The 55827-nt window shown below is 70.3% G+C and carries 52 protein-coding genes and 1 riboswitch (2 of these 53 only partly in view); of the genes, 26 read left to right on the forward strand and 26 right to left on the reverse strand.

Going from position 1 to position 55827, the window contains the following annotated elements:
* On the reverse strand, positions 1 to 1147 hold the 5' portion of the coding sequence (locus STARVERO_RS02110; protein ID WP_144343977.1) for an acyl-CoA carboxylase subunit beta. It extends 389 nt beyond the left edge of the window; only the first 1147 of its 1536 coding nucleotides appear in the window; it begins with the start codon at positions 1145 to 1147; its stop codon lies beyond the left edge, outside the window.
* 144 nt (positions 1148 to 1291) lie between these two features.
* On the opposite strand from STARVERO_RS02110, the gene STARVERO_RS02115 reads away from it, so the two are divergent.
* Complete coding sequence (locus STARVERO_RS02115; protein WP_144343978.1) at positions 1292 to 2749, forward strand: helix-turn-helix domain-containing protein; 1458 nt, start codon at positions 1292 to 1294, stop codon at positions 2747 to 2749.
* Positions 2750 to 2758: 9 nt separating this feature from the next.
* Here STARVERO_RS02115 and STARVERO_RS02120 read toward each other — a convergent pair whose 3' ends face one another.
* Positions 2759 to 3154 (reverse strand): winged helix-turn-helix domain-containing protein, encoded by a 396-nt coding sequence (locus tag STARVERO_RS02120; RefSeq protein ID WP_159597747.1) that lies wholly within the window; start codon positions 3152 to 3154, stop codon positions 2759 to 2761.
* A 189-nt stretch (positions 3155 to 3343) separates the two neighbouring features.
* Here STARVERO_RS02120 and STARVERO_RS02125 point away from each other — a divergent pair, with 189 nt between their 5' ends.
* The gene (locus STARVERO_RS02125) at positions 3344 to 4243 is read left to right on the forward strand and encodes a DUF1194 domain-containing protein (RefSeq protein ID WP_159597748.1); all 900 of its coding nucleotides are present in this window, start codon (positions 3344 to 3346) and stop codon (positions 4241 to 4243) included.
* Here STARVERO_RS02125 and glnT read toward each other — a convergent pair.
* The 5 genes from glnT to STARVERO_RS02150 form a co-directional block, all read right to left on the reverse strand.
* Positions 4192 to 5508, reverse strand: a complete 1317-nt coding sequence (gene glnT, locus STARVERO_RS02130) for a type III glutamate--ammonia ligase (protein WP_144343981.1) — start codon at positions 5506 to 5508, stop codon at positions 4192 to 4194. The genes STARVERO_RS02125 and glnT overlap by 52 nt on opposite strands.
* Before the next feature lie 141 nt (positions 5509 to 5649).
* A complete protein-coding gene (locus tag STARVERO_RS02135) occupies positions 5650 to 6987 on the reverse strand; it encodes an FMN-binding glutamate synthase family protein (protein ID WP_144343982.1) in 1338 nt (445 codons plus the stop codon).
* A gap of 11 nt (positions 6988 to 6998) precedes the next feature.
* Entirely contained in the window at positions 6999 to 7724 is a 726-nt protein-coding gene (locus STARVERO_RS02140; protein WP_159597749.1) for a GltB/FmdC/FwdC-like GXGXG domain-containing protein, read from the reverse strand.
* Positions 7721 to 8602 (reverse strand): class II glutamine amidotransferase, encoded by an 882-nt coding sequence (locus STARVERO_RS02145; protein ID WP_144343984.1) that lies wholly within the window; start codon positions 8600 to 8602, stop codon positions 7721 to 7723. The genes STARVERO_RS02140 and STARVERO_RS02145 overlap by 4 nt, the downstream gene beginning before the upstream one ends.
* Positions 8603 to 8732: 130 nt before the next feature.
* Positions 8733 to 9395, reverse strand: a complete 663-nt coding sequence (locus STARVERO_RS02150) for a helix-turn-helix domain-containing protein (protein ID WP_244616501.1) — start codon at positions 9393 to 9395, stop codon at positions 8733 to 8735.
* Between the two features lie 170 nt (positions 9396 to 9565).
* On the opposite strand from STARVERO_RS02150, the gene sthA reads away from it, so the two are divergent.
* Positions 9566 to 10960, forward strand: a complete 1395-nt coding sequence (sthA, locus tag STARVERO_RS02155) for a Si-specific NAD(P)(+) transhydrogenase (protein WP_159597750.1) — start codon at positions 9566 to 9568, stop codon at positions 10958 to 10960.
* Here the strand turns inward: sthA and STARVERO_RS02160 are convergent.
* From STARVERO_RS02160 to STARVERO_RS02190, 7 genes are all read right to left on the reverse strand, one after another.
* Positions 10957 to 11349, reverse strand: a complete 393-nt coding sequence (locus tag STARVERO_RS02160) for a GFA family protein (protein WP_159597751.1) — start codon at positions 11347 to 11349, stop codon at positions 10957 to 10959. The genes sthA and STARVERO_RS02160 overlap by 4 nt on opposite strands.
* 125 nt (positions 11350 to 11474) lie before the next feature.
* Positions 11475 to 12347 carry a bifunctional methylenetetrahydrofolate dehydrogenase/methenyltetrahydrofolate cyclohydrolase FolD gene (gene folD / locus STARVERO_RS02165; RefSeq protein ID WP_144343988.1) on the reverse strand — a complete coding sequence of 291 codons (873 nt, stop codon included), beginning with the start codon at positions 12345 to 12347 and terminating at the stop codon, positions 11475 to 11477.
* A gap of 10 nt (positions 12348 to 12357) precedes the next feature.
* Positions 12358 to 13227, reverse strand: a complete 870-nt coding sequence (gene purU / locus STARVERO_RS02170; RefSeq protein ID WP_144343989.1) for a formyltetrahydrofolate deformylase — start codon at positions 13225 to 13227, stop codon at positions 12358 to 12360.
* Between the two features lie 108 nt (positions 13228 to 13335).
* Positions 13336 to 13974, reverse strand: a complete 639-nt coding sequence (locus tag STARVERO_RS02175; RefSeq protein ID WP_144343990.1) for a sarcosine oxidase subunit gamma — start codon at positions 13972 to 13974, stop codon at positions 13336 to 13338.
* A complete protein-coding gene (locus STARVERO_RS02180) occupies positions 13967 to 16945 on the reverse strand; it encodes a sarcosine oxidase subunit alpha family protein (RefSeq protein ID WP_159597752.1) in 2979 nt (992 codons plus the stop codon). Before STARVERO_RS02180 ends, STARVERO_RS02175 begins: the two co-directional genes overlap by 8 nt.
* Positions 16942 to 17229: a sarcosine oxidase subunit delta gene (locus tag STARVERO_RS02185; RefSeq protein WP_144343992.1), complete on the reverse strand. Its 288-nt coding sequence runs from the start codon at positions 17227 to 17229 to the stop codon at positions 16942 to 16944. Before STARVERO_RS02185 ends, STARVERO_RS02180 begins: the two co-directional genes overlap by 4 nt.
* Positions 17230 to 17404: 175 nt before the next feature.
* Positions 17405 to 18655 carry a sarcosine oxidase subunit beta family protein gene (locus STARVERO_RS02190; RefSeq protein ID WP_159597753.1) on the reverse strand — a complete coding sequence of 417 codons (1251 nt, stop codon included), beginning with the start codon at positions 18653 to 18655 and terminating at the stop codon, positions 17405 to 17407.
* Between the two features lie 187 nt (positions 18656 to 18842).
* On the opposite strand from STARVERO_RS02190, the gene STARVERO_RS02195 reads away from it, so the two are divergent.
* A complete protein-coding gene (locus tag STARVERO_RS02195; protein ID WP_159597754.1) occupies positions 18843 to 19808 on the forward strand; it encodes a LysR family transcriptional regulator in 966 nt (321 codons plus the stop codon).
* A gap of 105 nt (positions 19809 to 19913) precedes the next feature.
* On the opposite strand, the gene STARVERO_RS02200 is transcribed toward STARVERO_RS02195, so the two are convergent.
* The 4 genes from STARVERO_RS02200 to STARVERO_RS02215 form a co-directional block, all read right to left on the reverse strand.
* A complete protein-coding gene (locus STARVERO_RS02200) occupies positions 19914 to 21128 on the reverse strand; it encodes a beta-ketoacyl-[acyl-carrier-protein] synthase family protein (protein ID WP_159597755.1) in 1215 nt (404 codons plus the stop codon).
* Positions 21128 to 21397, reverse strand: a complete 270-nt coding sequence (locus tag STARVERO_RS02205) for an acyl carrier protein (RefSeq protein WP_159597756.1) — start codon at positions 21395 to 21397, stop codon at positions 21128 to 21130. The genes STARVERO_RS02200 and STARVERO_RS02205 overlap by 1 nt, the downstream gene beginning before the upstream one ends.
* A 141-nt stretch (positions 21398 to 21538) precedes the next feature.
* A complete protein-coding gene (locus tag STARVERO_RS02210; protein WP_159597757.1) occupies positions 21539 to 22996 on the reverse strand; it encodes a GH1 family beta-glucosidase in 1458 nt (485 codons plus the stop codon).
* Positions 22997 to 23032: 36 nt separating this feature from the next.
* Complete coding sequence (locus STARVERO_RS02215; protein ID WP_159597758.1) at positions 23033 to 24364, reverse strand: GntT/GntP/DsdX family permease; 1332 nt, start codon at positions 24362 to 24364, stop codon at positions 23033 to 23035.
* Between the two features lie 209 nt (positions 24365 to 24573).
* On the opposite strand from STARVERO_RS02215, the gene STARVERO_RS02220 reads away from it, so the two are divergent.
* The 3 genes from STARVERO_RS02220 (at position 24574) to STARVERO_RS02230 (ending at position 28081) form a co-directional block, all read left to right on the forward strand.
* Positions 24574 to 25893, forward strand: a complete 1320-nt coding sequence (locus tag STARVERO_RS02220) for a glycoside hydrolase family 5 protein (RefSeq protein ID WP_159597759.1) — start codon at positions 24574 to 24576, stop codon at positions 25891 to 25893.
* Positions 25890 to 27404 (forward strand): malonate--CoA ligase, encoded by a 1515-nt coding sequence (locus STARVERO_RS02225; protein WP_159597760.1) that lies wholly within the window; start codon positions 25890 to 25892, stop codon positions 27402 to 27404. The genes STARVERO_RS02220 and STARVERO_RS02225 overlap by 4 nt, the downstream gene beginning before the upstream one ends.
* 113 nt (positions 27405 to 27517) lie before the next feature.
* Positions 27518 to 28081 carry a methylated-DNA--[protein]-cysteine S-methyltransferase gene (locus tag STARVERO_RS02230; protein WP_159597761.1) on the forward strand — a complete coding sequence of 188 codons (564 nt, stop codon included), beginning with the start codon at positions 27518 to 27520 and terminating at the stop codon, positions 28079 to 28081.
* Between the two features lie 34 nt (positions 28082 to 28115).
* On the opposite strand, the gene STARVERO_RS02235 is transcribed toward STARVERO_RS02230, so the two are convergent.
* Positions 28116 to 28391 carry a metal-sensitive transcriptional regulator gene (locus STARVERO_RS02235; RefSeq protein ID WP_144344002.1) on the reverse strand — a complete coding sequence of 92 codons (276 nt, stop codon included), beginning with the start codon at positions 28389 to 28391 and terminating at the stop codon, positions 28116 to 28118.
* A gap of 71 nt (positions 28392 to 28462) precedes the next feature.
* Between STARVERO_RS02235 and STARVERO_RS02240 the strand changes: the two genes are divergently transcribed.
* Positions 28463 to 31072, forward strand: coding sequence for a heavy metal translocating P-type ATPase (locus STARVERO_RS02240; RefSeq protein ID WP_422802116.1), 2610 nt, complete (start codon positions 28463 to 28465; stop codon positions 31070 to 31072).
* 121 nt (positions 31073 to 31193) lie between these two features.
* On the opposite strand, the gene STARVERO_RS02245 is transcribed toward STARVERO_RS02240, so the two are convergent.
* The 4 genes from STARVERO_RS02245 to nadA form a co-directional block, all read right to left on the reverse strand.
* Positions 31194 to 32489, reverse strand: a complete 1296-nt coding sequence (locus STARVERO_RS02245) for a D-amino acid dehydrogenase (RefSeq protein WP_159597762.1) — start codon at positions 32487 to 32489, stop codon at positions 31194 to 31196.
* Positions 32490 to 32689: 200 nt separating this feature from the next.
* Positions 32690 to 32791: riboswitch (glycine riboswitch) on the reverse strand.
* A gap of 162 nt (positions 32792 to 32953) precedes the next feature.
* Entirely contained in the window at positions 32954 to 33817 is an 864-nt protein-coding gene (nadC, locus tag STARVERO_RS02250; protein WP_159597763.1) for a carboxylating nicotinate-nucleotide diphosphorylase, read from the reverse strand.
* A 209-nt stretch (positions 33818 to 34026) separates the two neighbouring features.
* On the reverse strand, positions 34027 to 35559 hold the full coding sequence (locus STARVERO_RS02255; protein WP_159597764.1) for an L-aspartate oxidase: 1533 nt from the start codon (positions 35557 to 35559) through the stop codon (positions 34027 to 34029).
* A 24-nt stretch (positions 35560 to 35583) separates the two neighbouring features.
* Positions 35584 to 36654: a quinolinate synthase NadA gene (nadA, locus tag STARVERO_RS02260; RefSeq protein WP_159597765.1), complete on the reverse strand. Its 1071-nt coding sequence runs from the start codon at positions 36652 to 36654 to the stop codon at positions 35584 to 35586.
* Positions 36655 to 36838: 184 nt separating this feature from the next.
* Here nadA and STARVERO_RS02265 point away from each other — a divergent pair, with 184 nt between their 5' ends.
* From STARVERO_RS02265 to STARVERO_RS02275, 3 genes are all read left to right on the forward strand, one after another.
* Positions 36839 to 37267, forward strand: coding sequence for a GNAT family acetyltransferase (locus tag STARVERO_RS02265; protein ID WP_144344008.1), 429 nt, complete (start codon positions 36839 to 36841; stop codon positions 37265 to 37267).
* An 87-nt stretch (positions 37268 to 37354) separates the two neighbouring features.
* Positions 37355 to 37618, forward strand: a complete 264-nt coding sequence (locus STARVERO_RS02270; protein WP_244616502.1) for a type II toxin-antitoxin system RelB/DinJ family antitoxin — start codon at positions 37355 to 37357, stop codon at positions 37616 to 37618.
* A complete protein-coding gene (locus tag STARVERO_RS02275; RefSeq protein ID WP_159597767.1) occupies positions 37596 to 37922 on the forward strand; it encodes a type II toxin-antitoxin system YafQ family toxin in 327 nt (108 codons plus the stop codon). Before STARVERO_RS02270 ends, STARVERO_RS02275 begins: the two co-directional genes overlap by 23 nt.
* Here STARVERO_RS02275 and STARVERO_RS02280 read toward each other — a convergent pair whose 3' ends face one another.
* Positions 37923 to 38921 carry an NUDIX hydrolase gene (locus STARVERO_RS02280; protein ID WP_144344009.1) on the reverse strand — a complete coding sequence of 333 codons (999 nt, stop codon included), beginning with the start codon at positions 38919 to 38921 and terminating at the stop codon, positions 37923 to 37925. It lies immediately after the preceding gene.
* Positions 38922 to 39068: 147 nt separating this feature from the next.
* Between STARVERO_RS02280 and STARVERO_RS02285 the strand changes: the two genes are divergently transcribed.
* From STARVERO_RS02285 to ade, 9 genes are all read left to right on the forward strand, one after another.
* Positions 39069 to 39905 carry an aldo/keto reductase gene (locus tag STARVERO_RS02285; RefSeq protein WP_159597768.1) on the forward strand — a complete coding sequence of 279 codons (837 nt, stop codon included), beginning with the start codon at positions 39069 to 39071 and terminating at the stop codon, positions 39903 to 39905.
* Between the two features lie 138 nt (positions 39906 to 40043).
* Entirely contained in the window at positions 40044 to 40739 is a 696-nt protein-coding gene (locus tag STARVERO_RS02290) for an energy-coupling factor ABC transporter ATP-binding protein (RefSeq protein WP_159597769.1), read from the forward strand.
* A complete protein-coding gene (locus STARVERO_RS02295) occupies positions 40736 to 41347 on the forward strand; it encodes an energy-coupling factor transporter transmembrane component T family protein (RefSeq protein WP_144344012.1) in 612 nt (203 codons plus the stop codon). The genes STARVERO_RS02290 and STARVERO_RS02295 overlap by 4 nt, the downstream gene beginning before the upstream one ends.
* A gap of 10 nt (positions 41348 to 41357) precedes the next feature.
* Positions 41358 to 41915 (forward strand): biotin transporter BioY, encoded by a 558-nt coding sequence (locus STARVERO_RS02300; RefSeq protein WP_144344013.1) that lies wholly within the window; start codon positions 41358 to 41360, stop codon positions 41913 to 41915.
* A 4-nt stretch (positions 41916 to 41919) separates the two neighbouring features.
* Positions 41920 to 43341 carry an AMP-binding protein gene (locus STARVERO_RS02305; RefSeq protein WP_159597770.1) on the forward strand — a complete coding sequence of 474 codons (1422 nt, stop codon included), beginning with the start codon at positions 41920 to 41922 and terminating at the stop codon, positions 43339 to 43341.
* Entirely contained in the window at positions 43338 to 44459 is a 1122-nt protein-coding gene (locus STARVERO_RS02310) for a thiolase family protein (RefSeq protein ID WP_159597771.1), read from the forward strand. The genes STARVERO_RS02305 and STARVERO_RS02310 overlap by 4 nt, the downstream gene beginning before the upstream one ends.
* Positions 44460 to 44561: 102 nt before the next feature.
* Entirely contained in the window at positions 44562 to 45347 is a 786-nt protein-coding gene (locus tag STARVERO_RS02315; RefSeq protein ID WP_144344016.1) for a DeoR/GlpR family DNA-binding transcription regulator, read from the forward strand.
* An 89-nt stretch (positions 45348 to 45436) separates the two neighbouring features.
* Positions 45437 to 46396 (forward strand): aldo/keto reductase, encoded by a 960-nt coding sequence (locus STARVERO_RS02320; RefSeq protein ID WP_159597772.1) that lies wholly within the window; start codon positions 45437 to 45439, stop codon positions 46394 to 46396.
* A gap of 38 nt (positions 46397 to 46434) precedes the next feature.
* Entirely contained in the window at positions 46435 to 48147 is a 1713-nt protein-coding gene (ade, locus tag STARVERO_RS02325; RefSeq protein WP_159597773.1) for an adenine deaminase, read from the forward strand.
* Positions 48148 to 48179: 32 nt separating this feature from the next.
* On the opposite strand, the gene STARVERO_RS02330 is transcribed toward ade, so the two are convergent.
* Both STARVERO_RS02330 and STARVERO_RS02335 read right to left on the reverse strand, forming a co-directional pair.
* Positions 48180 to 48851, reverse strand: a complete 672-nt coding sequence (locus tag STARVERO_RS02330) for a pyridoxamine 5'-phosphate oxidase family protein (protein ID WP_159597774.1) — start codon at positions 48849 to 48851, stop codon at positions 48180 to 48182.
* Between the two features lie 44 nt (positions 48852 to 48895).
* Entirely contained in the window at positions 48896 to 49900 is a 1005-nt protein-coding gene (locus STARVERO_RS02335; protein WP_159597775.1) for an MBL fold metallo-hydrolase, read from the reverse strand.
* A gap of 129 nt (positions 49901 to 50029) precedes the next feature.
* On the opposite strand from STARVERO_RS02335, the gene STARVERO_RS02340 reads away from it, so the two are divergent.
* The 6 genes from STARVERO_RS02340 to STARVERO_RS02365 all read left to right on the forward strand — a co-directional run.
* Positions 50030 to 50926, forward strand: a complete 897-nt coding sequence (locus STARVERO_RS02340; protein ID WP_159597776.1) for a LysR family transcriptional regulator — start codon at positions 50030 to 50032, stop codon at positions 50924 to 50926.
* 111 nt (positions 50927 to 51037) lie between these two features.
* Positions 51038 to 51760: a lysophospholipid acyltransferase family protein gene (locus tag STARVERO_RS02345; protein ID WP_159597777.1), complete on the forward strand. Its 723-nt coding sequence runs from the start codon at positions 51038 to 51040 to the stop codon at positions 51758 to 51760.
* Positions 51757 to 53028, forward strand: a complete 1272-nt coding sequence (locus STARVERO_RS02350) for an NAD(P)/FAD-dependent oxidoreductase (protein WP_159597778.1) — start codon at positions 51757 to 51759, stop codon at positions 53026 to 53028. The genes STARVERO_RS02345 and STARVERO_RS02350 overlap by 4 nt, the downstream gene beginning before the upstream one ends.
* A gap of 220 nt (positions 53029 to 53248) precedes the next feature.
* Positions 53249 to 54160: a LysR family transcriptional regulator gene (locus tag STARVERO_RS02355; protein WP_159597779.1), complete on the forward strand. Its 912-nt coding sequence runs from the start codon at positions 53249 to 53251 to the stop codon at positions 54158 to 54160.
* Positions 54161 to 54289: 129 nt separating this feature from the next.
* A complete protein-coding gene (locus STARVERO_RS02360; RefSeq protein WP_159597780.1) occupies positions 54290 to 55459 on the forward strand; it encodes an ABC transporter substrate-binding protein in 1170 nt (389 codons plus the stop codon).
* A 228-nt stretch (positions 55460 to 55687) separates the two neighbouring features.
* Positions 55688 to 55827: the 5' portion of an ABC transporter ATP-binding protein gene (locus tag STARVERO_RS02365; RefSeq protein WP_159597781.1), read on the forward strand. The gene runs 901 nt beyond the window's last position; the window shows 140 of its 1041 coding nt (coding positions 1-140); it begins with the start codon at positions 55688 to 55690; the stop codon falls past the right edge of the window.

The raw sequence follows: 55827 nt of genomic DNA on the forward strand, positions 1-55827 counted from the left end.
GCTTGGCGCCGTGCTTGATCAGGCCGCCATATTCCTGCGCCGTGCCGGGCAGGAAGCCGGGCACGTCGACGAAGGTGACGATCGGGATCTCGAAGGCGTCGCAGAAGCGCACGAAGCGGGCGGCCTTGCGCGAGGCGTCGGCGTCGAGCACGCCGGCCAGCACCATCGGCTGGTTGGCGACGATGCCGACCGTCCTGCCCTCCACGCGGCCGAAGCCGGTGACGATGTTGCCGGCGAAGGCGCCCTGGATCTCGAAGAAGTCGCCCTCGTCGACCACCTTCGCGATCAGCTCCTTCATGTCGTAGGGCTTGTTCGGGTTGTCCGGCACCAGCGTGTCGAGCGAGGCGTCGATGCGCTCGCCGTCGTCGAAGCTCGGCCAGGCTGGCACGCCGGACTGGTTGCTGGCGGGCAGGAAATCGATCAGCCGGCGCATCTGCAGCAGGCATTCGACGTCGTTCTCATAGGCGCCGTCGGCCACCGAGGACTTGGTGGTGTGCACCCGCGCCCCGCCCAGCTCCTCGGAGGTGACGGTCTCGTTGGTGACGGTCTTCACCACGTCCGGCCCGGTCACGAACATGTAGCTCGTGTCGCGCACCATGAAGATGAAGTCGGTCATCGCCGGCGAGTAGACGTCGCCGCCCGCGCAGGGGCCCATGATCACAGAGATCTGCGGGATGACGCCGGAGGCGGCGACGTTGCGGCGGAACACCTCGCCATAGCCGCCGAGCGCGGCGACGCCTTCCTGGATGCGCGCCCCGCCGGCATCGAACAGGCCGATGATCGGCGCGCGCGTCTTCAGCGCGAGGTCCTGGATCTTGGTGATCTTCGCCGCATGCGCCTCGGAGAGCGAGCCGCCGAACACGGTGAAGTCCTTGGCGAACACGAAGACCCGCCGCCCGTTCACCGTGCCCCAGCCGGTGACCACACCGTCGCCGGGGATCTTCTCGGCCTTGTCCATGCCGAAATCGGTGCAGCGGTGCTGGACGAAGGTGTCGAACTCCTCGAAGGAGCCGGTGTCGAGCAGCAATTCGATGCGCTCGCGGGCGGTGAGCTTGCCGCGCTTGTGCTGGGCATCGATGCGCCGTTCCCCGCCGCCGAGGCGGGCGCCGGCGCGGCGCTGTTCGAGCTCGTCGAGAATATGCTTCATGGGCGGTCCCTCGGACGCTGCTTTTTCGCCTCGCGGCAATTCGCGACGGTTCTAGGCCCTTGCGGGACAAAACATAAGCTGTGAAAATGCGGATCGTAAAATTGTAAAATTTTCACAAAATCGAAGACGGGACGCGGGACGGCCATGGCCGGCATGTCGAAGAAGGTGTTCGCCGGCCACGCGGTGCGCAATGTCCGCGAGAGGCTGGGGCTCACGCAGATCGATTTCGCCCGCCGGCTCTCCCTTTCGCCGAGCTACATCAACCAGATCGAGAGCAATCAGCGCCCGGTGACGGCCGCGGTGCTGCTCGCCATCAGCCGCACCTTCGACCTCGACATTACACGTTTCGGCGCCGACGATCTCGACCGTATCGTTGCGGACCTGCGCGAGGCCTTGGCTGATCCGGTGTTCCGCGGGCTGGAGCCCAGCCTGCAGGACCTGAAGAACGCCACCACCCACGCCCCCGCCTTCGCCCATGCCTTCCTGCGCCTGCACGGCGCCATGCGCCGGCTGGAGGAACGCCGCGCCGCGCTCGACGACGCGGTGGTGTCGGTGGCGCGCGAGGTGGATGGCGGCGCGCCGCAGGAGGAGACCCGCAACCTCGCGCCCTATGAGGAGGTGCGCGACCACTTCCACTACATCGACAACTATGTCGACGGCCTCGACCGGGCGGCGGAGGAGCGCAACGCCGCGCTCGACCTCTTCGCCCGCGACGACGCGGTGCCGGTTCTGGTCCAGCATCTGCGCCAGCGCCACGACATCGTCGTCGACATGGCGCCCGCCGACCGGCTCGACGCACCCCTGCTCGCCTATGACCGCCACCGTCGCGTGGCGACGCTCGCGCGCACGCTCGACCGCGCCAGCCAGGCCTTCCGCCTCGGGACGCTGATCGCCCGTTTCGAGCAGAGCGACTCCATCGACCGGCATGTCGTCGATGCGGGCTTCCGCAGCGCCACGGCGCGCGAGGTCTGCCGGCTGTCGCTGCAGAACTACTATGCCGGGGCGCTGCTGCTGCCCTATCGCCGCTTCGCCCGGCTGGCGCGGGAGAGGCGGCACGATCTCGACCTTCTCGCCACGATGACCGGGGCGAGCCTGGAACAGGTCTGCCACCGCCTCTCGACCCTTCAGCGGCCGGGCGAGAAGGGCGTGCCCTTCTACTTCCTGAAGGTCGATCGCGCCGGCAACGTCATCAAGCGCCACAGCGCCACCCGCTTCCAGTTCGCCCGCTATGGCGGCGCCTGCCCGGTGTGGAACGTGCACGAGGCGTTCGAGCAGCCCTCGCGCACCCTTGTGCAGGTCGGAGAGATGCCGGACGGGGCGCGTTACCTGTGCCTGGCGCGCGGCACTTCCAAGCCGGCGATCCGCCACGGCCAGCGCGAGCGGCGCTTCGCGCTCGGCATCGGCTGCGAGATCTCCTATGCCGCCGAGCTCGTCTATGCGGACGGGCTGGACCTCAAATCGGCGGCTCTGGCCCCGCTTGGCGTCAACTGCCGCATCTGCCCCCGCGCCGCCTGCCCGGAGCGGGCTTTCCCGCCGCTCGACCGCGAGATCGTGCTCGACCCGGACCGCCGCGACGTCGTGCCCTTCGCCGTGCGGGAGTGAGGCGGCCGCTCACGCCGCCCCGTTGGCGCCGGTCTTTCCTCTCGGGAGCTTCCCCTCGGCCTTCTCCCGCCGGGGTTCGGCGATCCACACATAGCCCTCGCCATACTGCGTGGCGATGAAGCGCGGGCGGCGGGCATCGTCGCCCAGCTTGCCGCGCAGCCGGTTGATGAGGAAGTCGATGCTGCGCTCGGCGGCGTCCGAGCCGACGCCCGAAATGGCGTCCAGCAGCTGGTTGCGCGTCATGATCCGGTGCGCGTTGCGGATCAGCGCCGCCAGCACGGCGCGCTCCGAGCGCGTGAAGCGCACCCTTCGCCCGCGCGGGCGCGCCGCCCAGAGCAATTCCGCGTCGAAGATCATCTCGGCAAAGCACAGTCTGGCCGCCGGCTCGGTGCCTCTCCCGTTCATGCGCGTCCATCTCCCCCGCACCTTACCGGCGGTCGCGACGCGCGAAGGATCGTGCACGTTCACGACGCCTCAGATCAAATAATGTCGCAACAATTCCCCCGGACCCTTGGGGCTCTTCGAGCAGATCGTCTTAAGACGACACAGGAAATGCTCATGCACAATGCATCGCGCCCTACGCCTGAAGTGATAGTGTACTTTTGCGCCACGCTTCTTGCGCTGTCCGCCGGCGTGTGGGGCGGCGAGGCACGCGAGGTTCCGGAGGAGAGCGCCGCCTTCGACGCCACCCAAGCCGGCGACATGCCGGTCGATCTGGAACTGGTGATCGCCAGCGACGTGTCGACCTCGATGGACATCGAGGAGAAACGCCTCCAGCGCGACGGCTTCGTCGCCGCCTTCCGCAGCGCCGAGGTGCAGCGCGCCATCGCGCGCGGCGCGCGCCGGCGCATCGCCGTCGTCTATGTGGAATGGGGGAGCGCCGACCGGCAGCGCGTTGTGGTGCCGTGGACGCTCATCGACAGCCCGGCCTCGGCCTTTACCTTCGCGGAACGGCTGGCCGGGACCTTTCCCGGCCGGCTCACCTACGGAACGGCGCTCGGCAACGCGCTCGCCTTCGGCGCCCGGCTGTTCGAGCGCAATTCCTACGAGGGCGAGCGATGGGTGATCGACGTGTCCGGCGACGGCATGAGCAATCGCGGCGAGCCGCTCGAGGTGGTGCGGCGGGAGGTGCTGGCGCGCGGCATCGTCATCAACGGCCTGCCCATCGTCTATCGCGACGCGGCCGAGACGGTGCCCTTCGGCAGTGTCGGCGTGGACGAGGCGGCCACGCTGAGCCTCGTGTCGAATGACGAACTCGTCGCCTATTTCGAGACGCAGGTCATCGGCGGTCCCGGCGCCTTCGTCGTGCCGGTGAAGTCCCGCGCGCACTACGCGCAGGCGATCCGCGACAAGCTGGTGCGCGAGATCGCAGGGATGCCGGCGCCGGCGCGGCAGGCGCGCGGCACCGGCGAGGCGTCCGCCGTCGGAACGGCGCCGAACGCTCAGATATCGAGCGTGTTGTCGCGCTCCCACTGGGTGAGGTGGCGCGAATAGGCGTCCCACTCCTCGGTCTTCAGCTTGGTGTAGCCGTTGATCAGCGGCGCGCCGAGGGCGTTGCGCAGCACCGAGGACTTCTCCAGCGCGCGGATGGCGTCGAGCAGGTTGAGCGGCAGCTTCTTGGCGCCGCGCACCTTGTGCCCGTCCGTGTACATGTTGATGTCGAGCCGCTTGCCCGGATCACGCTGGTTCTGGATGCCGTCCAGGCCGGCGGCGAGCACGGCGGCGGGGGCGAGATAGGGGTTGGCGGCGCCGTCCGGCAGGCGCAGCTCCAGCCGGCCCGCATCGGGGATGCGGATCATGTGGGTGCGGTTGTTGCCGGTATAGGTGACGGTGTTCGGCGCCCAGGTGGCGCCGGAGACGGTGCGCGGCGCGTTGATGCGCTTGTAGGAGTTCACCGTCGGGTTGGTGAAGGCGCAGATGGCGTCGGCCGAGTGGATCAGGCCGCCGATGAAGTTGTAGCCGAGATCGGAGAGGCCGAGTTCGCCCGCCTCGTCCTCGAACAGGTTGGTGTCGCCGGCCCACAGCGAGGTGTGCATGTGGCAGCCCGAGCCGGTCAGGTCGATGAAGGGCTTGGGCATGAAGGTGGCGCGCAGGCCGTGCTTCTCCGCGATGGCGCGGGCCATGTACTTGAAGAAGACGTGGCGGTCGGCCGTCACCAGCGCGTCGTCGAAGTCCCAGTTCATCTCGAACTGGCCGTTGGCGTCCTCATGGTCGTTCTGGTACGGCCCCCAGCCCAGCGCCAGCATGCAGTCGCACAGCTCCTTGATCACCTCGTAGCGGCGCATCAGGGCGGACTGGTCGTAGCAGGGCTTGGTGGCGTTGTCGGCGGCGTCGGAGATCTTCGTGCCGTCGGCGTTGGTCAGGAAGAACTCGCACTCGACGCCGGTCTTCATCTGGTAGCCGACCGAGTCGGCGCCCAGCATGGTGGTCTTCAGCACGTTGCGCGGCGCCTGGGCGACCAGCTCGTCGTTCATCACGAGGTCGGAGGCGAGCCAGCCCACTTCCGGCTTCCAGGGAAGCTGGATCAGGCTCTGCGGATCGGGCACGGCGAACAGGTCCGCGTCGGCCGGGCTCATGTCGAGCCAGGTGGCGAAGCCGGCGAAGCCCGCGCCGGACTTCTGCATGCCGCCGATGGCGGTCGCCGGGACCAGCTTGGCCCGCAGCGCGCCGAACAGGTCGACATAGGAGATCAGGAAGTACTTGATGCCGAGTTCCTTGGCGGCGTGCTTCAGGTCGGCGGTGGCGAGTTCAGTGGCCATGGTTCATTCCGGTTTCGTGCTGTTCCCCGGCCCGTTCGGGCTCGTAGCTTCGACAGGGTTCGCGTCGCGCTCAGCGCGCAGGGCGGCATATTCTCGGCGTGGACGTGCAAACCCCGCGCCGAGGCGCGGGGTTCAAGGGTTTCAGAAACTGCCGGTGCTGCCCGGGATCCAGCTGGTGCCGGCCAGCGGCACGTTGGCCATGGCGGCGGCCTCGATGGTCAGCGCCACCAGGTCCTCCGGCTCCAGGTTGTGGACGTGGCTCTTGCCGCAGGCGCGCGCGATGGTCTGGCACTCCAGCGTCAGCACGGCGAGGTAGTTGGCGAGCCGGCGGCCGGCGGCGATCGGGTCGAGCCGGGTCATCAGCGCCGGGTCCTGCGTGGTGATGCCCGCGGGGTCGCGGCCCTCGTGCCAGTCGTCATAGGCGCCGGCGGTGGTGCCCAGCGCCTCGTAGTCGGCTTCCCAGCGCGGGTCGTTGTCGCCGAGCGCGACGAGGGCCGCCGTGCCGATGGCCACCGCGTCGGCGCCGAGTGCCAGCGCCTTGGCCACGTCCGCGCCGTTGCGGATGCCGCCGGAGACGATGAGCTGCACCTTGCGGTGCATGCCGAGGTCCTGCAGTGCCTTCACCGCCTGGCGGACCGCCGCCAGCGTCGGGATGCCGACATGCTCGATGAAGATCTCCTGCGTCGCCGCCGTGCCGCCCTGCATGCCGTCGACGACCACCACGTCCGCGCCCGACTTCACGGCCAGCGCCGTGTCGTAATAGGGGCGGGCGGCGCCGACCTTCACATAGATCGGCTTCTCCCAGTCGGTGATCTCGCGCAGCTCCTCGATCTTGATCTCGAGATCGTCCGGCCCGGTCCAGTCCGGGTGGCGGCAGGCCGAGCGCTGGTCGATGCCCACCGGCAGGGTGCGCATCTTGGCCACGCGCTCGGTGATCTTCTGGCCGAGCAGCATGCCGCCGCCGCCGGGCTTGGCGCCCTGGCCGACCACCACCTCGATGGCGTCGGCGCGCTTGAGGTCGTCCGGGTTCATGCCGTAGCGCGAGGGCAGGTACTGGTAGACGAGCTGGGTGGAGTGCCCGCGCTCCTCATTGGTCATGCCGCCGTCGCCGGTGGTGGTGGAGGTGCCCATCGCCGAGGCGCCGCGCCCGAGCGCTTCCTTGGCGTTGGCCGAGAGCGAGCCGAAGCTCATGCCGGCGATGGTGATCGGGATCTTCAGCTCGATCGGCTTCTTGGCGAAGCGCGTGCCGAGCACGACTTCCGTCGAGCACTTCTCGCGGTAGCCTTCCAGCGGGTAGCGCGACATGGAGGCGCCGAGGAAGAGCAGGTCGTCGAAATGCGGGACCTTGCGCTTTGCGCCGCCGCCGCGGATGTCGTAGATGCCGGTCGCCGCCGCGCGGCGGATCTCCGAGAGCGTGTAGGCGTCGAAGGTGGAGGAGGCGCGGGGGGTGGTGCGCGGCGTGTTGCTGTGGTCGGTCATCGCCGTCGCCCTCAGTAGCTCGACACGTTGTCGACGTGGAAATGGTAGAGCGTGCGCGCTGAGCCATAGCGGCGGAACTCGGAGATATCGACCTCGCCGAGGATGCCGGCGGCCTCGAGCTTGGCGGCGAGCAGCGCCTTGTGCTCCTCGCGCATTTCCTTCTCGATGCAGTCGGCCCCGAGGCCGGCCACCGAGCCGCGCACGAACAGCTTCGCCTCGTAGAGGCTGTCGCCGAGCGCCTCGCCGGCGTCGCCCAGCACGGTGAGGGTGCCGGCCTGTGCCATGAAGGCGCTCATATGGCCGACCGAGCCCTTCACCACGATGTCGATGCCCTTCATCGAGATGCCGCAGCGGGCCGAGGCGTTGCCGTCGACGACGAGCAGGCCGCCATGGGCGGTGGCGCCGGCCGACTGGCTGGCGTCGCCCTTCACATGCACGAAGCCGCTCATCATGTTCTCGGCGACGCCGACGCCGGCATTGCCGTTGATGATCACGCGCGCCTCCTTGTTCATGCCGGCGCAGTAGTAACCGACCGGCCCGTCGATCTCGACCGTGACCGGGGCGTCGAGCCCGGCGGCGACGGCGTGACGGCCGGCGGGGTTGAACACCTTCCAGTGCGTCTCGTTGGTGTCGGCGGTGAGCTTGTGCAGCGCCGCGTTCAGCTCGCGCAGCGGGGCCTGCGCGAGGTCGAAGAAGGTTTCGCCGTCCGAGACGGCAGGCTTCAGCTTGAGGTTCATGCTGCGCGATCCCAGAAATAGACCTTGGCCGGCTCCGGCTCGAAGACCCGTGCCGTCTCGATGCCCGGCAGGCCGGCGAGCGCGCGGTATTCGGAGGCGAAGGCGACGTAGCTGTCCGTCTCGGCCATGACGGCCGGCTTGCAGGCGATCGGGTCGCGCAGCACGCCGAAGCCGGTCTCGGTGCCGACGACGAAGGTGTAGAAGCCGTCGAGGTCGTCGAGCGAATGCTCCAGTGCCTCGCCCAGCGTGTCGCCGCCGCGCATGCGGTAGGTGAGGTAGGCGGCCGCGACCTCGCTGTCGTTCTCGGTGTTCACGCTCAGCCCCTCGCGGGCGAGCAGCCGGCGCACGCCGGCATGGTTGGACAGCGAGCCGTTATGCACCAGACACTGGTCCGGGCCGGTGGAGAAGGGATGCGCGCCGTCCGTGGTCACGGCGCTCTCGGTCGCCATGCGAGTGTGGCCGATGGCGTGGGTGCCGCTCATCGTTTCCAGCTTGAAGCGCTTGGCGACGTCGGCCGGCAGCCCGACCTCCTTGTAGAGCTCCATGCGGTTGCCCGCGCCCACCACCCGCACTTCGGGCGCGATGCGCGCCAGCGCCGCCCGCACGGCGGCTTCCTCGGCCGCCGGCACGCTCAGTACCGCGTGGGTATCGCGCGGGGTGACGAGATGGCCGATCTGCCCGCCGAGCGCGGCGAAGTCCGTGCCGGCCGGGCCGCGCAGGGTCAGCTTCACGAAGCCGGGCGTGCCCGCGCCATAGACCGCGAAGCCGGCGGAATCCGGCCCCCGGTCGCACATGATATCGAGCATCTCCGACAGCAGGGCCCCGAGTTCGGGCTCCAGCTTCGGCTCCTTCAGGAAAAGGCCGACAATGCCGCACATGGCGGAACTCCTGGCAGGGAAGGGTGTGGAAGGACGTGCCCAACCTTTTAGGAGCCGCCGGCGCGGGCGTCAATCAGTTGAGAATAATATTTTCTTCTGAGGAAAACATGGGGCGGGGAAAAGGGGCGTCTTACCGCTCCGGCTCGCGTGGGTAGATGATGATCGACAGATAGGTCATCGGCCGCACCACCAGCTCTTCCGGCCCGTGCGTGGCGGCGGAATCGAACAGCAGCGAATCCCCGGGCCTCAGGTGGTAGGCCCGGTCGCCGTGGCGGTAGACCACCTCGCCGGTCAGCATGTGGATGAACTCCACCCCGGCATGGCGGAAGCCGGTATAGGGCACCGCCTCCTCGCTCAGCGTGATGAGATAGGGCTCGACCGCCACTTCCCCGCCCAGCGCGTGGCCCAGCAATTCGTACTGGTGGCCGACCTTGGTGCCGCGCCGCTCGATGTGCACGCCCTGTCCGGCCGGCACGAAGGAACAGTCGCGCTTCTCCTCGAAGCTGGAGAACAGCGTGGAGATCGGCACGTTCAGCACGGTGGCGATGGATTGCAGCGTTGCCAGCGAGGGCGAAATAAGCCCGTTCTCGATCTTCGACAGCATCCCCACGGAGATTCCCGCCGCGCTGGCGACGTCGGAGACGGTGAGGTCGAGGTCGCGGCGCAGCGAGCGCACCTGCAGGCCCAGTGCCTGTTCCAGCGTGCGCTCATTGGCGAGCGGCGCGCCCGAGCCGGTGCTCAGATCCTCCGCGGCCTCGGCGCGCGCGGCCGGCTTGCGTGACGTGTCGGTCAATTCGGCGTCTCTCCGTGTCGCGGACAATGGGAGCCTTTCCGCCGGCAAAAGCCAAGCCTGCCAGTGACAAAAGCCGGGCGCCGCGTGCCGCCCGCCGTCATCGAAGCTTGGCATTCATCGTGCATCGATGACGGTAATCCCTGCTGCCCGCAAATGGTTTGGCGTCTTCCATGTATGATTACGACATGATTGTCATCGGCAGCGGCCCTTCCGGGCGCCGCGCCGCCGTGCAGGCCGCCAAGATCGGCCGGTCCGTCCTGGTCGTCGAGAAGGGCCGCCGCGTCGGCGGCGTTTCCGTCCACACCGGCACCATCCCCTCCAAGACGCTGCGCGAGACCGTGCTGAACCTCTCCGGCTGGCGCGAGCGCGGCTTCTACGGCCGCTCCTACCGGGTGAAGCAGGACATCGGTGCCGGCGACTTGATGGCGCGTCTGCACAAGACGCTCGACCATGAGGTCGAGGTGCTGGAGCACCAGTTCGCCCGCAATGGCGTGAAGACCGCGCGGGGCGAGGCCCGCTTCCTCGATCCGCACACCGTCGAGATCACCGAGGAGAACGGCGACGTCGACACCTATACCGGCGAGCACGTCCTCATCGCCGTCGGCACGCGGCCCTTCCGGCCGGACTACGTGCCCTTCAACGGCCGCACGGTGTTCGACAGCGACGAGATCGTCGACCTGCCGAAGCTGCCGCGCAGCCTCACCGTCATCGGCGCCGGGGTCATCGGTGTCGAATATGCCTCGATCTTCTCGGCGCTCGACGTGGCGGTGACGCTGATCGAGCCCCGCAACAGCTTCCTCGACTTCATCGACAAGGAGCTGATCGAGGAGTTCGTCCACGAGCTGCGCGACCGCAATGTCGGGCTGCGCTTCGGCGCCGCGGTCACCGCCATCGAGCTCGGTGCCGACGAGCGGCCGGTCTGCCGGCTGGCGGACGGGCGCTCGGTGCAGTCCGACATGCTGCTCTTCGCCGCCGGCCGGGTCGGCGCCACCGACCGGCTGAACCTTCCCGCGGCCGGGCTCGCCGTCGATCATCGCGGGCGCATCGGCGTCGATCCGAAGACGCTCCAGACCGCGGTGCCGCACATCTACGCCGCCGGCGACGTCATCGGCTTCCCCAGCCTCGCCTCCACCTCGATGGAGCAGGGCCGCGTCGCCGCCTGCCACGCCTTCGGCCTCCAGCCACCCCCGCCGCCGGAATTCTTCCCCTATGGCATCTATTCGGTGCCGGAGATGTCGACGGTAGGCATGAGCGAGGAGGAGGTGCGCCGGCGCGAGATTCCCTATGAATGCGGCATCGCCCGCTTCCGCGAGACCTCGCGCGGCCACATCATGGGCCTCAGCAACGGCATGATGAAGATGATCTTCTCGGTGAAGACGCGCCGCCTGCTCGGCGTGCACATCGTCGGCGAGGGCGCGACGGAGCTGATCCACATCGGTCAGGCGGTGCTGAACCTGAAGGGCACCATCGACTACTTCATCGAGAACACCTTCAACTATCCCACCCTCGCCGAGGCCTACAAGATCGCCGGCCTCGACGCGTGGAACCGCATGACGCGGGCCTAATCCTCGAAGCGGCCCGCCGTGTCGCGGTCGCGCGCGTAGTGGCGGGCGAGCGGGAACGGCGGCAGCCAGGACGCGCGCCGCACGGTCCAGAGCTCGTAGGTCGGCGTCAACTGGTCGGGGGCGTCCAGCGATCCGAGGTTCACCTCGATCTCGTCCCCGCTGCGCCCGAACACCGACGATCCGCAGCGGGGGCAGAAGAAGCGCCCGGCATAGTCGCGTGTCTCGCCGTCGATCGTCACCGCGTCCTGCGGGAACACCGCCGAGGCGTGGAAAAGCGCGCCGTGATGCTTGCGGCAGTCGAGGCAGTGGCACAGCCCGACCCGGTAGGGGCGCCCCGTCGCCACGAGCCGGACGCTGCCGCACAGGCAGCCACCCATGAACCGGTCCATGCTGCGCCTCCTCCCAAAAGCGCGCGGCGCCAGCATCCGCCTCGACGCGAGGGGGCGATGACGCCGCGTGTGACTGGACTAGGTAGCGCCCGCCGCCCCGCGCTTCAACGCGGCGGCGGAAGGGTTCACGCGCCGAGCTGCCGCCGCGCCGCCGTCAGCGTGTTCTGCAGCAGGCAGGCGATGGTCATCGGGCCGACGCCGCCCGGCACCGGCGTGATGGCGCCGGCGATGCCCTGCGCCTCGTCGAAGGCCACGTCGCCGACGAGCCGCGTGCCGCCACCCGGCTTGTCGACCCGGTTGATGCCGACGTCGATCACCGTGGCGCCGGGCTTGATCCACGCGCCGCGGATCATCTCCGGCCGGCCCACCGCGCCGATGAGGATGTCGGCGCGCCGGCAGACCTCGGGCAGGTCGCGGGTGCGCGAATGGGCGATGGTGACGGTGCAGTCCTCGCGCAGCAGCAGCTGGGCGAGCGGCTTGCCGACGATGTTGGAGCGGCCGACGACGACCGCCTCCAGCCCGCTCAGCGAGCCCAGCCGGTCCTTCAGCAGCATCACGCAGCCGAGCGGCGTGCAGGGCACCAGCGCGTCGAGCCCGACCGCCAGCCGGCCGGCATTCACCACGTGGAAGCCGTCCACGTCCTTGGCGGGGTCGATGGTGGCGAGCACCGCCTGCGCGTCGATATGGCCGGGCAGGGGAAGCTGCACGAGGATGCCGTGCACGTCCTTCTCGGCGTTGAGCGCGGCGATCAGCGCCAGCAATTCGGCCTGCGTCGTCGTGGCCGGCAGCTTGTGCTCGATGGAGGCCATTCCGGCCTCGACCGTCTGCTTGCCCTTGTTGCGCACATAGACCGCGCTCGCGGGATCCTCGCCCACGAGCACCACCGCGAGCCCCGGCGTCACGCCGGTCGCGGCGTGGAACGCGGTGACGTCGCTGGCCACGCGCTTGCGCAGCCCTTCGGCAAAGGCCTTGCCGTCGATCAGGCGGGTCTCGACCATCGGAGCCTCCTCAGTCGCGGAACACGACGGTCTTGCGGCCGTTCATCACCACCCGGTCGTCGAGGTGCCAGGCGAGTGCCCGGGCCAGCACGCGGCGCTCGATGTCGCGCCCCTTGCGCACGAGGTCCTCGGCGGTGTCCTGATGGGTGATGCGCTCCACGTCCTGCTCGATGATCGGGCCTTCGTCGAGGTCGGAGGTGACGTAATGGGCGGTGGCGCCGATCAGCTTCACCCCGCGCTCATGCGCCTGGTGGTAGGGCTTGGCGCCCTTGAAGCCGGGCAGGAAGGAGTGGTGGATGTTGATGCAGCGCCCGGAAAGCTTGGCCGAGAGCCCGTCGGAGAGCACCTGCATGTAGCGGGCGAGCACGGCCACCTCGGCGCCGCTCTTCTGGAACAGCTCCCACACCTGGGCTTCCTGCTCCATCTTGGTCGCCTTGGTGATCGGCAGGTAGTGAAACGGGATGTCGCCGAAATCGAGATGGGCGTAGGTCTCGCGCGGATAGTTGGCGACGATGGCGACGATCTCCATCGGGATCTCGCCGATGCGCCAGCGGTAGAGCAGGTCGGCGAGGCAGTGGTCGAACTTGGAGACCAGCAGCATCACCCGGCGCTTCTGGCTGCGCGGGCGCAGGCGCCAGTTGAGCGAGAACTTATCGGCCACGTCCGCGAACTCGGCCTTCAGCGCCTCCAGCGAGTCCGAGCCCGCCTCGCGGTCGAACATCACCCGCATGAAGAAGCGGCCGCTCTCGGTGTCGTCGAACTGCTGCGCCTCCAGGATGTTGCCGCCATGCTCGAACAGGAAGCTGGCCACCGCGGCGACGATGCCCGGACGGTCGGGGCAGGAGAAGGTGAGGACGTAGGGTTGGGTGCTCTCGGTCATGGATCTGTCTCGTCGAAACGCCGGCGGCGGCAAGGGCGATGGTGATGCGCGCGCCGGGCGGGTTTTAGGGGAGATGAGGTGTTCGTGGAAGCGCGCGACGCGCCGCCGTCAACCTCGGCCGCCGGAACCTTGGTTTTCGAGACGCAGGCCGTATTCGGCACCGCTGGCGATCAGGAAGCGGGTGAAGGCCGCCTCCAGGCTGCGGGCGACGAGCAGCCGGTAGGAAGTTTCGCCCGTCCGCCACAGCGTCACGCCGATATGCGCGATCACCGTGGTCGCGGCATCGCCGACGCGGAAGACGAGCGGGTCGAGGTCGACCAGCGCGCCCTTGGCGAGAAGGTCGGGAACGCGGGGGCCGGAAAGGTCGAAGGTCACATAGCCGTCGCCCTGCTCGGTCACGGCCGCCTCGGTGCCGAGCACCGCGCGCAGCGTGCCGGCGAGGTCGGGCTCGCTGCGCGACAGCACGAGGAAGCGTCCCGGCGCGGTGCCGACGACGGTGGTGCCGCCCTCGATCGCCGCGTGCGGCCGGTCGGCCAGCTCGACGCCGAGCGCGCGGCGCAGGCGCTCGACCACGCTCGCCGCGTGGCCCTGCCGGGCGACGGCCAGCGCGATGAAGGGCTCCTCGGCGGTGGACACGCCCACGCCGGGCTCGCCCGCCGCGCCATAGGCGCCGGCCGGCGGCACGCGGTCGAAGGCGATGCCGGCAAGCGGATCGTGAAGCGGGTCATGAGACGAACGGTCAGCCACGCAGACGCTCCCCTTCCGGATCGATGAAGCCGGGCGCGCAGACTTCTACCTCGAATTCCTCGCCGCGAACCGGGTCATAGGCGCGCACCCGCTCGCCGATCCGCTCCGGCCCGCGCACCAGCAGGCCGAGGCCGATCCAGTGGCCCAGATGCGGCGAATAGGCGACGGAGGTCATGTAGCCCTCGTCATTGGCCGTCTCCGGCCTCGCGCCGAGCGACAGGAAATGCGCCCCCGCCCGCAGCCGCCGCGCACGCTCCACCGGCCGGAAGCCGACGAAGCCCGGCCGCGCCGGATCGACGAGGCCGGGCCGGCCGGCCATGACGCGGCCGATATAGTCCTTCTTGGTCGAGGCCATCCGGCCGAGGCCGAGGTCGCGCGCCGTGGTCTGGCCGGACAGTTCGTTGCCGGAGACGTGGCCCTTCTCGATGCGCATCACGCCGAGCGCCTCGGTGCCGTAGGGGGTGATGCCGAATTCCTCGCCGGCCGCCATCAGCGCCTCGGCCAGCGCGACGCCATGGCGGGCGGGCACCGCGATCTCGTAGCCGAGCTCGCCGGAGAAGGAGAGGCGGAAGAGCCGCGCCTTCACCCCGCCCATCACCCGGCCCTCGACGGCGCCCATGAAGGGCAGCCCCTCATTGGAGACGTCGACGTCCGCGTCGACCACGCGCGCCAGCACCTCGCGCGAACGCGGGCCGGCGATGGCGATCTGCGCCCATTGCTCGGAAATCGAGGCGATGGCGACGTCGAGCTCCGGCCACAGCACCTGCAGGCAGAATTCGAGGTGCTGGTAGACCTTGGCGGCGTTGGCGGTGGTCGTCGTCATCACGTAGTGCTCGGGGCCGAGCCGCGCCGTGGTGCCGTCGTCCATCACCATGCCGTCCTCGCGCAGCATCACGCCGTAGCGCGCCTTGCCCACCGCGAGGGCCGAAAAGCCGTTGATGTAGACGCGGTCGAGGAAGCTCCCGGCGTCCGGCCCCTGAAGGTCGATCTTGCCGAAGGTCGAGACGTCGATCAGGCCGACGGAAGAGCGCACCGCCGTCACCTCGCGCGTCACCGTCTCCAGCCAGTCCTTTTCGCCCTTGCGCGAGAAATACTGCGCGCGCAGCCACGCCCCGGTCTCGACGAACACCGCGCCCTGCCGCGCCGCCCATTCATGGGTGGGGGTGAGGCGGACGGGGCGGAAATCCTTGCCGCGATGGTGCCCGGCCAGCGCGCCCAGCGAGACGGGCGTGTAGGGCGGGCGGAAGATCGTCGTGCCGGTCTCGGGGATCGAGGCACCGGTGAGGCTCGCCATGATGGCGAGGCCGGTGACGTTGGAGGTGCGGCCCTGGTCGGTCGCCATGCCCAGCGTCGTGTAGCGCTTGAGATGCTCGACCGAACGGAAGCCCTCCTTGTGGGCGATGCCGACATCCTTGGCGGTGACGTCGTTCTGCAGGTCGACGAAGGCCGCGCCCTTCGAATCCGCGACATGCCAGAAGGGCTGGAACGCGAACGCCTCGTCCTCCACCGCCGGCACGTCGAGCGGCGGCACCGGGAAGCCGAGCGCCTCGGCGGCCTCCGCGCCCTGCGCCGCGCCCTCGCGCAGCGCCGCGCCGAGGCCGAAGCTGCCATTGGCGGCGCCGGCGACGGTGAGCCCGGCCGGGGAGGCGCCCGGCACGAAGGCGGCGATGGCCTCGTTCCACACCGGCTTGCCGCCATGGTGGCAGGTCAGGTGCACGGCCGGCGACCAGCCGCCGGAGACCGCCAGCGTATCGACGACGAGTTGCTCGCGGCCGCGCGGCGTGGCGACGTCGACCGTGCGCAGCTTGCGTCCCTGCGTGGCGATGACGCGCGAGCCGGCGAGCACGCGGATGTCGCGCGCGCGGGCCGCCTCGACGAGGGCGGGGGAGACCTCCTCGCGCACGTCGACGATGGCCTCGACGCGCGCGCCCGCCTCGCTGGCCGCCAGCATGCCGCGCCAGGCGTCGTCGTTGTTGGCGAAGAGCGCGATGTGCCGGCCCGGCAGCACCGCGTGGCGCTGCACATAGGTGCCGACCGCGCCGGCCAGCATCACGCCGGGCCGGTCGTTGCCGCCGAACACGATGGGCCGTTCGGTGGCGCCGGCGGCGAGCACGGCGCGCCGGGCGATGATCCGCCACAGCCGCTGGCGCGGCTGGAAGGGCGCCGGCACGGGCAGGTGGTCGCCCACCCGCTCCAGCGCGCCATAGGTGCCGCTGTCATAGGCGCCGAACACGGTGGTGCGCGTCATCACCCGCACATTGGGCAGGCTCGCCAGCTCCGCCGCGACATGCGCGGCATAGGCGGCACCCGGCTGCCCGCCGATCTCGTGCGCCTCGGCATTCAGCCGGCCGCCGGGCAAAAAATCCTCGTCGGCGAGGATCACGCGGGCGCCGGTGCGCCCGGCCGCCAGCGCCGCCATCAGGCCCGCCGGGCCGGCGCCGATCACCAGCACGTCGCAGAAGGCGGTGGCCTTCTCGTAATGGTCGGGGTCGGCCTCCGCGGCGGCTCGGCCGAGGCCGGCGGCGCGGCGGATGAACGGTTCGTAGAGCTTCTCCCAGAAGCTCGCCGGCCACATGAAGGTCTTGTAGTAGAAGCCGGCCCCGAGGAAGGGCGAGAGGAAGCGGTTCACGCTCAGCACGTCGAGGCCGAGCGAGGGCCAGCGGTTCTGGCTGGTCGCCTCCAGCCCGTCGAACAGCTCGACCACGGTGGCGCGGGTGTTCGGCTCGCGCCGCGCGCCGGAGCGCAGCTCGACGAGGGCGTTGGGCTCCTCGGCGCCGGCCGAGAAGATCCCGCGCGGGCGGTGATACTTGAACGAGCGGCCGACGAGGCGCACGCCGTTCGCCAGCAGCGCCGAGGCCAGCGTGTCGCCGGCATAGCCCCGGTAGCTGTGGCCGTCGAAGCGGAAGGAGAGGGGCGCGGCGCGGTCGATCAGGCCGCCGCTCGCCAGCCGGTTCTTGTCGGGGCGGCTCATGCGGCGTCTCCCGGCTCGCGGGCGAGGCTGGCGCCGGCGATGGCGTGGTTGCGGGTGTCGCGCGTCACGCGCACCCACTGGCGGCAGCCATTGGCGTGGTACCACCATTCGCGGTGCGCCCCGGCCGGGTTGTCGCGCAGATAGACGTAGTCGTGGAAGCGGTCGGCGAGCGCGGAGTCCTGCGCGTCCACCGCCGCCGGGTCGGGCCGCACCAGCGTGGCGTCGCCGAGATAGCTGAACTCGTGGGCGTCGCGCTCGCCGCAATAGGGGCAGGGGATACGCATCAGGTGCGGTCTCCGGGAAGAACGATCAACGCTGCCGGCAGAGTCACCGTCATGGCCGGGCTTGACCTGGCCATCCACGTATTCCTGCCGCGCCGAAGGCGTGGATGCCCGACCCTGGGCCGAGCATGACGCAGGACCCGGCAGGCAATGCCGGTGAGAGAGCGTGCGTGCGTCATCAGTGCAGGTTCGGCTGCGCGCCGACTCCCTTCTCGTCGATGAGATGGCCGCTGCGAAAGCGGTCGAGCCGATAGGCGCCGGCGACCGCGTGCGGCTCGTCGCGGGCGATCAGGTGCGCGAAGCACCAGCCTGAGGCCGGCGTCGCCTTGAAGCCGCCATAGCACCAGCCGGCATTGAGATAGAGGCCCGGCACCGGCGCCCGGTCGATGATCGGCGAGCCGTCCATCGACATGTCCATGATGCCGCCCCACATGCGCAGGAGCCGCAGCCGGCCGATGCGCGGCATCAGCGCCATGCCGCCCTCGGCGACATCCTCGATCACCGGCAGGTTGCCGCGCTGGGCGTAGGAATTGTACCCGTCGATATCGCCGCCGAAGACGAGCCCGCCCTTGTCGGACTGGCTGATGTAGAAATGCCCGGCGCCGAAGGTGATGACGCCGTCGATCACCGGCTTCAGCCCCTCCGAGACGAAGGCCTGCAGCACGTGGCTCTCGATCGGCAGGCGCAGCCCGGCCTTTTCCGCCACGCGCGAGGAGCTGCCCGCCACGGCGAGCGCGACCTTGCCGGCGCGGATGGCGCCGCGCGTCGTCTCGACGCCGACGATGTTCCCGCCCTCGCGGAGGAAGCCCGTCACCTCGCAGTTCTGCACGATGTCGACGCCGAGCGTATCGGCCGCCCGCGCATAGCCCCACACCACCGCGTCGTGGCGGGCGGTGCCGGCGCGGCGTTGCAGCAGCCCGCCCTGGATCGGGAAGCGCGCATTGTCGAAGTCGAGGAACGGGTACATGGCCCGCACCTGCCGCTTGTCGAGCAGCTCGGAATCCGCCCCCGCCAGCCGCATCGCGTTGCCGCGCCGCGCATAGGCGTCGCGCTGGGCGTCGGAATGGTAGAGGTTCAGGATGCCGCGCTGGCTCACCATCGCGTTGTAGTTCAGCTCCTGCTCCAGCCCTTCCCAGAGCTTCATCGACCATTCGTAGAACGGCTCGTTGCCCGGCAGCAGGTAGTTGGAGCGGATGATGGTGGTGTTCCGCCCGGCATTGCCGGAGCCGATATAGCCCTTCTCGATCACTGCCACGTTGTGGATGCCGTGGACCTTGGCGAGATAGTAGGCGGTCGCCAGCCCGTGCCCGCCGCCGCCGACGATGACGACGTCATAGGAGGGCTTGGGCGCGGCGTCGCGCCAGGCGGGTTTCCAGCCGGACTGCCCGTTGAGGCCGTTGGCCAGGATGCTGAGGAAGGAATAGCGCATGAAGGGCTCGCTACCAGAGGCGGCTGTGAGCTATAGATCAGAGCCGATCCGCTGATAATATAAGTTTTGTTTATATACGCCAGCGCCGTCGTGGCCGGGCTCGTCCCGGCCATCCACGCCTTCCGCCCGCATCGGGACGGGCTGCCCGGCATGGCGCCGGGCATGACGTCGAACGGAACCGTGCTCCATGGCCGACAGCCTTCCCTTCGACCTGCGCGCGCTGGAGCTCTTCCTCGCCGTCTGCGACGCCGGCACCATGGCGCAGGCGGCGCGCCGGCTCGGGCTCACGCAGCCGGCCATCTCGCAGGCCATCGCCGACATGGAGCGGCGCATGGGCATCGCCCTGTTCGACCGCAGCGCCCGTCCTCTGGCGCTCACCGCCGCCGGCGGCGCGCTGCGCCAGCGGGCGAGCGCGCTGCTGTCGGAGGCGCGGCAGATCGCGCCGCTGCTGCGCGAGGCCGAGCATGCGCGGCTGCCGCTGCTGCGCGCCGGCCTCGTGGATTCGCTCTCGCGCGCCCTGCTGGCGCCGCTGGCGCGGGCGCTGGGCGAGAAAGCGGAGCAGGTCTCGCTGCTCTCCGGCCTCACCGCCTCGCATGCCGGCGCGCTGCTCACCCGCCAGCTCGACCTGCTGGTCGGCGCCGACGATCTCGACGAGATCGAGGGGCTGGAGCGCTGGCCGCTGGTGACCGAGCCCTATGTGCTGCTGCTGCCCGCCGCCCTGCCGGCCCCGGCGCGGGTGGTCGATCTGGGGGAGCTGGCCCGGCAGGTGCCGCTGGTGCGCTTCTCCGCCCGTTCCAAGACCGGCATGGAGGTGGAGCGGCATCTGCGCCGCCTGCGGCTCGACCTGCCGCGGCCGCTGGAGTTCGATACGCCCTATGGCGTGACGGCGGCGGTGGCGGAAGGGGCGGGCTTCGCCATCACCACGCCCCTGTGCCTCATGGAGGCCGGCATCCCGCTCGACGGCCTCGCCTGCCATCCGCTGCCCGGCCCCGGTCTGACGCGCCATCTGACGCTGATCGCCCGCCGGCAGGAACTCGGCCGCCTGCCGCGCGAGGTCGCCGCCTTCTGCCGCGAACGGCTGGCGGCCCAGCGCCCGGCGCTCGCGGCGCTGGTCGGGGAGGGGCTGGCGGCGGGCTTCGTGGTGGAGCCGTGAACGGCTACGTCTCCCTCTCCCCGTTGGGGAGAGCGGCTCTGCGGCTTCGCAATCGTGTCCCGGCCCAACCGAGGCGAAGCCGAAGCGCCGAGCCGGGAAGCGACTTCAGCCGTTATAGCGCCTCAGCGCGAGCACGGCGTTCAGCCCACCGAAGGCGAAGCTCGACGAGATGGCGACCTCGATCGGTGCGTTGCGCGCGGCGTTCGGCACGCAGTCGATGTCGCATTCCGGGTCGAACTCGTTGAAGCCCATGGTCGGCGGCAGGAAGCCCTCGCGCAGGGCGAGCACCGTGGTCACGAGGTCCAGAGCCCCCGAGGCGTTCATCGTGTGGCCGTACTGCGATTTCGACGAGGACACCGGCAGGCGGGCGAGGTGGTCGCCGAAGACGTGGCGCAGCGCCGCCGTCTCGGTCTTGTCGTTCAGCACCGTGGCGGTGCCGTGGGCGCTCACATAGTCGACCTGTTCCGGCGCGAAGCCGGCATCTTCCAGCGCGAAACGCATCGAATCCGCCGCGCTCGCCATGTCGGGAGCGGTGATGTCCATGCCGTCGGCGCTCATGCCGAAGCCGATCAGTTCGCCATGGATGGTGGCGCCGCGGGCGATGGCCCGGTCCATGTTCTCGAGCACCACGGCGGCGCCGCCCTCGCCGATGACGAGGCCGGCGCGGTCCTTGGAGAAGGGGTGGCAGCCATTGGGGGCGAGCACGCGCAGCGCTTCCCAGCTCTTCAGCATCCCGTAGGTGAGCTGCGATTCCGCGCCGCCGGAGACCGCGACGTCCAGCATGCCGGAACGGATCATGTGGAAGGCGGTGCCGATGGCGTGCGAGGCCGAGGAGCAGGCCGAGGCGACGGAGAAGGAAGGCCCGTGGATGCCGAGATCCATGGTGATGTGGCTCACCTGCCCGCTCGGCATGGCGCGCGGCACGGTGAAGGGGTGCGGGCGCGGCGCCTTGTCGGCATAGAGCTTGTGGTAGCTGTCGTCGACGGCGTGGAAGCCGACGGAGGCGGCGAAGATGGCGCCGGCGCGGTGGCGCGGCACGCCTTCGAGCGCCGGACCGGCATCGGCCAGCGCCTGCCGGGCGACGACGACGGCGAACTGCGAGGTGCGGTCGAGGAGGCCGAGCTGGCGGGGCTCGAAATGCTCCTCCGGCGTGAAGCCGCGGACCTCGGCGGAGATCTTCGTCTTCATGGTGGAGACGTCGACGCCCTGGGTCTCGCCGATGCCGACCGTGCCGGCGCGCAGCCCGGCCAGATGCGTGGGAACGTCGTTGCCCAGGGCGGAGAGCGCGCCGAGCCCGGTGATGGCGACGCGGGCTGTCATCAGGCCGACTTGGCCTTCTGCACGGCGAGAAGCTCGGCGACATGCTCCACCAGCGTGCCGACGGTCACGTCGTTGCCGCTCAGCGGGCCGTCATTGGGGATCTCGATGCCGAAGCGGCTTTCCAGCTTGAAGATCGTCTCGATGAGGTCGAGCGAGGAAATGCCGAGTTCGGAGACCGGGGTCTCCGGCGTCAGCAGGCTCGAATCGACACCCACCTCGCCGGAGATGAATTCGACGATTTCGGCGACGGCGGGATCGTCTGTCTGCATGCGTCTGCTCTGTCTCGTGCGTCGGCGCGAAGCCGGGGATTGCCGTTAGGTATCACAAAGAAAGGCGGTTGGGGCAGCAGCGTCAAATGACCGACATATGTGTCCGGCGCATGTCATCTCGTCATGTCGCGGCCGCCGCCTTCACGGCTTCACGCCGGCGCGGTGTGCCCGGATGAGCTGGGAAAGATAGAGCGCGGAAGACTTCGGCGTGCGCTGCTGGGTCTCGAAGTCCACATGCACCACGCCGAAGCGCCGGCGCTCGCCCTCGGCCCACTCGAAATTGTCGAGCAGCGACCAGGCGAAATAGCCGTTGAGCGCGCAGCCCTGCGCGATCGCCTCGCCCGCCGCCGTCAGGTGGGCGCGAAAATATTCGGTGCGCTCGGGGTCCTGCACCGTGCCGTTGGCCGGCGCGGGGTCCTCGTAGCAGGCACCGTTCTCGGTGATGAACACCGGCGGGTTGCCGTAGGAATCGCGCAGGCGCTTCAGCACCTCGACCATTCCCTGCGCGCTGATCGGCCAGCCGAGCAGCGTTGTCGGCGTTCCCGGCGGCAGGGCGCCGTAGCCCGCCTGGGCGAGGAAGGCCGCGGGGTCGTGCTTGATGTAGGACGGCCCGTAATAGTTCACCCCGAGGAAGTCGACCGGCACGCGGATCGCCTCCATGTCGCCGGGCTTCACCAGCTGCGCGAACACGTTCTCGAACGGCGCGGGGTAGCGGCCGTGGAACAGCGGGTCGAGGTTGATGGTGTTCCAGCAGGCGTCGAAGCGCTGGGCGGCGGCGATGTCCGCCTCCTGCTGCGAGGCCGGGAAGATCGGCTGCAGCGAGAACACCGTGCCGACCTTCAGGTCGCTGCGCAGCGCCCGCACCGCCGCCGCGCCCACGCCCTGCGCGAGGTTCTGGTGGTGCTGGGCCATCACGTAGCTCGGCCAGCCGGTCAGTCCCGGCGCGTGGTTGCCGAAGCCGTGGCCGAAGATGGCGTGCACGGAGGGCTCGTTGAGCATGGCCCACGGCTTCACCCGGTCGCCGAGCCGGCCGACCACGGCGCGGGCATAGTCGGCGAACCAGTTGGCGATGTCGCGGTTGTGCCAGCCGCCCCGGTCCTGCAGCGCCTGCGGCAGGTCCCAGTGGTAGAGGCAGGCCATGGGCAGGATGTTGCGCGACAGCAGCTTGTCGACCAGCCGGTCGTAGAAATCGAGGCCGGCGGCGTTCACCTGCCCCGTGCCCTCGGGGACGATGCGCGGCCAGGCGATGGAGAAGCGGTAGGACTGGAGCCCCAGCCGCGCCATCAGCTCCACGTCGTCGGCGTAGCGGTTGTAGTGGTCGCAGGCGACGTCGCCATTGGTCCCGTCGGCGATCTTGCCCGGCGTGTGCGAGAAGGTGTCCCAGATGGAGGGCCGCCGCCCGTCGGCCTTCACCGCCCCCTCGATCTGGTAGGAGGAGGTCGAGGCGCCCCAGAGGAAGCCGGCCGGCAGCTGCGGCACCCCGCCGGGCGGCAGCGGCTGCACGGCGCCGGGCTGGGGGCCGGTCTGCGCGCGCGCGGGCAGGGCCGGCAGGGCGGCGGCGGCGAGGCCGGAGGCGAGGAAGTCGCGGCGTCGGAGCATCGGCGGAGTTTCCCCTCGTTCTGCTGGAGGTCGTGTCTAGGCGGTCAGCAGCCGGATGGCGATCAGCAGCACGATGGCAAGCGCGCCCTGCAGCGCGGTGCCGAGCGAGAAGCGGGCGAGTGCCGCCCCGGGCGTGAAGCCGCCGCCCCGTGCAACCAGCCAGAAGAATCCGTCATTTATGTGCGACACGCACATCGCGCCGGCGCCGATCGCCAGCGCCGCGAGGGTCCGCCCGGCGGGATCGCCGAGGCCGAGCGGGTCGACCAGCTCCATCATCATGCCGGCGGCGGTGATGGCCGCGACCAGCGAGGAGCCCTGCAGCGTCTTGATCACGGCGGCGAGCGCGAAGGGCAGCAGCAGGGCCAGCGCCCCCGCCGGCGCGAAGCCGAGCAGCCGCTCGGCGTTCATCTCCGCCATGCCGGTCTCTTGCGCGATCTTCGACAGGCCGCCCGCCGCGCCGACGAGCAGCAGCAGCGGCGCGACCTTGGTCAGCGCCCGCCCGGCCCAGCCCTTCTCGGTGAGCCCGCCCGGCTCCCAGTGGCCGCTCAGGAGCAGCAGCAGGCCGGTGCCGACCAGCAGCAGGATGACCGGCCGGCCGAGGGCGATGAGGAATTCCCGGTTGGAGCCGCCGCCCAGCGGCTCGGAGGCGATGTCGCCGAGCGACTGCACGATCAGCAGTCCGACCAGCACGAGGCTGACCAGCGTCAGCGCCAGCGCGCCGCGCCGGGGCGCGTGCAGCGTCTCGCCGTCGAGGGCGCGGGCGGTGTCGGCCGGGTCCGGGCGGCCGCTGGCCACCGCGCGGGCGAAGGCGGTGCCGAGCAGCAGGGCGAGCAGCGCCACCGGCAGGCCGATCGCCGCCGCCTGCGTCCAGTCCGCCTGCAGGATGGTCAGGCCCGCGAGCATCACTGGCGCGGGGATCAGCAGGCCGTGGCTGGCGGAGAGGGCGAGCCCCAGCACCAGCGCCGAGCGCGGGCTGTCGCCGCCGATGCCGCGCCGCAGCGGGTCGAGTACCGCGAAGGCCGCCGCCGGGGTCGAGCCGAGGCCGGCGACCAGCCCGAGCAGCGCCAGCGGCGCGGATTGCGAGCGCCAGCCGCGCGCCCGCTGCCGCAGCCGCGCCGTGGCGCCGCTGGCGTCGGCGATCTCGGCCATCAGCGCGGCGGCCACCACGGTCAGGCCGAGCGCGTTCAGCGTCTGGCCGAAGCCGAGGCCGAAGGCCTTGCCGACATGGCTCGTCGACATGCCGGCGGCATAGCCGAAGCCGACGCCGGCGACCACGAGGGCGATGAAGGGCTGCACGCGTCCGCGCCCGGTGGCGAGCACCAGGAGGACGAGCGCGGCGAGGAAATAGGCGGCCTGGGTCAGCGACATCGGGGACACGCGGGACGGGAGAAAAGCCGGGGCGGGAGTTCCCCTTGGCTTACCCCGCGCCGCCCGTGCTGTCACCGTGGCCAAAGGACGTCGCGCGCCGGCTGCCGCGTCCGGCCGGCGCCGAAAAGACGCCGGCTCGCTCCAAGCGGCCGGGCTGCGCGAAGCGGCGCCATTGCCGCCGCGCCCCGGCTTTACTAGGTTGCCCGCCCATGATCCGCCGCGTCCTTCCCCTCGCTCTGGCCCTGTTCGCCGCCGCCGCTCCCGCGCTTGCCCAGACAAGCCCGGCGCCCGGCTTCGTGCGCACGGAGGGCACCCGCTTCGTCAATCCGGACGGCACCACCTTCCCGATCAAGGGCATGAGCTTCGGCAACTGGCTGCTGCCGGAAGGCTACATGTTCAAATTCAAGGTCCAGCGCTCCCCGCGCGAGATCGAGGACGTGATCGAATATCTCGCCGGCCCGGAGGAGGCGGAGCGGTTCTGGCGCGATTTCCGCGACGTCTATATCCGCGAGGAAGACCTCGCCTTCCTCAAGGCCGCCGGCTTCACCACCGTGCGCGTGCCGCTGCACTGGAAGTTCTTCCTCGACCCGCAGGATCCCTCCCGCGTCGACCCGGACGGCGAGGGCTGGGCGCTGATCGACCGGGTGATCGGCTGGGCGAAGGCGCACGGCATCAAGGTCATCCTCGACATCCACGCCGCTCCCGGCGGGCAGACCGGCGTGAACCACGACGACGGCGTGGGCTATCCGCTCACCTTTTACGTGCCGGAGTTCCGCCGCCGCACCATCGCCATGTGGCAGGCCATCGCCGCTCGCTACAGGGACGAGACCACGGTCCTCGCCTATGACCTGCTCAACGAGCCGGTCTCGCCCTACAGCGACACCGATTATCTCAACCCGCGCCTTGAGCCGCTCTATCAGGAGATCGCCGCCGCCATCCGCGCGGTCGATCCCAACCACCCGCTCATCCTGGCGGCGGCGCAGTGGAGCACGAATTTCGGCGTGTTCGGCCCACCCTTCGCGGAAAACCTCGGCTACACCTACCACAAGTTCTGGGCCAGCCCGGAACGGCGCGAGGTGCAGGACTACGTGAACTTCGCCAATCGCTGGGGCGCGCCGCTCTTCCTCGGCGAGACCGGCGAGCTCACCGACGACTGGAACGAGAAGTACCGCACGATGAACGAGCGCTTCGGCATCGGCTGGAGCTTCTGGACCTACAAGAACCTCGATTCCCGCTCCACCGTCTCCTCCATCACCAAGCCGGCCGGCTGGGACGACATCGCCCGTTTCGGCAGCGTGCCGCGCAGCGCATGGGAAACGATGGTGAAGCCGCCGCGCGATCAGGTGGTGGCGACGCTGCGCGCCTATGTCGAGAATGCGCGCTTCGCCAACACCACGGTCAATCGCGGCTACGTCGCCTCGCTGGGCCTGAAGGTGCCCGAGGCCGCGTTGACCGGCGCCCCCTGTGGGCGCCTCGCCTCGCTGGAGCCCGTCTCCGGCCCGTCCCAACCGGAAAACGCCTGTCCATGACCAACCATCTGTTCGACACCCTCCGGGCCCGCCAGCCAGAGCGTCAGCGCGTGTTCATCGAGACGCCGGAGGGGACGGTCTACACCTATGCCGATCTCGACCGTCGCTCGGCGCAGTACGCCAACGCGCTGGTGGCGCTGGGGCTGAAGCCCGGCGACCGGGTGGCGCTGCAGGTGGAGAAGAGCATCGAGGCGATCTTCGCCTATCTCGGCACGGTGCGCGCCGGCGGCGTGTTCCTGCCGCTCAACACCGCCTATACCGGCCCGGAGATCGAATATTTCCTCGGCGACGCCGAGGCCCGCATCTTCGTCTGCGATCCCGCCCGGCAGTCCCCGCTCGTCCCCGTCGCCGCCGGGCAGGGCGTCGCCCATGTGCTCACCCTCGACGCGCACGGCCGGGGCAGCCTGAGCGATGCGGCGGATGCCGCCTCCACCTCCTTCGCGGATGTGGCGCGCGCGCCCGACGACCTCGCGGCGCTGCTCTACACTTCCGGCACCACCGGGCGTTCCAAGGGCGCCATGCTGACGCACGCGAACCTCGTCTCCAACGCGCTGGCACTGGTCGACACCTGGCGCTTCACGCCCGCCGACGTGCTGATCCACGCCCTGCCGATCTTCCACACTCACGGCCTGTTCGTCGCCTGCAACGTCACGCTGGCGGCTGGGTCTTCGATGATCTTCCTGCCGAAGTTCGACTCCGAGGCGATCCTGACGCTGATGGACCGGGCGAGCGTGCTGATGGGCGTGCCGACCTTCTACACGCGCCTGCTCAAGGCGCCGAACCTGTCGCCGGAGGCGGCGGCAGGGATGCGCCTGTTCATCTCCGGCTCGGCGCCGCTGCTGGCCGACACGCACCGCGAATGGCGGGCACGGACCGGCCACGCCATCCTCGAGCGCTATGGCATGACCGAGACCGGCATGAACACCTCGAACCCCTATGAGGGCGAGCGCATCGCTGGCACGGTCGGCTTCCCCCTGCCGGGGGTCAGCGTGCGCGTGGTCTCGCCGGAGACCGGGCGGGAGATCAGCGCCGGCGAGATCGGCATGATCGAGGTGAGCGGCCCTAACGTCTTCAAGGGCTACTGGCGCATGCCGGAGAAGACGGCGGCCGAGTTCCACGACGGCTGGTTCGTCACCGGCGATCTCGGCCTGATCGATGCCAAGGGCTATGTGCAGATCGTCGGGCGCGGCAAGGACCTCGTGATCACCGGCGGCTACAACGTCTACCCCAAGGAGATCGAGAGCGAGATCGACGCGCTTCCCGGCGTGGTCGAGAGCGCGGTGATCGGCCTGCCGCACGCCGATTTCGGCGAGGGGGTGACGGCGGTGGTGGTCGCCCGCCCCGAGGCGACGCTGGACGAGAAGGCGGTGATCGAGGCGCTGGAAGGCCGCCTCGCCCGCTACAAGCTGCCCAAGCGCGTCATCTTCGTCGACGACCTCCCCCGCAACACCATGGGAAAGGTGCAGAAGAACCTGCTGCGCGACCAGTACAAGGCGCTCTACGCGGGGTGAGCCACCTCGATCCCTCCCTCTCCCCGTGGGGAGAGGGAAAACAGCCGCACAGCGAGGCGGAAACGGGTTGCCTCGCCGGCGAACCGGCCTAGCTTTCACCCGGGAGGAAAGCCATGGACCCGCTGGCACCGCATTATCGGGTGTTCGAGACCGCGCGCGGCTTCTGCGGCCTTGCCTGGAGCGAGGCCGGCATCACCCGTCTCCAGCTGCCCGCGCCGAGCGTCGCCGCCGCCGAGCGCCATCTGCTGCGCCGCGTGCCGGAAGCGCGTCCCGGCGAGCCGCCGCCGGAGATCGCCGGGACGGTCGCCGCCATCCGGCGCTACTTCACGGGCGAGGCGGTCGATTTCGCGCCGGTGCGCCTCGATCTTGGCGAGCAGGACGTCTTCTTCACGCAGATCTATGCCGCGCTCCGCCGCGTCGGCTGGGGCGAGACCACCACCTATGGCGCCCTCGCCAGGCAGCTCGGCGCCGGGCCGGAGGCGGCGCGCGATGTCGGACAGGCGATGGCGCGCAACCCGGTGCCGCTGATCATCCCCTGCCACCGCGTGCTGGCCGCCGGCGGCAAGCTCGGCGGCTTCTCCGCGCCGGGCGGCGCGGACACCAAGGCGCACATGCTGGAGCTCGAAGGCGTACGTCTCGGGCCGCCGGAGCCGGCGCAGCAATCGCTGGGGTTCTGACGGCGCGCCGTGTCCCGGGCCTCGTCCCGGGCCTCTAGGCCTTCAGCTTGCCGAGCACCTCGATCAGCTCGGAAACCTTGGCCCGCTGCGCGTCGGCGTCGCCGGAGGTGATCGCGTGCTCGACGCAATGGGCGACGTGATCGCGCAGCACCTCCTCCTCCACCTTCTTCAGCGCCGCCCGCACCGCCGCCACCTGCGTGACGATATCGATGCAGTAGCGGTTATCCTCGACCATGCGGGAGAGGCCGCGCACCTGGCCCTCGATGCGGCTCAGGCGTTTGAGACAGGCGTTTCGTGTGTCGTTCTGCATGCTTGCCATATACCCCCATTGGGTATATATCGCAAGTCATAGATACCTCATGGGGGTATAAGGAGGGTGCCATGGCTCACAGCGACCACGATCACGGGGCTCACGATCACGCGGCCCATGATCATGCGGCCGACGGGGACGGCAAGGCCGGGTCATGCTGCGGCGGGCACGCGGCCAGATCTGCGCAAGCACCCGCGCAGGAGCCGGTGCAGGCATCCGCACCGGGGAAGGAGCAGGCTCCATCCTCCTGCTGCGGCGGCCATCACGATCATGACGACCCCCATGGCGATGCCCATTCGCACGATCACGGACATCAGCACGATCATCAGCACGGCCATTCCCACGCCATGCCGGCCGGCGCCGCGCCCGGCGCCGCCTCCCACGCTGCCTCCCACATGGCGAAGGACCCGGTCTGCGGCATGGATGTCGATCCGCACACCGCGACGCTGAAGGCCGACCACAAGGGCATCACCTATTATTTCTGCTCGCCGGGCTGCCGCACCAAGTTCATCGCCAACCCGGAGAAGTATCTCGGCGACAAGGCCCCGGCCGAGCCGGTCCCGGAGGGCACCGAGTACACCTGCCCCATGCACCCGGAGATCCGCCAGATCGGCCCCGGCACCTGCCCGATCTGCGGCATGGCGCTGGAGCCGGTGCTGGTGAGCCTCGACGACGGCCCGAACCACGAACTGATCGACATGACCCGGCGCTTCTGGATCGGCCTCGCGCTGACCGTACCGGTCTTCGCGCTGGAGATGGGCGCCCATCTCGTCCCGGCGCTGCATCATCTCGTGCCGCCGGGCGTGTCGAACTGGATCCAGCTCGTGCTCGCCACCCCTGTGGTGCTGTGGGCTGGCTGGCCGTTCTTCGTGCGCGGCTGGCAGTCGCTAGTCACGCGCAACCTCAACATGTTCACGTTGATCGCCATCGGCACCGGCGTCGCCTATCTCTACAGCCTCGTCGCGGTGCTGGCGCCGGGCGTCTTCCCGCCCGCCTTCCGCGCGGCGGACGGTTCGGTGGCGGTCTATTTCGAGGCCGCGGCGGTCATCACCGTGCTGGTGCTGCTCGGCCAGGTGCTGGAGCTGCGGGCCCGCGAGCGCACCTCCGGCGCCATCAAGGCGCTGCTCGACCTCGCGCCGAAGACCGCGCTGCGCATCAATGCCGACGAGAGCGAGGAGGAGGTCCCGCTCGATCAGGTCGCGGTCGGGGATCGCCTGCGCGTGCGCCCCGGCGAGAAGGTGCCGGTGGACGGCAAGGTGGTCGAGGGCCGCTCGGCGCTCGATGAATCGCTCGTCACCGGCGAATCCATGCCCGTCACCAAGGCGGAGGGCGACCATGTGATCGGCGGTACGCTCAACCGCTCCGGCGGTCTGGTGATCGAGGCGGAGAAGGTCGGGCGCGACACCATGCTCTCGCGCATCGTGCAGATGGTGTCGGAGGCGCAGCGCTCGCGCGCGCCGATCCAGCGGCTCGCCGATCAGGTCGCCGGCTGGTTCGTGCCGCTGGTGGTCGCCTGCGCCGTGCTCGCCTTCATCGCCTGGGCGATCTTCGGGCCGGAGCCGCGCCTGTCGCACGCGCTCATCGCCGCCGTGGCGGTGCTGATCATCGCCTGCCCCTGCGCGCTCGGCCTCGCCACGCCCATGTCGATCATGGTCGGCGTCGGGCGCGGCGCGCAGATGGGCGTGCTGATCAAGAACGCCGAGGCGCTGGAGCGCATGGAGAAGGTCGACACGCTGGTCGTCGACAAGACCGGCACGCTCACCGAGGGCGCCCCCTCCGTCACCGCCATCGTGCCCGGGGAGGGCTTCGCGGAGGCGGAGGTTCTGGGCCTCGCCGCCGCCGTCGAGCGCCCCTCCGAGCATCCGCTGGCCCGCGCCGTCGTCACCGCCGCGCAGGATCGCGGCATCGACATCCCCAAGGTGCGCGGCTTCGACAGCCCGGTCGGCAAGGGCGCCTATGGCCTCGTCGAGGGCAAGCGCGTGGTGCTCGGCAGTGCCGCCTTCCTGGCGGAGCTGGGCATCGACACCTCGGCGCTGGCGGCGTCCGCCGACGAACTGCGCAAGGAAGGCGCCAGCGCCATCCTCGTCGGCGTCAACGGCAAGGCGGCGGCGGTGATCGCCATCGCCGATCCGATCAAGGCGTCGACCCCGCAGGCGCTGGCCGATCTCGCCGCCGAGGGCATCCGGGTCGTCATGCTCACCGGCGACAACCGCACTACGGCGGAGGCGGTGGCGCGCCGGCTCGGCATCGCCGAGGTGGAGGCCGAGGTGGCGCCCGAGGACAAGGCGGCGGTGGTCGAGAAGCTCAAGCGCGAGGGCCGGGTCGTCGCCATGGCCGGCGACGGCGTCAACGACGCGCCCGCGCTCGCCAGCGCCGATGTCGGCATCGCCATGGGCTCGGGCACCGACGTCGCCATCGAGAGCGCCGGGCTCACCTTGCTGCGCGGCGATCTCGGCGGCATCGTCAAGGCCCGCCGGCTCTCGCAGGCGGCGATGCGCAACATCCGGCAGAACCTGTTCTTCGCCTTCATCTACAACGGCGCCGGCGTGCCCATCGCGGCGGGCGTGCTGTACCCGGTCTTCGGGCTGCTGCTCTCCCCCATGGTCGCCGCGCTCGCCATGGCGCTGTCCTCCGTCAGCGTCATCGGCAACGCCCTGCGCCTGCGCACGACGCGGTTGTAGGGCGGGGGGCGGACATGAAAACGCCCCCGGAGGGTTCCGGGGGCGAGATCGGCAGAGGATCACCCGTTGGGGGCGCCGCCCGACCCTGAACAGGGGCCGGGCGAATTCACTTGCGGAAGGCTCACTCCGCCGCGATGCGCAGCGCCGGGGCGGGGCGTTCGACCGGCATGGCCGCCGCCACCTTCTCGGCGATGATCTGCGCGGTGGCGCAGGAGAGCGTCCAGCCCAGATGGCCGTGGCCGGTGTTGTAGAACACGCCCGGACGGACGCCGGCGGCGACGCGCGGCATCATGTCGGGCATCATCGGCCGCAGGCCCGCCCACGGCACGGCGCGCTCGGTGGAGACGCCCGGGAACAGCTTGCGCACCCAGTCGGTCAGCGGGCGAATGCGGTCGGCGCGGATGTCGCGATTCTCGCCGTTGAACTCGGCCGTGCCGGCGACGCGGAAGCGGTCCTTGCCGAGGCGCGAGGTGACGATCTTGGTCTTGTCGTCCAGCAGGCTGACCCACGGCGCCGCGTTCTGGCTCTGCTCGTCGTCGAGCATCACCGTGATCGAATAGCCCTTCACCGGGTAGATGTTCACCCGGTCGCCGAGCCCGGCCGCGATGGCGCGCGAGCCGATGCCGGCGCACACCACCACCGCGTCGAAGGCCAGCGTCTCGCGGCGCGGCGCGGCGTCCTCGGCGTCGGGGGCGAGCGTGAAGGCCACCTCGACGCCCGTGCCGTCCTTGCCCGTGCCGGTATGCGCCACGCGCTCGACGCTCGCCTCGTTGATGAAGCGCACGCCCTTCCGGCGGCACACCTCGGCGAGGCCGAAGGTGAACTTGTGGATGTCGCCGGTCGAATCGGAGGGGGTGAAGAAGCCGCCGTAATAGCTGCCGTGCAGCGTCGGCTCGACGGCGCGGATTTCCGAGGAGGAGAGCGTGCGGCGCTCGAGGCCGCCCTGCGCGTAGAGGTCGGAGACCTTCAGCGCGTGGTCGAAGCTCGCCTTGTCGCGGTAGATGTGCAGGATGCCGCGCGTCTCGTGGTTGAAGTCGATGCCCTCGCGCGCGGCGATGTCGAACATGTAGTTGCGCGCCTGGATGGCGAGGCGCGTGGTCTCGACCGTGTTCGCCTTGTAGTTCGGGATATTGGCGAGGAACTCGGCCATCCAGGAATATTTGTGCCAGGACGGCATGGGGTTCATCAGCAGCGGGGCGTCCGGCGTGAACATCCACTTGATGCCCTTGAGCACGGTCGCCCAGGAATTCCACACCTCGGCATTGGAGGCCGAGAGCTGGCCGCCATTGGCGAAGGAGGTCTCCATCGCGGCATAGCGCTGGCGGTCTATGACGGTGACGTCGTAGCCCTTCTCGTTGAGGGCATAGGCGGTGGTTACGCCGGTGATTCCGGCACCGATGACGGCGATGCTGCGCATGGGGCTCTCCCGCGCTTGAGGACGACGAGGCTCGAACGGCGGCGTTTCCGCTTGGCGTTCCAGCCGGCTGTCCCCATCTGTCGCGGTTACCTGAGAGCTCGCCCCGAGACGGAACGGCGACGGCCGTCGCCTTCCCGGGCTTCCCCTTCGGTGGACGTCTTGCGCTTGCGAACCGGCGCCGACGCCTCTCTCCAGATCGTCCTGACTATGCGGTCCCTGGTGCCTGAGAGTTTCCTGGGGGGTTGCTCCGTCGGCGCCGACACGTGTCCGGGAGGACTGTCGGTCTCTCCCGCATAATCATTAGCAGACGCCTATATGCATCGCACAAAAGCATGCCTCATTCAAGGGCAGAACGGCGGCGGCGGGCCGTTGAACGGTGGATTCCGCCAAAGGGTCTTGCGCCGTGTCCCGGATCGGCGCTGCAGTTCGTCCGGTACCCGGCGCGAGACTCCCCGGCCGATCCCTCACACGCCCGCCGCGTCGAGCCCGAGGTCGAGAATCGGCGCGGAATGGGTGATCCAGCCGACGGAGATCAGGTCCACCCCGCTCGCCGCGATCGGGCCGACGGTCTCGCGCGAGACGCGGCCCGAGGCCTCGGTCAGCGCCCGCCCGTCGACCATGGCGACGGCGTCCTTCAGCGTCGGCGGGTCCATGTTGTCGAGCAGCACCGCGTCGACCCCTTCCGCCAGCGCCGCGTCGAGCTGGGCGAGCGTGTCGACCTCCACCTCGATCTTCACCATGTGCCCCGCATGCGCCTTGGCGGCGCGGATGGCCGGCACCACCCCGCCGGCGACGGCGATGTGGTTGTCCTTGATCAGCACCGCGTCGTCGAGGCCGAAGCGGTGGTTGGAGCCGCCGCCCGCCTTCACCGCGTGCTTCTCCAGCGCCCGCAGTCCCGGCGTGGTCTTGCGGGTGCAGACGATCTGCGCCTTGCCGTGCCGGCGGGCGATCTCGACCAGGCCGGCGGTCGCGGTGGCGATGCCCGACATGCGGCAGGCGATGTTCAGCGCCACCCGCTCGGCGGTGAGGATGGCGCGCGCCGGGCCGTCCAGCCGCAGCACCACGTCGCCGGGCGCCACCCGCGCTCCGTCGCCGCGCTCCACCGTCACCTTCAGCGCGGGATCGACGAGGTCGAAGGCGATCACCGCCGCGTCGATGCCGGCGATCACCCCCGGCTGGCGGGAGGCGATCACGGCCTCGAAGCGGGCCCCGGCGGGGATGACGGCGTCGGTCGTCACGTCGCCGGCGCGGCCGAGGTCTTCCAGCAGCGCCGCGCGCACGACGGGTTCGATCAACAGGCGGGGCAGGGGGGAGAGGAAGGATGACATCGCTGGGCTCACTGCTGTCTTTCAATCCCTCGCGGCCGGGTCCGACCCGGCCATCCGTTCGTCTGGATCTCCGGGGCGGGTTCCCGGGACGAGGGCAAGTTCCAAAGGTCGGTCATGGCCGGGCTTGTCCCGGCCATCCACGTCTTTCGCCCTTGCGCCACGGAAGTCGTGGATGCCCGGGCCGGGCCCGGGCATGACGTCGTTCGGTTTCACGCCACCCGGCGCACGTCGCCGGCCTCGGGGCGGTCGAGCGTGGTTTCGGAATGGCGCGTCACCGCCGCCGGCGTGGGGTGGTCGGCGCGGAAATGCCCGCCCCGGCTCTCGATCCGCCGCAGCGCTGCCTCCGTCACCATGAGCGCGACCAGAGAGAGGTCGTCGCCGTTCGCATCGGCCAGGGCGCCGAGCCGGGCGGCGGCGGCTTCCAGCCCCTGCGCGTCCCGCACCACCCCGACCTTGAGGTCCATCAGCGCGCGGATCTCCGGGCGGGCCGGCGAGAGCGGGCGGATGGCGCCCGCCGGGCGGGGCGCCGGGGAGGCCGCATCCTGTCCGGCAATGTCCTCGGCGATCCATGCGGCATAGGCGAGCGCCTCCAGCAGCGAGTTGCTGGCGAGCCGGTTGGCGCCGTGCAGCCCGGTGGAGGCCACCTCGCCGCAGGCCCACAGGCCCGGCACGCTGGCGCGTCCGGCGTCGTCCACCCGGATGCCGCCCATGTGGTAATGCGCCGCCGGCCGCACCGGGATCGGCGCGCGCGCCGGGTCGAGCCCGTTGGCGCGGCACAGCGCGACGACGCCGGGGAAGCGGCGCTCGACATCCTTCAGCCGCGCGTCGAGCATCACCGTCCGCCCCGCCGCCAGCTCGGCGAAGATGGCGCGGGCCACCACGTCGCGCGGCGCCAGTTCCTGGCCGGGCACCTCGGCCATGAAGCGCTCGCCGTGCTCGTTGACCAGCGTCGCGCCCTCGCCGCGCAGCGCCTCGGTGGCCAGCGGCATCGGCGCCGGGCCGCCCGCGAGCGGGGCGCGTTGATCGCCGCTCACCGCCATGGCGGTCGGGTGGAACTGCACGAACTCCATGTCGCGCAGCGTCGCGCCGGCCCGTGCGGCGAGCGCGAGGCCCGAGCCGACCGCCCCGAGCGGGTTGGTGGTGGAGGCGTAGAGTCCGCCGAGCCCGCCGGTGGCCAGCACCACCGCGCGGGCAGGCAACGCCGCCACCCGGCCTTCGCGGTCGCGCGCGGCGACGCCGGCGACGCGGCCGTTCTCGTCGGTCAGCAGCTCGGTCGCCCGCCAGCCCTCCATCACCTGGATGGAGGGGCAGTCCCGCGCCGCCCGCGCCAGCGTCTCAAGCACCACGCGGCCGGTGCCGTCGCCCTCGGCATGGACGATGCGCCGGCGCGAATGCGCGGCTTCCAGCCCCAGCGCGAGGCTGCCATTGGCGTTGCGGTCGAAGGGCGTGCCGAGCGAGACCAGCCAGTCGATGGCCGCCGGCGCGGCGCCCGCCACGCGGCGCGCCACATGCGGCTCGGAGAGGCCCGCGCCGGCGGTCAGCGTGTCGATGGCGTGGAGGTCCGGCCGGTCGTCCGGGCCGATGGCGGCGGCGATGCCGCCCTGCGCCCAGCCGGTGGCGGCCTCCGCGCCGAGCGGCGAGGCGACGATCAGCGTCACCGGCGCCGGCGCGAGGCGCAGCGCGGTGGCGAGGCCGGCGACCCCGCCGCCGACCACGACGATGTTCTGCGGCGAATGGCTCAACGCGAAGATCCTCGGTAAGCGTCCTCAGCGGATGGCGAGCATGCGCTCGACGGCGAGGCGGGCGCGGTCGGCGATCGCCGGGTCGATCTCGACCGGCGTCGTCATGGTCTCCAGCGCCCGGCGGATGTTCGGGAGGGTGATCCGGCGCATGTGCGGGCACAGGTTGCACGGCCGCACGAACTCCACCTCCGGGTGGCTCACCGCCACGTTGTCTGCCATGGAGCATTCGGTGATCAGCACCACGCGCGCCGGCTTGTGGTCGCCCACATAGTCGGCCATGGCGGCGGTGGAGCCGGCGAAGTCGGCCTCGGCCACCACTTCCGGCGGGCATTCGGGATGCGCCAGCACCACCACGCCGGGATGGTTCTCGCGCAGGTCGCGTATGTCGCTCGGGGTGAAGCGCTCATGCACCTCGCAATGGCCCTTCCAGGCGATCAGCTCGATCTCCGGCACTTCCTTCTGCACGTTCCGGGCGAGGTATTCGTCCGGCAGCATGAGGATGCGGTTGACGCCCCATTCCTTCGCCACCGCGCGCACCACCTTCACGGCGTTGCCGGAGGTGCAGCAATAGTCGCTCTCCGCCTTCACCTCGGCGGAGGTGTTCACATAGGTGACGACCGGCACGCCGGGATAATGCTGGCGCAGCAGGCGGATGTCGGCGGCGGTGATGGACTCGGCCAGCGAGCAGCCCGCGCCCATGTCCGGCATCAGCACGGTCTTGGAAGGGTTCAGCAGCTTGGCGGTCTCGGCCATGAAGTGCACGCCGGCCATGACGATGATGTCGGCGTCGACCGTCACCGCCTCGCGGGCCAGCGCGAGGCTGTCGCCGACGATGTCGGCCACCGTGTTGAAGATTTCCGGCGCCTGGTAGTTGTGGCCGAGCACCACGGCGTTCTTCTCGCGCTTCAGCCGTTCGATGGCCTCGACGTCGCGCACGATCAACGGCCACTCGGCCGGCGTCACATGCTTGGAGACGCGGGCATAGAGATGCGCCAGCGGCAGCGCCGGGGTGGCGGCGGGAACGCTGTCGGGCGTAAAGGCGGGCGCGAAGCCCTCGGCGGTTTCCGTGCGGGCGGCGACGTTGACATCCAGCATCGCGTCCTCCCCTTATGCTCGTTTTGAGTATATCTAGGGCCAAAGAAGACCGGGCCCAAAGCCCGGCGATTGAGCTTATGCTAGGACTGAGTATAAGTCGCTGTCAACAGTCCGTCACAAATCGGGTCATTGGCTTTTTTGCGCAGCGGGCCCGCCGGCGAATTTCGACGTTGGAGTTTCGAGCATGACGTTGACGATCGGGCCGGCCGCCGAGGCGGATGAGCGGGCGGTGGTCTATCTCTGGCGGGCCTGCGGGCTCACCGTGCCCTACAATGATCCGGCGACGGATTTCCGCTTTGCGCGCGGCGGCGCCAGCTCCGAGGTGCTGGTGGCGCGCCTCGAATGCGGCCGCGTCTGCGCCACCGCGATGGTCGGCCATGACGGGCACCGGGGCTGGCTCTACTACGTCGCTGTCGATCCCATGCTCCAGCGCCAGGGCGTCGGCGCGGAGATCGTCGGCGCGGCCGAGGCGTGGCTGAAGGCGCGCGGCGTGGTCAAGGCGCAGCTTCTGGTGCGCGAGACCAACACGGCCGTGGTCGCCTTCTACGAGAAGCTCGGCTTCGAGGTCGCCCCGCGCGTGGTCATGGCGAAATGGATCGACGGGCGGGATTGAGCCGTGCCATGGGCGGTCCTCAACGCCTTGATTGTATCTCAAATGAGTTACATATAGCGGAAGGAGGTTCCGATGGCCCAGACATCCATGATCCATGTGCGCATTGACGACGAGACGAAGCGGCTTGCCTCCACCGCGGTCGAGGCGATGGGGCTGTCGCTGTCGGACGCGGTGAGGCTGTTTCTTCACCGCGTGGTCGCGGATCAGGCTCTTCCCTTCGAGCTCAAGGTGCCCAACGCGGCCACCCGCGAAGCCATCCGGGAAGCCGATCAGATCGCCCTCGCTCGCAAGGCCCGCTTCGCGACGGCCGATGATCTGATGGCGGACCTTGAAAAAGCCGGCGGGAAGTAAGCGCGCTCCGTTACCCCGGGCGTCCGATTACACCAAGGCCTTCCTCAAGGATTGGGAACGGCTGTCGCGATCGGGCCGTTTCGACATGAACCGCCTCAAGGAGGCGATGCTGCTGCTGATCGCGAATGACGCGCCGCTGGGGCCGGAATGGCTCGACCACCCGCTCAAGGGCGACTGGCAGGGGCATCGGGAATGTCACATCGGCGGCGATTTTCTGCTGGCCTACAAGATCGACGACAGCGGCAGGACGGGTGTCGTCGTCTTTGTACGGGCGGGCACGCACGCCGATCTGTTTGACGAGTGATCACCGCCGCCCGAAGCCGCCCGGCAGGCGCACGCCGGGGGCGGGGCGCTCCAGCAGCACCTCGCGGCGGAAGCGCACCAGCCGCGCCGGCCGCCCGCCGGTCTCGGCCGTGGTCTCGCCGGTCTCCTCGACGAGGCGCTGCTGCTCGATCAGCCGGCGGAAATTCTGCTTGTGCAGCCGGATGCCCGACAACGCCTCCACCGCGCGCTGGAGCTGGCCGAGGGTGAAGCTCGGCGGCATCAGCTCGAACACCACTGGGCGATATTTAATCTTGCCGCGCAGCCGCGCGATGGCGAGCGCCAGCATGCGGCGGTGGTCCTCGCGCATCTCCGAGCCGGAAGGGCCGGGGGCGGCGCGCTCGGAGCCGCGCTCGCGCAGCGCCTCGCCGACCAGCCCCGCCTCGTAAAGCAGCTCGTAGCGCTCCAGCACGCGCTCCTCGTTCCAGCCCGCCTCGCTGCCGCCGGCCGTGCCGCCGAAGCACAGCGCGACGCGCTCGGCGCGCATCTCGCCCATGCGCGAGCTCGCCGCCCCGGCCGCCCAGGCGCGCAGCCCGTGGTCGAGGCTGTCGAGCACGGCCGGGCGCCCGTCGCGCCAGTCCTCCCAGGGGAAGTAGCGGTACCAGCTCTGCCACGCCGCGTCGGTGTCGCCGGCCGGGCGCGCCTCGCGCACCAAAGCGAGATAGGCGAGGGAGAGGGAGCGCGCGCCGTCCTCGCCGCGGTCGCGGTCGCCGAAGGTGTAGAGCTGTTCGACATGGCCGAGCTCCTGCAGCGTCTGCCGCTCCACCCAGGTGCGCAGGCCCACCTCCAGCGTGCGGTGGCCGCGCTCCAGCGGGCCGGAGGGCAGCGAGTCGCGCCCGTCCTCGTGCCGGAGGGTCAGCACCTTCGGGTCGTCGCCGGTCACCGCGACGATCACCGCCGACAGGCCGATGGCCAGTCCCGGCTCGGGCGCGTCCGGCCGGTCGGCCTCGGGGGTCGGATGGGTGAGCGGCGTCGCGGGCATTCGGGCTCGGGCGGCAGTCTCTGGATCGCAGGTCGTCGGGGGCGGGGCGCATAGCGCCGTGACGAAGGATAGCATGCCTGCGCACGGACTGCTTGCGCCGGGCACGCGGGAATGGCAATCCGCCTGAGGATGAAATGGAGGCGCGCGATGAGCGGCAAGGTGGTTCTTCCCGGCGGTGAAAAGGTTCCGGCCCTCGGCATCGGCACCTGGATGATGGGCGAGCGCGCCGCGGCGCGGAAGGAGGAGGCGGAATCGGTGCGGCTCGGCATCGAGCTCGGCCTCACCCTCGTCGACACCGCGGAGATGTATGGCGACGGCGCCTGCGAGACCTTCCTCGGCGAGGCGCTCGCCGGCCTGCGCGAGAAGGTGTTCCTCGTCTCCAAGGTCTATCCGCAGAACGCCAGCCGCGCCGGGGTCGTCGCCGCCTGCGAGCGCAGCCTCAAGCGGCTGAAGACCGACCGGCTCGACCTCTACCTGCTCCACTGGCGCGGCGGCGTCCCGCTGGAGGAGACCATCATCGGCTTCGAGCACCTGAAGACCCAGGGCAAGATCCGCCACTGGGGCGTGTCGAACCTCGATACCGACGACATGAACGAGCTGTACGAGACCCCCGGCGGCGAGGGCTGCGCGGTCAATCAGGTGCTCTACAACCTGACCCGGCGCGGCCCGGAATACGATCTCCTGCCCTGGCTGGAGGAGCACGAGATGCCGCTGATGGCCTACAGCCCGATCGAGCAGGGCCGCATCAGGACCTCCGGCGTGCTCGCCGAGATCGCCGCCAAGCACAAGGCCAAGCCCTTCCAGGTCGCGCTCGCCTGGGTGCTGCGCAACCCGAACAACATCGTCATCCCCAAGGCCTCGCGCCCCGAGCACATGCGCGAGAATGCCGGCGCGCGCGACATCAAGCTCGACGGCGAAGACCTCGCCGCGCTCGATGCGGCCTTCCCGCCGCCGACCCGCAAGCGCGCGCTGGAAATGCTGTGAGCAACTCTCGCATCGGCGCTCCCGACGAGAACGCCGTCATCCCCGGGCTTGACCCGGGGATCCACGCCTTCCTCGGCTGCCGACGGACGTGGATGGCCGGATCGAGTCCGGCCATGACGTTGTGACAGGGGTGGCCGCATGAGCGACGCCTCTCTTCTCCTCGACAACGTCATCCTCGCGCGCGGCGGGCGTACCGTGCTCGACGGCGTGTCGCTGGAGCTGTCCGAGCGGCGCGTCGGCCTCATCGGCAACAACGGCTCCGGCAAGAGCTCGCTGGTGCGCCTGCTCAACGGCCTGCTCACCGCCGATGCCGGCCGCGTCGTCGTCCACGGCCTCGACGCGAAGGAGCAGGCGGCCGAGCTGCCGCGCAAGGTCGGCTTCATCTTCCAGAACCCCGACCACCAGATCATCTTCCCCACCGTCGCCGAGGAGATCGCCTTCAGCCTGGAGCAGGCCGGCCTGCCGCGCCGCGAAGCCGCCAGGGCGGCCGTTCCCGCGCTCGCCCGCTTCGGCCGCGAGCATTGGGCGGAGCGGCCGGTGCACGCGCTCTCCGAGGGCGAGAAGCAGTTCCTGTGCATCATCGCCGTGCTGGTGATGGAGCCAGCGGTGATCGTGCTGGACGAGCCCTTCTCCAGCCTCGACCTGCCCACCCGCCGCCGGCTGGAGGCGCTCATCGCCGGCCTGCCGCAGCAGGTCGTCCTCGTCGCCCATGAACTCGACGCCTTCGCCGCCTATGAGCGGGTCGTCTGGCTGCACGAGGGCAGGGTGGCGATGGACGGCCCGCCCGCCGAGGTCGTCGCCGCCTACCGCGTCTTCGCGGAATCGCTCGGATGATCTCCCTCTATCTCCCCGGGCGCACCTGGTTGCACGCCATTCCCGCCGGCTGGAAGCTGATCGCGCTGGCGCTGGTCAGCCTTACCGTGGCGCCCTTCGACAGCCTTCCGCTGATGGCGGGTCTGGTCCTCGCCACGCTCGCCCTCTACGCCTCGCTCGGCCGCGCCGCGCTGGCGCAGGTGGCGCTATTGCGGCCCATGTGGCCGCTCTTCCTCATCCTGCTCGCCCTGCACGCGTGGAACGGCGACGTCCTCCTCGGCCTCGTCGTGTGCCTGCGCATCCTCGCCATGGTGCTGCTGGCCAATGCCGTGACCATGACCACCCGCATGGACGCGATGATGGACGCAGTGGAGCCGCTGCTGCGCCCGCTCGCCCTGTTCGGCGTGGCGCCGCGCGCGGTGGCGCTGGCGGTGGCGCTGATGATCCGGCTCATACCGCTGCTTTTCGCGCTGTGGGAGTCGCTGAACGAATCCTACCGCGCCCGCACCGGAAGGCGCGGCGGCTGGCGCCTGCTCGCGCCTTTCTGTATCCAGACGCTGAGATTGTCCCATCACACCGCCGAGGCGCTGGCGGCGCGGGGCGGGGTGCCGCGCGGAAGCCGCCGATGAAGGATGTCCGATGAAGGATCGCAGCCTCGTCCAGATCGCCCTCTACGCCGCCATCTTCGCCGTGCTCGGCTTGCTGCCGCGCTTCGACCTGCCGCTGGCCGGCGGCGTGCCGATCACCGCGCAGAGCATGGGCGCGATGCTCGCCGGGGTGATGCTCGGCGCGTGGCGCGGCGCGCTCTCCATCGTGCTGCTGCTGTTCGTCGTCGCCCTCGGCGCGCCGCTGCTGGCGGGCGGGCGGGGCGGTCTCGGCGTGTTCTTCAGCCCCTCGGTCGGCTTCATCTTCGGCTGGATCGCCGCCGCCTTCGTCGCCGGGCTGATCATGCAGGCGCTGCGCCGGGCGCCGGTCTTTCCGGCGGCGCTGGTGGCCTCGGTGGTCGGCGGCATCCTCGTGCTCTATGCCTTCGGCATCGTCGGCATGTCGGCGATGGGCAGCCTGTCGCTCCTCGACGCCGCCAAGGCCTGCCTCGTCTTCATCCCCGGCGACACGATCAAGGCGGTGCTGGTCGCGCTGGTGGCGCAGACCGTGGCGCGCGGCATGCCGGAGGCGCTGCTCTCGCGCAACGCGTGAGGCCATGAGCCGGAGCGTTCCGCGCACCATCGGCGCCGGCCTTCCCGCCCTCGTGGCGGCGGACCCGGCCCGGCCGGCGCTGGTCTGCGACGCGCAGGTGCGCAGCCGCGCCGATCTCGCCGCCCGCGTCGGCGGGCTGGCGGCGTGGCTGGCCGCGCGTACGGCGCCCGGCGCCCATGTCGCGCTCGCCATGGGCAACGCCCCCTCGCTCGTCGAGCTCTTCCTCGCCTGCGCGGCGAGCGGCCGGCAGGCCCTCGTCTACGATCCCGCCTGGCCCGCGCCCTACCGTGCCGCCATCGACGCCGCGCTCATGCCGGCGCTGACGCTCGACGCCGCGCCCGACGTGCCGCCCGCGCCGTTTCCCCCCGCGCCGGATCCGCTGGCCTCCTTCTATGTCGGCTTCACCTCGGGCTCGACCGGTGTGCCCAAGGGCTACCGCCGCAACCACCGTTCCTGGATCGACAGCTTCGCGGTCAGCGCGGCCGAGTTCGGCCTCGGCGAACAGGACATCGTGATGGCGCCCGGCGGCCTCGCCGCCTCGCTGCATCTCTACGGCGTCGTCCACGCGCTGCATGTCGGCGCCACGGCGGTGATGATGCACCAGTTCCATCCCCGCCGGGCGCTGCGCCTTCTCGCCCGCCACGGCGTCACCGCGCTCTACGCCACGCCCACCCAGCTCCAGATGCTGGTCGAGGCGGCGCAGGGCGAGGCGTTCCCCTCGGTGCGCGTCATCATGATCAGCGGCGCCAAATGGCGGCCGGAGACCCGCGCGGCGGTGGAGAGGCTGTTCCCGCGCGCCGGCATCGCCGAGTTCTACGGCGCCTCGGAGCTGAGCTTCGTCACCGTCAGCCGTCCGGGCGAGGCGGTGCCGGCCGGCTCGGTCGGGCGCGCGGCGCATGGCGTCGGCCTGCGCATCCGCGACGCTGATGGCCGCGACCTGCCCGTGGGCGAGGCCGGCGCCATCTGGGTCGGCAGCTCCATGCTGTTCGACGGCTATGCCTGCGGCAGCGCGCCGGAGACGCGCCGGGAGGGCGGCTTCCTCACCATCGGCGACCATGGGCGGCTCGACGGCGAGGGTTTCCTCTACCTGCACGGGCGCGAGAAGCGCATGCTCGTCACCTCCGGCCTCAACGTCTATCCCGAGGAAGTGGAGGCGGTGCTGACCGGTCTCGACGGCATCGAGGAAGCGGCGGTGTTCGGCCTGCCGGACCCGCTGCGCGGCGTGGAACTCGTCGCCGTGCTGCGCGGGCGCTTCGAGGACGCGGCCCTGCGCGCCGCCTGCCGCGCGCGGCTGCCCGCCGCCAAGCTACCGCGCCGTTTCCTCGCGCTCGACGAATGGCCCCGCACCTCCGGCGGCAAGGCAGATCTGCGGGCACTGGAGGCCATCGCCCGCGACCGGCTGGCGGAGGGGAGGCCGAAGCGGTGAGCCGCGCCTTCCTCCTCGCCGCCCGCCGCACGGCGGTCGCTCCGCGCGGCGGCGCCTTCCGCGAGGTGGAGGCGCACGATCTCGCCGCGCCGGTGCTACACGCCTGTCTCGCCGATGCCGGCCTCGCCCCGGAAGCCGTCGACCACGTCATCCTCGGCAACGCGCTGTCCGGCGGCGGCAATGTCGCCCGCCTCGCGGCGCTGGCGGCCGGCCTGCCCGACAGCGTGCCGGCGCTCACCCTCGACACGCAGTGCTGCTCGGGCCTCGACGCGATCATGCTGGCCGCGCGTCTGGTGGAATCGGGCGCGGCGCGGGCGGTGCTGGCCGGCGGCGTGGAAAGCTGGAGCCGCGCCCCCCTGCGCGCCCGCCGCCCGAAGGCGCCCGGCGAGGAGCCGGTCTTCTACGAGCGCCCGCCCTTCGCGCCCTGGCCGGAGCGCGACCCGGATCTCGTCACGGCCATGGCGGCGCTGGCCCGCGCCCAAGGCATCGCGCGGGAGGCGCAGGGGGCCTTCGCCGTCGCCAGCCACGCGGCGGCGCTGGCGGCCCGCGCGACGTTGGAACCGGAGATCGTCCCCGTCGCCGGGCTCGGCCGTGACGCCTTCACCCGTGCCCTCGAGGCCCGGCTCTGCGCCCGCGCGCCGGTGCTGGCCGGGGAGGGGGAGTTCGCCGTCGACGCGACCGGCGTCGCGGTCGAGGCCGACGCGGCGGCGGCCGTGCTCGTCGTCGCGCCGGAAGGCCTGCCCGAGGCGCGCCGCCCCGGCATCGCCTTTCTCGACGCCGCCTCCGCCGGTGCCGCGCCGGAAGAGCCGGCGATGGCGCTGGTGCCGGCCGCCCGGCGCCTTATGGAGCACCATAAGCGCGCTCCCGCCTGCGTCGAGCTGATGGAATCCTTCGCCGCGCAGGCGCTCGCCAACATCGCCGCGCTGGGCCTCGATCCGGCCCGCGTCAACCGCGGCGGCGGGGCGCTGGCGCGCGGCCATCCCATCGGCGCCTCCGGCGCCATTCTGGCCGTCCGCCTGTTCCACGAGCTCGGGCGGGAGACCCCCGGCGCGCTCGGCCTCGCCGCTATCGCGGCGGCCGGCGGGCTCGGCAGCGCGCTCATGTTGCAGCGCGTCTAAGCAGCCGTTTGCCGCGACCCCTTCCAATGTGCAGGATGGTCCGCGAATCGTCCGCAGAAGACGATGCGAACTGTTTCCGGGGGACAGGGCCAGCCAGGACGAATGAACGCGATCTCCTCTCGCCAGCAGGACATCCTCGTGCTGGCGCGCGCACAGGGGCGGGTGAGCGTCGAAGACCTCTCCGCGCGTTTCGACGTGTCGCCCCAGACGATCCGCAAGGACCTCAACGACCTGTGCGTGCGCCGGCTCATGTCGCGCGTGCACGGCGGCGCGGTGGTGGCCTCGGGCGTCGAGAACCTCGCCTATGAGGCCCGCCGCGCCATGGCGCAGGGCGCCAAGCGCGCCATCGCCGAGGCGGCGGCCAGCATCGTGCCCAACCGCGCCTCGCTGTTCATCAACATCGGCACCACGACCGAGGAGGTCGCCCGCGCGCTCGGCGATCACGAGGACATGCTGGTGATCACCAACAACCTCAACGTCGCCACGCTGCTCTACCGCCATCCCAAGATCGAGCTGATCATGGCGGGCGGCCCGGTACGCCACGCCGACGGAGCGGTGATCGGCTCCTCGGCGGTGGATTTCGTGCGCCAGTTCCGCGTCGACTACGCCGTCATCGGCGCCTCGGCGATCGAGGAGGACGGCACGCTGCTGGACTTCGACTATCGCGAGGTGCAGGTCGCCCGCGCCATCATCGACAATGCCCGTCAGGTCATCCTGGTGGCCGACCGCTCCAAGCTGGAGCGCACCGCGCCCGTGCGCATCGGCGCCATGGCGGAGATCGACACCTTCGTCACCGACACGGTCTCGTCGCCCGAGCTGCGTAACGTCTGCCAGCGCGACCAGGTCGAGCTCATCGAGGTCGGCGGCCTCGACGACGACGGGTTCTGACCCTCTCCGGTTACAACATATGGGTGGTTAGCACCCGCGCCCTCCTGCCCTAAACTCCGGCCCGCCAACAAAGCCGGAAGGAGAGAAGAATGGAACTGCGCCGCCTTGGCCGCTCCGACATCCTGGTCCCGCCGCTCTGTTTCGGCGGCAACGTGTTCGGCTGGACGGCCGACGAGGCCGTCTCCTTCCGTCTGCTGGACGGGCTGGTCGAGGCGGGCTTCAACTTCATCGACACCGCCGACGTCTATTCGCGCTGGGCGCCGGGCCATGAGGGCGGCGAGTCCGAGGCCATCATCGGCAAGTGGATGAAGGAGCGCGGCAACCGTTCCAAACTCGTCATCGCCACCAAGGTCGGCTCCGACATGGGGCTGGGCAAGGTCTGCCTGAAGCCGGACTACATCCGCACCGCCGTCGAGGCCTCGCTGAAGCGCCTGCAGACCGACTACATCGACCTCTACCAGTCGCACTGGGACGACCCGGAAACGCCCTTCGAGGACGTGCTCGGCGCCTATGAGGAACTGATCAAGGCCGGCAAGGTGCGCCTCATCGGCGCCTCCAACCTCTCCGCCTCGCGCCTGTTCGAGGCGCTGGCGGTGGCCACCCGCGAGAAGCTGCCGCGCTACGAGACGCTGCAGCCCGAATACAATCTGTGCGAGCGCGCCGGCTACGAGGCGGAGCTGGAGCCGATCTGCTCGGGCAACGGCCTCGGCGTCATCACCTATTTCTCGCTCGCCGCCGGCTTCCTCACCGGCAAGTACCGCAAGTCGGCGGACGCGCAGAAGAGCGTGCGCGGCCGCGCCACCGTCGACAAGTACCTCAACCCCAAGGGCCTCGGCATCCTCGCCGCGCTCGACGAGGTGGCGGCGGCGCGCGGCGCCACCCCGACGCAGGTCGCGCTCGCCTGGATCATGGCGCGCCCGAGCGTCACCGCCCCCATCGCCAGCGCCTCGAAGGTGGAGCAACTCGGCGAGCTGCTCGCCAGCGCCTCGCTCCAGCTCACCGGCGGCGACATCGCCCGGCTCGACCAGGCCAGCGCCTGGAAGGCATAGGCGGCGCGGCGGCCGCGAACCGTGAAGGAACCAGGACGATGACGAAGCTGACCCCCGCCGAGATCGGCCGCCTCGTCGATGCGGGGCGGGGCGTCGCGCCGGCCGACCTCGTGGTGAAGGACGTCCGCATGCTCGACGTCATCACCGGCGCGCTCACGCCCACCGACATCGCCATCGTCGGCGACCGCATCGTCGGCACGCATGAGAGCTACGAGGGTACGGCGGTGATCGACGGCGCCGGCCTCTTCGCCGTCCCCGGCTTCATCGACACGCATCTGCACGTCGAATCCTCGCTGGTCACGCCGCTGGAATTCGACCGCTGCGTGCTGCCGCACGGCGTGACCACCGCGATCTGCGACCCGCACGAGATCGCCAACGTGCTGGGCGCGGAAGGCATCCGCTATTTCCAGCGCTGCGCCGAGCACACCGTGATGGACCTGCGGGTCCAGCTTTCCTCCTGCGTGCCGGCCACGAGGTTCGAGACCGCCGGCGCCACGCTCTCGGCCGCCGACCTCGTGTCCCTGCGCGGCCATCCCTCCGGCATCGGCCTCGCCGAGTTCATGAATTTCCCCGGCGTGCTGTTCAAGGACGCCGAGGCGCTGGCCAAGCTCGCCGCCTTCTCGGACGGGCCCATCGACGGCCACGCGCCGCTGCTCTCGGGCCGCGACCTCAACGGCTACATCGCCGCCGGCATCCGCACCGAGCACGAGGCCACCTCGCTGAACGAGGCGCGCGAGAAGCTCGCCAAGGGCATGACGGTGCTGATCCGCGAGGGCTCGGTTTCCAAGGACCTGCACGCGCTCATCCCGCTCATCTCGCCCGACACTTCCGCCTTCCTCGCCTTCTGCACCGACGACCGCAATCCGCTCGACATCGCGGAGGAGGGCCATCTCGACTTCATGATCCGCGAGGCGATCCGCCAGGGGGCGCCGGTGCACCATGTGTACCGGGTGGCGAGCTGGTCGGCGGCCAATGCCTTCGGGCTCACCGATCGCGGCCTCCTCGCGCCCGGCCGGCGCGCCGACATCGTGCTGCTCGACGATCTGGAGTCCTGCTCGGTCCGCCACGTCATCAGCGCCGGCCGTCTGGTGACGCCCGAGCTGTTCGCGGCGCGCGGCTCCGTGGAGCCGGTCGGCCTCGATTCCATGAAGGCCGCGCCGGTGGAGCCCGCCGATTTCCGCATTCCCGCCGGCGCGCCCGCCACGCGGGTCATCGGCGTGGTGCCCGGCCGCATCATCACCGAGGACATGAGCCTCGACCTGCCCGTCGTCGGCGGCGAGAAGCAGGTCGATCTCGACAAGGACGCGGTGAAGGTCTGCGTCGTCGCCCGCCACGGCGCCAACAACAATATCGGCCGCGGCTTCGTGCACGGCTTCGGCATGAAGCGCGGCGCCATCGCCTCTTCCGTCGGTCATGACAGCCACAACATCTGCGTCGTCGGCGCCGACGAGGCGGACATGGCGGTGGCGGTGAACCACCTCATCGCGCTCAAGGGCGGCTTCGTCGTCGCCGAGGGCGGCGAGGTCACGGCCGAGCTGGCGCTTCCCGTCGCCGGGCTGATGTCGGCCGGCCGCTTCGAGGAGGTGCATGACGGGCTCATCCCGCTGCGGGCGGCGGCGAAGGCGCTCGGCGTCGTGCTGCCCGAGCCCTTCCTGCAGGTCGCCTTCCTGCCGCTGCCGGTGATCCCGCATCTGAAGATCACCGATTACGGCATGTTCGACGTCGACAAATTCGCGCTGGTGGAGGGCTGAGAGGCCCCGGTCCGGTTCGCAGGTGCCGGCGATCAGGCCGGGCCGTCCGGCTCTTCGTGGCGGGTGGTTTCGCGTCCTGCCAGTTCGCGGCGCAGGCGCTCGTTCTCGGCCCGCAGCGTCGCGAGTTCCGCGCGCACCGGGGTGAGGGCGCCTTCGATCTCGGCCTGCGTGAAGCGCGGGGTGATGTGCTGCGAGCAGTTCCAGTCGAACGCCTCCACCGCGATGAGGGCGACCCGCTCGATGCGCCCGCGATAGCCCGGCACGGCCAGTCGGGCGGCAAGCTCAGGGTTGTCGGCGGCGTCGGTCATGCGCAGGTGGCCGAAGATCTTCAGGCGGTGGCGGTGGGCATAGTCCATCAGGAACAGCGAGACGCGGTCATTCGCGGTCACGTTGCCGGTGGTGATGTATTGCCGGTTGCCGCGAAAATCCGCGAAGCCCAACGTGCCGGCGTCAACAGGCGTGAGAAATCCCGCGGGCCCGCCGCGATACTGCACATAGGGCCAGCCGGTCTCGGAGACGCTGGCGAGATAGAATCCGTCGCGTGTCGCGATAAACGCCAGTTCCGCCGGCCCCAGTTGCTGGCTTTCTCCGGCCTCGGCGTCGGCGGGCGCGCGCGGACCTCCCCACGGGGCGGCGCCGCCGTAATGCTCCTGGGCGGCGGCGACGGAAGGCGTCGTGGCGATGTCCAGATATCGTCTGCCCATGGCTTTACCTTTCCGCCGACCGGACCAAGCCTCGGGCGGCCGCTTCAGTTCTGCAAGGCCCAGTCGGCCACCTGCCAGCGCATCGTTCCGCGATCATTGACCACGTGGCCGAGGCCGGGGAAGGGCATGTGCGTCGCCGCGATGAGCGCGCCTTCCGCCGCGGCGCGAGGGTAGAACGTGTCGCGCATCGCCTTGGCTGCGGCTTGGTCCTGCTCGAATAGGAAGAACACGTCGGTCGCTGCGGGGTGCACCACCGGAAAGATCATGTCGGAGACCATGATGAGGCTCTGGCCGCCATCCTCGATCCGCACGCCGATATGGCCGGGGGTGTGGCCGGCGAGGTCGACGATGGAGACGCCGCGCGCGATCTCGCGCTCGCCGTCGATCGCCTGCAGCTTCGGGTAGAGGCGCACGATCTCGTCGGCCATGCGGAAGCTGGTCTGCAGATAGTCGGGCGCGCCGTTGCGCTTGGCTGGGTCGGTCCAGTGGGTGACGTCGCGCCGGTCGATGAAGAGTTCCGCCTTCGGGTAATTGTTCTTACCGTCGAGGATCAGGCCGCCCATATGGTCCTGGTGCATATGGGTCACGATCACCGCGTCGATCTGGTCGCGCTCGACGCCCAGCGTGGCGAGCGCCTGCGGCAGCGCGCCGGTCTGCCCGATCGAGCCGGCGGGGCCGGCATCAATGAGGATGCGGCGTTCGCCATCCTCCACAAGATACTGGTTGAACAGGAAGCGCACGCCGCTCGTCCGGGCGGTGAACTGCGCGGTCGCCGCCTGCTCCACCTGTGCGGCGCTCCGCCCCGGAAAGAACGTGTAGGGCATGTCGGCATAACCGTCCGTTAGCGCCGTCACGGTGAAGCGACCGATCTTGATCTGCGCGAGCGGCGTCACGCTGACGGGGGTCCCCGGCGCCGGGCTGGCCGCGAGCGCAGGTGCGGTTGCGCCGTCCAGCAGGCTGCCACCAAGGAGGCCGCCACCAAGGAGGCTCCCTCCGACGAAACCGAGGGGCAGGCCGCCGGCAAAGGCGCGGCGTGACAGTTGAGGCATGGCGCTCTCCGTTGCTGAATCGGGATCAGCGAGCCCTCTCGCCTTCCCACGGGGGAGGCTAGGCCATGATGAATTCAGAGAGTATCCTGGCATTCTGGGAGGTATCCTCTCGAAAAATGGAAGGGTGACGTGGATCGTCTGGAGGCGATGTCCGTGCTGCTGGCGGTCGTCGAGGCGGGCAGCCTTTCGGCCGGGGCCCGGCGTCTCAACGCACCGTTGGCGACGGTCAGCCGGAAGGTCGGCGACCTTGAAAGGCACCTCGGCGTACGCCTGCTGCTGCGTACCAGTCGCGGCCTTGCCCTGACGGAGGAGGGGCGCGCCTTTGTCGCCGCCTCGCGCCGCATCCTTGACGCGCTGGACGCGGCGGAGCGGCAGGCCTCCGGCGATCATGGCGCCCTGCGGGGTGGCCTCCACGTGACAGCGCCCATCGCCTTCGGCGAGAGCTACCTGCTGCCGATCGCGCTGGATTTCCTCAAGGAGCATCCGGCGATTGATCTGCGCCTCTCGCTCGTGGACCGGCAGATCAGCCTGGCCGACGAGCACATCGACGTGGCCTTGCGGATCGGGCATCTGGCGGACAGCGCGCTGATCGCGACGCGGGTCGGCACGGTGCGCCGGGTGATCTGCGCCAGCCCCGCCTATCTCGACCGTCGCGGCGTGCCGCTTCGGCCGGACGATCTCGCCGGTCACGACGGCATCAGTTTCCAGGGCTTCGCGACCGCGCCGGAATGGCGGTACCGGGGAGACGGCGTGGCCTTTGCCGTCGACCCGCGTCCCCGTCTGGCGGTCAATACCACGGAGGCCGCCATTCAGGCCGCCCTGGCGGGTGTCGGCCTGATCCGCCTGCTGTCCTATCAGGTCGCCGATCACCTGCGCGCGGGCGACTTGCGGGAGGTGCTGACGGAACATGCACCCGCGTCACTGCCGGTGAACCTCCTCCATGCGCCATCCAATCCGCTGCCGCTGAAAGTCCGCAGCTTCCTCGACTGGACGGCGCCGCGCCTGCGCGCCCGGATGGAGCGGTGATCCGTCGGCGGCGTCGGGCGGGCGCCAAGAATCTTTGGCCGCCCTCCGGCGCGATCTGCTAGACCCTGTGCCCGAACGTCGACCCATCCGCCGAGACCCCGCGACCTAAAGATGTCCCGCCTGCGCTCGTCTGCCTTCCTGCTGCTGCTGATCCTCTGGACGCTGCTGCTGTCCGTGACCATCCCCTATTACGCGCTGCGCAACGAGCCGAGGGCGACCCGGCGCTTCTCGCGGATCTGGGCTGGCGGCGTGCTCAAAATCCTGCGCCTCGTCGGCGTCTCCTGCCGCACCATCGGCGAGGCCAACCGGCCGGACGGGCCGGCGCTCTACGTCGCCAACCACCAGTCGACCTTCGAGACCATCGCCAGCGCCGTGCTGGTGCCGGACGTCGCCATCATCCTCAAGGAAGAGCTGTACAGGATTCCGGTGTTCGGCTGGTTCCTCCGGCAATCGCCGATGATCGCCATCGACCGCGCCGGCGGCGGCACGGCGATGAAGAAGATGTTCCGCGAGGGCCGCGAGGCCGCAGCCGAGGGGCGCAGCCTGCTGATCTTCCCCGAAGGCACCCGCCAGCCGGTGGACGTGCGTGCGCCGATGCAGCGTGGCGTGGTGCTGCTCTACAAGGCGCTGGGCCTTCCCGTGGTGCCGATGGTGCACAATGCCGGCCTGTTCTGGCTGGCGCGCAGCTTCGAGATCAGGCCGGGCGAGATCACCGTTTCCTTCCTGCCGCCCATTCCTGCCGGCCTGCCGGACGCCGAGTTCATGGCCCGGCTCGATGCGGCGATCTATGACGAGCGCGACCGGCTGGTCGCCGAAGCCGGGAGGACGGCATGAGCGAGGCGGGTATCACGGAAGCGGACGCCAACGAGGCGGGCATCGTCATCGTCGGCGCGGGGCAGGGCGGCTTTCAGGCCGCCGCGTCGCTGCGCGAGGCCGGCTATGAGGGCCGCGTCGTCCTCGTCGGCGAGGAGCCGGGCCTGCCCTATCAGCGCCCGCCGCTCTCCAAGGCCTATATGAAGGGCGATGCCGGCATCGAGCAGATCGAACTGCGCCCCGCCGCCTTCTTTGCCGATCACCACATCGAGTTGGTGAACGCCCGCGCCACGGCCATCGACCGGGCGGCGAGGCGGCTCCTGCTGGAAGGCGGCGCGCGCCTTCCCTACGCCCATCTCATCCTCGCCACCGGCGCCCGCAACCGCCCGCTGCCGGTTCCCGGCCACGATCTGGCCGGCGTGTTCTATCTGCGCACCCGCGCGGATGCCGACGCGCTGAAGGGCCGGCTCGACGCGGCGCGCCGCGTGGTGGTCATCGGCGCCGGCTTCATCGGGCTGGAATTCGCCGCCGTCGCCCGCGCGCTCGGCCACGCGGTCACGGTGATCGAGGCCGCCGCCCGTCCGCTCGGCCGCGCCGTCTCGCCGGAGATGTCGGCCTTCTTCGCGCAGGCGCACGCGGCCATGGGCACGACGCTGCTGCTCGGCGCGGGCGTCGTCGCCCTGAAAGGCGAGGGCGGTCACGTCACCGCCGTCGAGACGAATGACGGCGCCGTGCATCCCGCCGATTTCGTGCTGGTCGGCATCGGCGTGGTGCCGAATGTCGAGCTCGCCGCCGAGGCCGGGCTGGAGGTGGCGAACGGCATCGTGGTCGACGCCCATCTCGCCACGCGGGACCCGGCGATCTCCGCCCTCGGCGACGCCGTCGCCTATCCCAGCCGCTTCGCCGGCGGCACGGTCCGGCTCGAATCCGTGCAGAACGCGGTCGATCAGGCCCGCAGCCTCGCCCATCGCCTCACCGGCAAGCTCTCGCCGTCCGGGGAGCCGGCGCCCTTCGACGCGGTGCCGTGGTTCTGGAGCGATCAGGCCGATCTGAAGCTGCAGATGGTCGGCCTCGCCGCCCCCACCGATGACGCCGTGCTGCGCGGCGATCCGGCGAGCCGGCGCTTCTCGGTGTTCCGCTTCCGGGACGGCGTGCTCACCGCCATCGAGAGCGTCAACCGCCCCGCCGACCATATGCTCGGCCGCCGCCTGCTCGCCGGCACGCCGGCCATCACCCCCGGGCAGGCCGCCGACGAGAGCTTCGAGCTGAAGAGCCTGCTGGCGCGTTGAGGGGAGCATCGGCGAGCACGCCCGCGCGCCGTCATGCCCGGACCCGGTCCGGGCATCCACGCCTTCCCGAACGACAGGAACCGGTCGCGCCACCCGCCGTCGCAGGTTGCACCGAACGCTACTGTTGCGACCCCGGCGCTACCGCTTTTGCTACTCAACGCTACCGTTTTTGCTACCCCTACGCTACCATCGGCCGAGCCGTTTCATCTCGGATAATCCGATGGCCTTCTCGCTGCGCCAGCTCCAGTATTTCGTGGCCGTCGCGGAAAACGGCTCCGTCTCCTCGGCCGCCCATACGCTCTCCATCTCGCAGTCGACCGTCACCGAGGCGCTGCGCGAGCTGGAGCTGGACCTTGGCTTCAAGCTGCTGGAGCGCCACGCCCGCGGCGCCGACCTGACGCTGAAGGGCCATCACTTCCTCCGTCATGCGCGAAAAATCCTCGGCGACGTGGCCGATGCCCGGCGCGCGCTCGCGGGCCCGGAGACGGCGGCGCTCACCGGGCGCCTGTCGGTCGGCGTGACGCCGCTGGTCGCCGGCTACATCTATTCCGACCTCATCGCCCGCTTCCGTCGCGCTTTTCCCGGCATCGCGGTGGAGGCGGTGGAGGACGCGGCCGACTATCTGGAGCATCTTCTCGTCGGCGGCGAGCTCGATGTGGCGGTGATGGTGCTGCCGCCGGGCCGGCAATCGGCCGCCTTGCAGACCGAGACGGTGGAAGTCTCGCCCTATCGCGTCTGGCTGCCGCTCGGCCACGCGGCGCTTGCGGAAGAGCGCGTGAGCCTGCGCGATCTCAGCGCCGAGCCGCACGTGCTGCTCACCATCGACGAGATCGCGGAAGCCTCCGAGATCGTCTGGCGCCGGCTCGGCATCCGCCCGCCGGTGGCCTTCCGCACCCGCTCGGTGGAAGCCGTGCGCAGCCTCGTGGCGACGGGGGCCGGCGTCGCCGTGCTCCCCGACCTCACCTACCGCCCGTGGTCGCTGGAGGGCGACAAGATCGAAGCCCGCACGCTGGTCGACGACGTGCCGGCGGTCGAGGTGGCGACCGCCTGGCGGCGCGGCTCGCCCCTCTCCGCCGCCGCCTCCGGCTTCGTCTCCATCGCCGCCACCCGGCATGCCGGGCGCGGGCGCTGACGACGCCCAGTAAATAGTCATCGATTTTCCCGATATCTGGCTTCTGATCTTTGGTGTGGCGCGGTGCCGGACGCAACGGCACACTTTCCTCAAAGGGCCGAAAGCGCCCGCAGAACAGAGGGACAGAACATGCCGACCATTTCCCGTTATCTGCATCTGCCGGCGCTCGCCGCCAGCGTCTCGCTCGCCTTCCAGCCCGTCTTCGCCGCCGAGATGACCGCGGTCGGCAAGGGGGAGGGCGAGGTCAACATCGTCGCCTGGGCCGGCTATATCGAGCGCGGCGATACCGACAAGGCCTATGACTGGGTGACGGAGTTCGAGAAGAAGACCGGCTGCAAGGTCAATGTGAAGACCGCCGGCACTTCGGACGAGATGGTCGCGCTGATGAACGAAGGCGGCTTCGACCTCGTCACCGCTTCCGGCGACGCCTCGCTGCGCCTCATCGCCGGCAAGAAGGTCGCCCCCGTCAACACCAAGCTGATCCCCAGCTGGGGCACCGTCGACGAGCGGCTGCAGAACGCGCCGTGGCACACGGTGGACGGCGTCCATTACGGCGTGCCCTATCAGTGGGGCTCCAACGTGCTGATGTACAACACCGAGGCGTTCAAGGGCGAGGTGCCCAAGAGCTGGAACGTCGTGTTCGAGGAGCAGACCCTGCCGGACGGCAAGTCCAACAAGGGTCGGGTGCAGGCCTTCGACGGCCCGATCTACATCGCCGACGCCGCGCTCTATCTGATGGTGACCAAGCCCGAACTCGGCATCAAGGACCCCTACGAGCTGACCGAGGAGCAGTACAAGGCGGCGCTCGACCTGCTGCGCCAGCAGCGCAAGATCGTCCAGCGCTACTGGCACGACGCCATGATCCAGGTCGACGACTTCACCAATGAGGGCGTCGTCGCCTCCTCCTCCTGGCCGTTCCAGGTGAACCTGCTGGTCAGCCAGAAGAAGCCGATCGCCTCGACCCTCCCGGCGGAGGGCGCCACCGGCTGGGCCGACACCACCATGATGCATGTCGACGCCAAGAACCCGAACTGCGCCTACATGTGGATGGAGCATTCGCTCAGCCCGAAGGTGCAGGGCGATCTGGCCTCGTGGTTCGGCTCGGTTCCGTCCGTGCCCGCCGCCTGCAAGGGCAACGAGCTGCTCGGCGCGGAAGGCTGCAAGACCAACGGCATCGAGAATTTCGAGCGCATCCATTTCTGGCGCACCCCGGTCGCCAAATGCGCGACGCAGGCCGCCGGCTGCGTGCCCTATTACCGCTGGGTCTCGGACTACATCGCCGTTCTCGGCGGGCGGTAGTCGGCCTCGCCCGCACGAATGAAGCCGGGCCAGCCCTGTTCCTCTCCCCATTGGGGGGAGGTGGCCCGCCCAGGGGTCTCGCCTTTGGCGAGCCCGAGGACGGGCTTCGCGGGTTGGTGAGGGGCGACGAGCGCGCGCAGCGTTGAGTCCCCTCACCCCAACCCTCTCCCTGACAGGGAGAGGGAGCTTCTCGCTCTGCTCCCATGGACCGACCGGACGACCATCCCAATGCACGCTCCCGCTCCCCCGCCCGTCACCCCCGCCGTCCGCTTCGAGGGCGAGATGCGGCATTTCGGGTCGGTGAGGGCGGTCGACGGCGTCGATCTTTCCATCGCGCCCGGCGAGTTCTTCGCCATGCTCGGGCCGTC

Origin of the sequence: Starkeya nomas, from assembly GCF_902703545.1 — a bacterium.
Lineage (GTDB): Bacteria > Pseudomonadota > Alphaproteobacteria > Rhizobiales > Xanthobacteraceae > Ancylobacter > Ancylobacter moscoviensis.

Bases quoted from the DNA above. Each gene is read 5' to 3' on its own strand.
- STARVERO_RS02280 (WP_144344009.1), bottom strand. From the start codon at position 38,921: ATGCCCGCGACGCCGCTCACCCATCCGACCCCCGAGGCCGACCGGCCG.
- STARVERO_RS02230 (WP_159597761.1), top strand. From the start codon at position 27,518: ATGGACCCGCTGGCACCGCATTATCGGGTGTTCGAGACCGCGCGCGGC.
- STARVERO_RS02320 (WP_159597772.1), top strand. From the start codon at position 45,437: ATGGAACTGCGCCGCCTTGGCCGCTCCGACATCCTGGTCCCGCCGCTC.
- STARVERO_RS02350 (WP_159597778.1), top strand. From the start codon at position 51,757: ATGAGCGAGGCGGGTATCACGGAAGCGGACGCCAACGAGGCGGGCATC.
- STARVERO_RS02225 (WP_159597760.1), top strand. From the start codon at position 25,890: ATGACCAACCATCTGTTCGACACCCTCCGGGCCCGCCAGCCAGAGCGT.
- STARVERO_RS02115 (WP_144343978.1), top strand. From the start codon at position 1,292: ATGGCCGGCATGTCGAAGAAGGTGTTCGCCGGCCACGCGGTGCGCAAT.
- STARVERO_RS02195 (WP_159597754.1), top strand. From the start codon at position 18,843: ATGGCCGACAGCCTTCCCTTCGACCTGCGCGCGCTGGAGCTCTTCCTC.
- STARVERO_RS02185 (WP_144343992.1), bottom strand. From the start codon at position 17,229: ATGCGTATCCCCTGCCCCTATTGCGGCGAGCGCGACGCCCACGAGTTC.
- STARVERO_RS02330 (WP_159597774.1), bottom strand. From the start codon at position 48,851: ATGGGCAGACGATATCTGGACATCGCCACGACGCCTTCCGTCGCCGCC.
- STARVERO_RS02270 (WP_244616502.1), top strand. From the start codon at position 37,355: ATGATCCATGTGCGCATTGACGACGAGACGAAGCGGCTTGCCTCCACC.
- folD (WP_144343988.1), bottom strand. From the start codon at position 12,347: ATGGTCGAGACCCGCCTGATCGACGGCAAGGCCTTTGCCGAAGGGCTG.
- STARVERO_RS02355 (WP_159597779.1), top strand. From the start codon at position 53,249: ATGGCCTTCTCGCTGCGCCAGCTCCAGTATTTCGTGGCCGTCGCGGAA.
- STARVERO_RS02345 (WP_159597777.1), top strand. From the start codon at position 51,038: ATGTCCCGCCTGCGCTCGTCTGCCTTCCTGCTGCTGCTGATCCTCTGG.
- nadA (WP_159597765.1), bottom strand. From the start codon at position 36,654: ATGCTGGATGTCAACGTCGCCGCCCGCACGGAAACCGCCGAGGGCTTC.
- STARVERO_RS02135 (WP_144343982.1), bottom strand. From the start codon at position 6,987: ATGACCGACCACAGCAACACGCCGCGCACCACCCCCCGCGCCTCCTCC.
- sthA (WP_159597750.1), top strand. From the start codon at position 9,566: ATGTATGATTACGACATGATTGTCATCGGCAGCGGCCCTTCCGGGCGC.
- STARVERO_RS02335 (WP_159597775.1), bottom strand. From the start codon at position 49,900: ATGCCTCAACTGTCACGCCGCGCCTTTGCCGGCGGCCTGCCCCTCGGT.
- STARVERO_RS02145 (WP_144343984.1), bottom strand. From the start codon at position 8,602: ATGTGCGGCATTGTCGGCCTTTTCCTGAAGGAGCCGAAGCTGGAGCCC.
- STARVERO_RS02205 (WP_159597756.1), bottom strand. From the start codon at position 21,397: ATGCAGACAGACGATCCCGCCGTCGCCGAAATCGTCGAATTCATCTCC.
- ade (WP_159597773.1), top strand. From the start codon at position 46,435: ATGACGAAGCTGACCCCCGCCGAGATCGGCCGCCTCGTCGATGCGGGG.
- STARVERO_RS02315 (WP_144344016.1), top strand. From the start codon at position 44,562: ATGAACGCGATCTCCTCTCGCCAGCAGGACATCCTCGTGCTGGCGCGC.
- STARVERO_RS02295 (WP_144344012.1), top strand. From the start codon at position 40,736: ATGATCTCCCTCTATCTCCCCGGGCGCACCTGGTTGCACGCCATTCCC.
- STARVERO_RS02180 (WP_159597752.1), bottom strand. From the start codon at position 16,945: ATGAGCCGCCCCGACAAGAACCGGCTGGCGAGCGGCGGCCTGATCGAC.
- STARVERO_RS02245 (WP_159597762.1), bottom strand. From the start codon at position 32,489: ATGCGCAGCATCGCCGTCATCGGTGCCGGAATCACCGGCGTAACCACC.
- nadC (WP_159597763.1), bottom strand. From the start codon at position 33,817: ATGTCATCCTTCCTCTCCCCCCTGCCCCGCCTGTTGATCGAACCCGTC.
- STARVERO_RS02240 (WP_422802116.1), top strand. From the start codon at position 28,463: ATGGCTCACAGCGACCACGATCACGGGGCTCACGATCACGCGGCCCAT.
- glnT (WP_144343981.1), bottom strand. From the start codon at position 5,508: ATGGCCACTGAACTCGCCACCGCCGACCTGAAGCACGCCGCCAAGGAA.
- STARVERO_RS02220 (WP_159597759.1), top strand. From the start codon at position 24,574: ATGATCCGCCGCGTCCTTCCCCTCGCTCTGGCCCTGTTCGCCGCCGCC.
- STARVERO_RS02120 (WP_159597747.1), bottom strand. From the start codon at position 3,154: ATGAACGGGAGAGGCACCGAGCCGGCGGCCAGACTGTGCTTTGCCGAG.
- STARVERO_RS02305 (WP_159597770.1), top strand. From the start codon at position 41,920: ATGAGCCGGAGCGTTCCGCGCACCATCGGCGCCGGCCTTCCCGCCCTC.
- STARVERO_RS02265 (WP_144344008.1), top strand. From the start codon at position 36,839: ATGACGTTGACGATCGGGCCGGCCGCCGAGGCGGATGAGCGGGCGGTG.
- STARVERO_RS02140 (WP_159597749.1), bottom strand. From the start codon at position 7,724: ATGAACCTCAAGCTGAAGCCTGCCGTCTCGGACGGCGAAACCTTCTTC.
- STARVERO_RS02160 (WP_159597751.1), bottom strand. From the start codon at position 11,349: ATGGACCGGTTCATGGGTGGCTGCCTGTGCGGCAGCGTCCGGCTCGTG.
- STARVERO_RS02215 (WP_159597758.1), bottom strand. From the start codon at position 24,364: ATGTCGCTGACCCAGGCCGCCTATTTCCTCGCCGCGCTCGTCCTCCTG.
- STARVERO_RS02190 (WP_159597753.1), bottom strand. From the start codon at position 18,655: ATGCGCTATTCCTTCCTCAGCATCCTGGCCAACGGCCTCAACGGGCAG.
- STARVERO_RS02360 (WP_159597780.1), top strand. From the start codon at position 54,290: ATGCCGACCATTTCCCGTTATCTGCATCTGCCGGCGCTCGCCGCCAGC.
- purU (WP_144343989.1), bottom strand. From the start codon at position 13,227: ATGACCGAGAGCACCCAACCCTACGTCCTCACCTTCTCCTGCCCCGAC.
- STARVERO_RS02210 (WP_159597757.1), bottom strand. From the start codon at position 22,996: ATGCTCCGACGCCGCGACTTCCTCGCCTCCGGCCTCGCCGCCGCCGCC.
- STARVERO_RS02300 (WP_144344013.1), top strand. From the start codon at position 41,358: ATGAAGGATCGCAGCCTCGTCCAGATCGCCCTCTACGCCGCCATCTTC.
- STARVERO_RS02290 (WP_159597769.1), top strand. From the start codon at position 40,044: ATGAGCGACGCCTCTCTTCTCCTCGACAACGTCATCCTCGCGCGCGGC.
- STARVERO_RS02285 (WP_159597768.1), top strand. From the start codon at position 39,069: ATGAGCGGCAAGGTGGTTCTTCCCGGCGGTGAAAAGGTTCCGGCCCTC.
- STARVERO_RS02235 (WP_144344002.1), bottom strand. From the start codon at position 28,391: ATGCAGAACGACACACGAAACGCCTGTCTCAAACGCCTGAGCCGCATC.
- STARVERO_RS02200 (WP_159597755.1), bottom strand. From the start codon at position 21,128: ATGACAGCCCGCGTCGCCATCACCGGGCTCGGCGCGCTCTCCGCCCTG.